Source organism: Methylocystis bryophila (genome assembly GCF_027925445.1).
In the GTDB taxonomy this organism is placed as follows: Bacteria; Pseudomonadota; Alphaproteobacteria; order Rhizobiales; family Beijerinckiaceae; genus Methylocystis; species Methylocystis bryophila.
On the sequence record NZ_AP027149.1, the window covers coordinates 3,796,503 to 3,854,016 of the forward strand.

A 57,514-nucleotide genomic window follows, 5' to 3' on the forward strand; every position below is an offset into this window, starting at 1 on the left:
GATTGGTCCACGAGCTAGACATAGGTTCTTGCCGCTTTGTGACGGCCCGAGGGCCGCTCGAGCCCTGTCTTCTTCTCGCCGGCCGCGCGGGCCGATTCTTCGATCGGCCTCCAGCGACGGGTCCCATCGGCAGGTTGAGGAAATCATTCACGGCCGCGCCTGCCCGCTGCCGTGCACACGATATTTGAAAGACGTCAGCTGCTCGACGCCGACCGGACCGCGCGCGTGCATCTTGCCGGTGGCGATGCCGATCTCGCCGCCGAAGCCGAACTCGCCGCCGTCGGCGAATTGCGTCGAGGCGTTGTGCGTCACGATAGCCGAATCAACTTCCGCCAAGAAGCGTCTGGCGGCGGCTTCGTCCGAGGTGACGATACAGTCGGTGTGATGCGAGGCATGCCTTGCAATATGCGCCATCGCATCGTCGAGCCCATCGACCACGCGCGCCGCGATGATCGCGTCAAGATATTCCGTGTCCCAATCTTCGTCGCTTGCGGGAACAACGCGCGCATCCACTCCTTGCGTCGCCGCATCGCCCCTCACCTCGCATTGTGCGTTGAGCAGCATCGTGATGAGCGGCTGGAGATGCGTCGGCGCGCAGGCCTTGTCGACGAGCAGAGTCTCGGCCGCGCCGCAGACGCCGGTACGGCGCATCTTGGCGTTGAGCACGATGGTCTTGGCCATTTCGAGATCGGCCTTCGCATGAACGAAGACATGCACGATGCCCTCGAGATGCGCGAAGACCGGGACGCGCGCCTCATGCTGCACGCGCGCGACGAGACCTTTGCCCCCGCGCGGCACGATCACGTCGATCGCCCCGTCGAGCCCAGACAGCATGGCTCCCACCGCGGCGCGGTCGCGCGTCGGCACGAGCTGGATCGCTTCCGCCGGAAGGCCCGCGGCGTGAAGCCCGGCAACGAGGCAGCGATGGATGGCGGCCGAAGAGCGCAGCGAATCCGAGCCGCCGCGCAGGATCGTGGCGTTGCCCGCCTTTAGGCACAAGGCGCCAGCGTCCGCGGTCACATTCGGCCGACTCTCGTAGATCACGCCGATCACCCCGAGCGGGGTCGCGACGCGCTCGATCTTCAACCCGTTGGGGCGCTCGAAGGTCGCGAGCACGCGCCCCACCGGATCGGGCAGCTCCGCGATCTCCTCGAGGCCGCACGCCACCGCCTCGAGCCGCGCAGGAGTAAGCGCGAGTCGGTCCAAGGCCGCGGCGGTCGCGCCATCCTCTCGCGCCTCTTCAACGTCGTCGGCGTTGACGGCGATGATCTCCGCGCTTTGCGCGCGAATGGCCGCGGCGGCGGCGCGCAACGCCTCATCCTTCGCGGATGTCGGCGCATGCGCGACGGCGTGCGCCGCATGGCGCGCCGCGCGGCCGATCTTCGCCATCAGCGCGAGGGTTTCGGAATGGGTCGCTTCGAAGGACGCGGACATGGGCTCCATCGCGGTCTCACCACGCTATCCAGATCGCCTAACATGACCGCGCGCGCGACAAAAGCGTCGCGATCCCCTACCGCTCGAACATGAGCTCCCGGTCCGCGGGCCATTTCAGTTGATAGGCAATCCTCAGCTCCTTCGTCTCGCCGGGCTGCAGCGTGAAACTCCAGGCCGCCACCCCGCGCTTGTCGTCGACCTGCTTTTCTGTGGGCGGCGTCGTCTGCGGCAGCGTCTCGACGACAAGCGCCGCATTCTCCGAGAAGGGGACCTGATCGACGATCGTGACCGTCACGGGAAAATCGTGCAGATTCCCGACCGTCGTCTTGAACTCGCGCGTTTCCGTTCGGGTCTGGCCGAACCAGCCCGGCTCGTTCTCCTTGCGCTGAACGGGAACTCGCAGCACCTTGACCTTGTCGTCGACGCCGAAACCGAAATTCTTGGCGTCGCCTGGAGGAATCAACGCCAGAGTTTCCTGGCCGACGAACGCGCCGTCGCGCTCGACGCTGACGCTTCCGGGAAGCAGCGGCGCCTCGTCCGCATTGACGATCCGCGCCTCGAGATAGGCTTGCGGATCGAGCGCAGGAGCCGCGCGGACCGAGAGTCTCGGCTCCAGGCGGCGCGTCGATAAAAGGAACGTCTTGGCAGTCCCGTCTCCCGGCGCGCTCGCGGGCCCGGCGATCTTAAAGGTCGCTGCATAGCCGGAAGCCTCGAGAGCAGCCGATGGCGTTGTCGCGGTCTTCGGCTCCCGCTCGTCCTGCGTCCCCACCTCAGGCCCTCCCACGAGGGGCCTCTCGGGGGCTGCGGCTCCCATCCGCGCCATCGCCCGCGCGGGAGGCGGGGCCGGGATCGGCAACGGCTCGAGGAAGCGCACCCGCTGCGGCGTGACCTCGGGCGGCGCCGCGCCTCCCCTTGCGCGCAAGGTCGCGACGGCGAGCGCCGCATCGCGCCAGTCTTCGCCGGTGCTTTGGGAGACGACCGCGCGGGCCTCGAGCTCGAGGACGGGCTTTCTCGCCTTGTCGCCCGTATCGAGCCGCGCCCTGTAGGCCGGCCGCCAGCCTGCAGCGTCGGTGCGATAGGTCAGGCGGATTTTCGCCTCCCCCGGCGAAGCGGCTTCGACGCCGACCGCAATATCGCGGGCGAGGCCCCCTCGTGGGGCGCCAGGGGCGCCGGCGAGTCCAGCGATCTCGCGATCGAGCTCCGACGCCTTGTGATTCGCCTCCCGCAGCGCCTCCCCGGTCTTGGCGTAGGCGGAGCCGATCATGTCGAAAGCCGCTCCCCATTCGGCCGGCGCGAGCGGCTTCGATTCGGGGCCGAGCTTTTCCGGACTGGCCTTGGCGTAAGTCTTGATCATCTCGAGCTTTGCGCGCAGCGAGTCGATCGTGATCTCCAGCGCGGCGCGCTCGGCGCGCAGCTCCTTCAAACGAGCGACGACCGGCGAGTCCGGCGCCTTGGCGGCGGAGGGCTTGCTTCGCGCTTCGACCGCGCCGATCGAAAGCGCGGCCGTCGCCTCGGCGCTGGCGCGCAGGGAATCGGGAACGAGCGCGCTGGGGACCGAGGAGAAAATCACGGTCGACGCGCCAGACGGCAAGGACACCGTCGCTTCCCGGGTCACCGTGGCGGCGTCGGGATGGACGAGGACCGAGACGACGGTCGATTTCGCGACGATTTCCGTCTCTCCGGCCAAGGCGCTTGACCCCGAGATAACAGAAAGCGCGAGGGCGAACGCCGCCCATCCCGTCCGACGCATCAGAGCCTCCTCGAATTCCCGCATGCGCATGGGGCGCGGCGCTTGCGGCTTTTTCGGGGCGAGGAGTCCGGCCGGGAGCGCGCGAAACCGCCTCAGCGATAGGCGGCCGCGATGGCCAGAAAATCCTTCGCCTTGAGGCTCGCGCCGCCGACCAGGGCGCCGTCGACGTCGCTCACGCGCAAGAGCTCGCGCGCGTTCTCGGGCTTCACCGAGCCGCCGTAAAGAATGCGCGTCGCCGCGCCCTTGCCGGGGCCGAGCGCCTCAATTCTCTGCCGCGCGAAGCCATGCATGCGCGCCACGTCCTGCGGCGTCGGCGTCAACCCCGTGCCGATCGCCCAGACGGGCTCATAGGCGACGACGAGCCGCTCGGGCGGCGCTTCCGGCGGCAGCGAACCCGCAATCTGGGCTGCGACGACGCTCTCGGCCTGTCCTGCATCCCGTTCGCCGCGCGTCTCGCCGATGCAGACGATCGGCATGAGGCCTGCAGAAAGCGCCGCGCGCGCCTTGGCGAGGACGAGCCCATCGCTCTCGCCGTGATCGGCGCGGCGCTCGCTATGACCGACAATGACGAAGCGCGCGCCGGCGTCCGCGAGCATCAGGGCAGAAACGTCTCCCGTATGGGCGCCGCTGACTTGAGCATGGCAGTCCTGCCCCCCGAGCGCGACATCCGTCCCCTCGAGCCGCGCAGCGGCGGCGGCGAGCAGCGTCGCCGGCGGACAGATCAGCAAGTCGATCTTCTCACGTAAGCCGGCGTCGAACCCGGTCGCGATCGCGTCGATTTCCGAGAGCGCCGCATGCAGCCCGTTCATTTTCCAATTACCTGCGACGAGAGGGCGGCGAGCGAAGTTCATAGCGTCTCCAAAGTCGAGAAATGGCGAGGCATGATCCCAGATTTGCAGCCTGCCGCGCAAGCCATGGCCTCGACGCGATCACGCTGCGTTTCAGCGGAATAGCTCAAACGCAGATGACGGGATCGATTCCAAAGTTTTAGAGCCTGATTCGCGCGAAAAACCGGTTCCCACTTTTTCGCATCGCGCTCTAACGCCGAGGCTTCGTCACCCTAAAAGAGATCGCTCTGGCCGCCGTTGCCGCGACGCCGCACAAGCACAGATAGTCTCACTAATAGTCTCCTGGAGGACCAGGATGGAGGCGCAGATGTTACGCAAACTCCTGCTGCCGATCGATCTCGCCGAACCCGAATTCGCGACCCGCGCCATCGAGGCGGCGCAGACCCTTGCAAAACCTTTCGATAGCGAGCTGAGGCTCGTCAATGTGCAGTCGCTCGTCCCGCTGCGTTTCGTCGATTATGTGCCGGAGGATTTCGAGAAGGATATCCGCGACGCGCTGGAAGCCGAGCTGGCGGCGATCGCGGCAAAGATTGATCGTCCCAAGGACCGCGTTTCCAGCGTGGTGCTGTTTGGCCCCATTCACGACAGGATTTTGGAAGAGGCCGAAAGATGGGGCGCCGATCTGATCGTCATCTCGTCGCACCGGCCGGGCATGGAGCGATTCCTCATCGGCTCCAACGCCAGCGCAATCGTCAAGCGAGCCAAGTGCTCCGTGCTCGTGCTGCGCGGTTGAGCGAGCTTGAGCGGGGCTATTTTGGCCGCGCGCTCCAGGTCGGTGCGGTGGGCGAAGAAAAATCGAGTTCCCATTGCATCCGGCTGACGAAGTTGTAACCGAGGATCAGCGGCGTCCCGCGGCCAAGCGCGTTGCGCAGGGTCCCGAAGTCATAGACGAGCGTGTAAACGTCGCGCAGAACGAGGCCGTCGCCGAGATCGATCGCTTTGATCTTGTAAAGATCGGGCGAGAAATTGCCGCCTGAAGAACCGCTCGCTCCCACCTTTCTCCTCACGAGCGTGAAGAGCGGCATGTGCGTCGCGACGAAAGCGCGATCCACGGCGCAAAGCTCCGCGCCCGTGTCGAAGAAGCCGATCACGGCGGCCTTGCCGAGGCGCAAATCGATGCCCACGAGGCTCTGCTCGGGGGTCAGCTTGCGGAAGGGTTTGGGCTTGGCGTTCGCCTGCGCGGGCGGGAAGAAGGTCAGCACGCGCTTCTCGAAATCGAGCGAGAAGCGCGCGCCCTTGAAGAAATTGAGTCCGAGAAGATCGCCTTCACCCGCGGCGCAGCGCGTGACGAGCAGTTTTGCTCGGCCGACGTCCTCGCCCTGCCCCGCCGGCAGCAAGACATTTTGCGCTTCCGCATCATCGCAGGAGATCGCCCGTCCCGAGCTGCCGAGCGAGGCGCTGCGGCCGAGCACAGGCCAATCCTTGTTCCAAGGCGCAAGCATCATGCGCGTTGTGGACGCGCCGGTGTCGAGGCGCATGGGCCCCTGAATATTGCCGAAACGCGCGGTGACGAAAATGCGCCCGCCGCCCCAGTCGCTCTGGGTTAAGGTCAGCGGGATCGTCGAGGTTGTATTCTCCGCACGCGCGGAAGCGAGGGTGGCGATCGACAGAAAGGCGCAGAGCGCGGCGAGGCGAAAGGGCGACATAGCAACGTTGAAGCGCAAGGGCGGCGGTTCTGCAAGGGGGCGGCGCCGCATGTCCGATTCTTTATCGTATCGCGTCAGGGCCGGGCGGCGGCCCTACTGCTTACATCCCTCCAGCCTCGGCTCCGGCTCCTTCCAGTCATTGGCGGGAACGCTCTCATAAGGCGCGGGGAAAGTCTGCTTGAGGATCTTGACCTTGGTCGGCATCGCGCTCTTGGGGTCGGCGTAATCCACGATCCAGAAATAGTCGTAGTTGTCGCCGGACCACGTTTCCGGGATTTTTACGTCCGGATGATGCTTGGCGTATTGATCGAGGTTCAAGAGCCGGCGAAGGGTCACCGGCGGGTCTTGATACTCTGAGTCCAGATCCTTATTCGCGATGTGCTTATGCTCCCAGGTCATCACGACGATCTTGCCGCCGAAGCTCGGATTGGTGAGCACGTCCTTCGCAGCGTCCTCTGTCTCGCGGTTCTCTCCCTCTATTTTATTGGTGAATTTTGACTTGTCGGTTGCGGGTAGCAGGAGCTGCATGCCCCAGCTCTTTGCGGAAGGCTCGATGGTTTCCCGGGTGTGATCGGTGATCGCATAAAACGCCGCCGGACGTTCCGCGCCAAACAGCGATTGCGCAGCGCCTTTGCCGAGATAAACCTCTGCCAGCGCCTTGGCGCGAAGAAAGCCCGTCGGGCAAAGATCCGGTCCGTCCGTCTTCTCTCCATGCCGGAGGATGATAATTTGGCGAGGCTGCGCCGACGCCGCTGCAAGGCCCAGGAACAATCCAACCAATAGGGTCAAAACCGAGATCATACGCATAATGCTCTCCCGCTGAATTAAGCGCGAGGCTAACCTCGTCGAGCGGAACGGGCAAGGCTCGAGCTTCGCCTGGGCGGTGACGCGCCCGCGAATTTTCTTGCGCCTCGCCCCCGTCCCGGTGTAGGAATAATCCAACTTCCATCTCATAGCGGCCATCGCAAAATGGCCGATGTTGAGAGTGGGTCCCCCCGGACCCGCTCTTTTTTGTTTGGGCTGGAGCGCGACGCGAAAAAGCGGGAACCGGCTTATCGCGCAAACCGCGCTCCAAGAATCGATCACGTGAACTGCGTTTGAGCGCACCGCTCAAATCAGCGTGATCCAACAGGTCGACAGGGAATTGGACCAGGAGCGCAAGACCGAAACGGCGTCGCAGGACCTCTTGAACGAACCGCGTCTCGTGGTCGAGACGGGGGTCGCTGCGCGCGTCGCTGCGATCGTGGCGCCGGTCCTGGCGCAACTCGGCTACCGGCTCGTGCGCGCACGGCTCATGAACCAGAACGGGCAAACGCTGCAGATCATGGCGGAGCGACCGGAGGGGACGATGACCGTCGCCGATTGCGAAACGGCGAGCGAAGCGCTTTCTCCGGAACTCGACGTGGCTGACCCGATCGCCGGCGAATATCGGCTGGAAGTCTCTTCGCCCGGCATCGACCGCCCGCTCATGCGCCTGTCGGATTTTTCGCGCGCCGTCGGCCACGAAGCGAAGGTCGAGCTGACGCAGCCTTTAGAGAGCGGACGCAAGCGCTTTCGCGGAATTATCCAGGCCGTCGAGGGCGAAGGACGCGACGCGCGCCTCGTCCTTGATCGCAACGACGCGCAGGCCGACGAGGAGAAGACCGCGCGTCTTCCGCTGCGCGATCTCGACGAGGCTAAGCTGATGCTGACCGAGGCGCTCATCCGCGCTTCGCTGCGCGCCGCCAAGGCCAGCGAGGGCGAAAGCGAGACCGAGGAGGCGACTCCCCAGGACGCGCGTCCGCGCCGTGGGCCGGGGCGTTTCGCTCATCAAGCGAAGCAAAAAGCAAAACCGCTGGTTCCGGCCGGCGTGCAGACCGGATTCAAGAAGGGAAAGGGCGGCGAGCCGCCGCGGGGCTGAACGCCTCGGGCGCAAAACGCCGAACCCCGTTCAAGGAGCGAAAAGCATGGCCGTCAGCGCCAATCGACTGGAGATTCTGCAGATTGCCGATGCGGTGGCGCGCGAGAAGGCGATCGATCGGGGCATTGTGATCGCCTCGATGGAGGACGCGCTGCAAAAGGCGGCGCGCTCGCGCTACGGGCAGGAGACCGAAGTGCGGGCGGAGATCAATCCGCGCACCGGCGAGGTGCGCTTCTCGCGGCTCCTGCTCGTCGTCGACCAGATTGACAACGACGCGACGCAGATTGCGATCGAGGAGGCGAGAAAGCGCAATCCCGCGGCGCAGTCCGGGGACTGGATTTCCGAGACGCTGCCGCCCTTCGACTTCGGGCGTATCGCCGCGCAATCCGCCAAGCAGATCATCGTGCAGAAGGTGCGCGAGGCCGAACGCGACCGCCAATATGAGGAATTCAAGGACCGCATCGGCGACATCGTCAACGGCATCGTCAAGCGGGTCGAATATGGCAATGTGATCGTCGACCTGCAGCGCGGCGAAGGCGTGATCCGGCGCGACGAGATGATCCCACGCGAGATGTTCCGTCCCGGCGACCGCGTGCGCGCCTATGTCTATGACGTGCGGCGCGAGCAGCGCGGGCCTCAGATCTTTCTCTCGCGCACACATCCGCAGTTCATGGCGAAGCTGTTCCGCCAGGAGGTGCCGGAAATCTACGACGGCGTCATCGAGGTCAAGTCGGTGGCGCGCGATCCGGGCTCACGCGCCAAGATCGCCGTCGTGTCGCGAGAATCCTCGATCGATCCGGTCGGCGCCTGCGTCGGCATGCGCGGATCGCGCGTGCAGGCGGTGGTCGGCGAATTGCAAGGCGAGCGCATCGACATCATCCCCTGGTCGGCGGACGCGGCGACCTTTATCGTCAATGCGCTGCAGCCGGCGGAAGTCGTCAAGGTCGTGCTTGACGAGGACTCCAATCGGATCGAGGTGGTGGTGCCCGACGATCAGCTTTCGCTGGCGATCGGCCGCCGCGGACAGAACGTGCGGTTGGCCTCGCAGCTCACCGGCTGGGACATCGATATCATGACGGAAGCCGAGGAATCGGAGCGGCGGCAAAAAGAGTTCGTCGAGCGCACGCGGGTGTTCATGACCGCGATCGACGTCGACGAGGTGGTAGGACGGCTGCTTGCATCGGAAGGTTTTCGCTCCGTCGAGGATCTCGCTTATTGCGACATCACGGAGCTTGCGGGGATCGAAGGCTTCGACGAAGAGACCGCCAACGAGATTCAAATGCGCGCGAAAACCTATCTAGAGCGCATAGAGGCCGAAAATGAGGCTAAACGCAAGGAGCTCGGCGTGTCCGACGAACTGAAGGAAATCGAAGGCGTCACCGCGCAGATATTGGTCGCACTCGGCGAGAACGACGTAAAAACGCTCGAGGATTTTGCGGGCTGCGTGCCGGACGACCTCGTGGGCTGGAGCGAGAAGAAAGACGGCGAGACGATCAAGCACGAGGGTTTTCTGACCGGCTTCGACGTCTCGCGCGAACAGGCCGAGGCGATGATTCTCGCCGCTCGCATCAAGGCCGGGTGGATCGAGGCTCCGGCGGAGCCGGAGGAAGCCGCCGAAGAGACGACGACCGAGACCGAAGGAGAATGAGCGCCCGTGCGGGAGCGTGGAACCAGCGAGCGGAGCTGCATCGTGACCCGGGCCGTGCTGCCGCCCGACGCGATGATCCGCTTCGTGCGCGCTCCGGATGGCGGCGTCGTCCCGGACATCCGGTCCCGGCTGCCGGGCCGAGGCGTTTACGTGACCGCCACCTCCAATCTCGTGGGCGAGGCGGCAAGGCGTCAGCTATTCTCACGCGGCCTGAAGGCTAAGGCCGAGGCTTCGCCGACGCTCGCAGACGAGGTGGACCGGTTGCTCGAGGACGACTGCTTACAGATGCTCGCCATGGCGAACAAAGCCGGCCTCGCGATCGCCGGCTTCTTCAAGGTCGCCGCCGCCCTCGAGGGTGGGGGGGTCAGGGCGCTGATCGAAGCCAGCGACGGCGGCGCCGACGGCCGGCGGAAATTGGAGCAGAGCTCGAAGCGCGGGGCGGGCGGCGGACCGAAGCGCATCGAATTGTTCGCTTCGACTCAATTGGATTTGGCTTTGGGCCGCACAAATGTGATACATGCGGCGCTCGCCGGGGGCGGAACGACGGAAGCCTTCCTGGCGCGTTGCGAGCGGCTCGCCCTTTATCGGGGCGAAACCGCAGCGACTTTCGACGAGGACGAGGCCGAACGACCTCGCGCCAACGCCCAGGGCGTCGGCGGCGAGCTGCAATTTTTGCCAATGGGTCGTGAGGACGACTCGGGATCGGGAACCGAATGAGCGAAATAGAGAACAGCGGCGACAAGACTTTGACCGCCCCGACGTCCAAGACGCTGCATTTGAAGCCGCGGACCGTCGAGCAGGGTCTGGTGCGCCAGAGCTTCTCCCACGGCCGCTCCAAAGTGGTCGTGGTCGAGAAAGTGAAGCGCCGCGCCGGAGGGGGGACGGAAACCAAGGCCCAGCCCTCGCCGACGCCTGCGCCGCAGGCCCCCGCCGCTCCCTCGACCCCGTCGCCTACGGGCAGGTCCGAACGTTCGGCCGCGCCCTCGCGCAACGCCAGTCCGGTCGTGCTACGCGCCCTGACGGAAGAAGAGCTCCAGTCGCGCAGCCGCGCGCTGTCCGACGCGCGGACGCGCGAGGAGGAAGATCGCCGGCGCGCCGAGCAAGAACGCGTCGCCCGCGAGGCCCGTGAAGCGCGCGAGAGAGAAGAACGCGCCCAGGCGGATCTGCGTCAGCGCGAGGAAGCCGAACGGCTCGCGCGGGAGCACGAAGCCAAGCACAAGGCCGAGGAGGAGGCCCGCCGGCGGCTGCCGCCGGGCGAGGCTGCGCCACAGCCGCCGCGTCCCGCTGCCGCAGAGGCCTCGACGACGCCCACGCCGGCTCCAGAGCCGAAGCGCGCCACGCCGGCGGCCCCCGCCGCCGCCCTGCCCCCGCGCCGTATCATCACGCCGCCGGTGCAAGCGCCGCGGCCATCTGCGCCTCGGGGACCCGGCAAGGATCGGGGTCGCTTGACCGTGACGACCGCGACGGCCGCTCCCGACGAAGAGCGCATGCGGTCGCATGCCTCCTATGCGCGGCGCATTCAGCGCCTCAAGGGGCGAGCCGCCGAGCCCAAGGAAAAGATCGCCCGTGAGGTGATCCTGCCCGAGACGATCACCATTCAAGAGCTCGCCAACCGCATGTCGGAGCGCGGGGTCGACGTGATCCGCCTGCTGATGAAGCAGGGCGCGATGCACAAGATCACCGACGTGATCGACGCCGACACCGCGCAGCTCGTCGCCGAGGAGCTCGGCCATGCGGTGAAGCGCGTCGCGGAATCCGACGTCGAGGAGGGTCTCTTCGACACGCCGGACTTGGAGAGCGATCTCGTGTCGCGTCCGCCGGTCGTGACGATCATGGGCCATGTCGACCACGGCAAGACCTCGCTGCTCGACGCGATTCGCCACGCCAACGTCGTTTCTGGCGAGGCGGGCGGCATTACGCAGCACATCGGCGCCTATCAGGTGACCGCGCCCAACGGCTTGCCCGTGACCTTCATCGACACGCCCGGCCACGCCGCCTTCACGGCGATGCGCGCCCGCGGCGCGAAAGTGACCGACATCGTGGTGCTCGTCGTCGCCGCCGACGACGGCGTGATGCCGCAGACGATCGAGGCGATTCACCACGCGCGCGCCGCAAAGGTGCCGCTCATCGTCGCGATCAACAAGATCGACAAGCCCGACGCCAGGCCCGAGCGCGTGCGCACCGAGCTCCTGCAGCATGAGGTGCAGGTCGAGAGCATGGGCGGCGAAACGCTCGAGATCGAAGTCTCCGCCAAGCAGAAGCTCAATCTCGACAAGCTGCTCGACGCCATTTCGCTCCAGGCGGAAGTGCTGGATCTCAAGGCCAACCCCACTCGCTCGGCGGAAGGCACCGTCATCGAGGCCCGGCTCGACAAGGGCCGGGGCCCGGTCGCCACCGTGCTGGTGCAGCGCGGCACGCTCGACGTCGGCGATCTCGTCGTCGCGGGCGCCCAATGGGGCAAGGTGCGCGCGTTGCTCGACGATCAGGGCCAGACGCGCCAGGACGCGGGCCCCTCCTTCCCCGTCGAGGTTCTCGGCTTCTCGGGGACGCCGGAGGCGGGCGATCGCGTCGCGGTGGTCGAGAGCGAGGCGCGCGCGCGGGAGATCACCGAATACCGCGAGCGCCAGAAGCGCGATCAGGCGGCCGCGCGCGGCGGCTCCGGCCGCTCTTCGCTCTCCGACATGATGAGTCAGCTGAAGACCGCTGGCCGCAAGGAGTTTCCGCTCGTCATCAAGGGCGACGTGCAAGGCTCGGTCGAGGCGATCGTCGCGGCCTTGGAGAAGCTCGGCACCGATGAGGTCGGCGCCCGCGTGGTGCATGCCGGCGTCGGCGGCATCACTGAGTCGGACATCACGCTCGCGCTGGCTTCCGGCGCCGCCGTGATCGGCTTCAACGTCCGCGCGCATAAGGAAGCGCGAGAGGAGTCGGAGCGCGTCGGCATTGAAATTCGCTACTACAACATCATCTACAATCTCGTGGACGATGTGAAGGCGGCAATGTCCGGCCTGCTCTCGCCCACGCTGCGCGAGACTATGCTCGGCAACGCGCTCATCCTCGAGGTGTTCGACATCTCGAAGGTCGGCAAAGTCGCCGGCTGTCGGATCACCGACGGCAGGGTCGAGCGGGGCGCCAATGTGCGCCTCATCCGCGACAACGTCGTCGTGCACGAGGGCAAGCTCTCGACGCTCAAGCGCTTCAAGGACGAGGTCAAGGAGGTCGACGCCGGCCAAGAGTGCGGCATGGCCTTCGAGAACTATCAGGACATGCGCCAGGGCGACGTGATCGAATGCTACCGGGTTGAAGAGATTAAGCGGACACTCTAGAGCGCCATGCGAAACCAGAGCGCGATGCGAAAATGCGAGAGCCCGCCTTTCGCAGACAGCGCGCTCTGACTTACTGGAATCGATCACGGTTTCCGCGTTCAGGCGATTCCGCCTGAACGCAGCGTGATCCAGCTGCGGACGCCAGCGGGCGTAATCGAAACCCATGTCCAGAACCCATCACCAGCCCGGCGGCGAGCCGTCGCAGCGCATGCTGCGCGTGGCCGAACTGGTCCGTCACGGGGCGGCCCAGCTGCTTGCGCGAGGCGAGATCAACGATCCGGTGCTCGAAAAGCATGTCGTCACAGTATCCCGCGTCAAGATGAGCCCCGACCTCAAGCTCGCCACGGTCTACGTCATGCCGCTGGGCGGCGCGGACGAGCCGGAGGTGCTGGCGGCGCTCGATCGCCACAGGAAGTTCCTGCGCGGCGAGCTCGCGCATAAGGTCAATCTGAAGTTCGCGCCCGAAGTGCGATTTCGCATCGACGACACTTTCGACAACGCCTCGCGCATCGACGCGCTGCTGAATTCCGAACGCGTGCAACGCGATCTCTCGGCTCGCGCCGAAGACGCGCCGAAGACCGATCTCTGAGCATGAATCAAAAGAAATCCAACCGCGCCGTCGTCGACGGCTGGGTCGTGCTGGACAAGCCTGTCGGGATGACCTCGACGCAGGCGGTCTCACGCCTGAAGAGGGTCTATAACGCGAAGAAGGCCGGACATGCGGGCACGCTCGATCCGCTTGCCTCGGGCATTCTCCCGGTCGCCTTCGGGGAGGCCACGAAGACCGTCCCCTTCGTGCAGGACGGAGAGAAGTCCTATCTTTTCACCGTGCGCTGGGGCGCCGAGACCAACACCGACGATTCCGATGGCGAGATCGTGGAGACCAGCGAGGCGCGTCCCGAGAGACAGGCCATCGAAGCGCTGCTCGGGCAGTTCACCGGGGACATTCAGCAAGTTCCGCCTCAGTTCTCTGCGATCAAGATCGCCGGAGAGCGCGCCTATGATCTCGCCCGTGAGGGAGAGATCGTCGAGCTGCAGCCGCGCCGCGTGACGATACATCGACTCGTGATCATCGAGCATCTCGGGGACGAGACGAAGCTCCAGATGGATTGCGGCAAGGGCGCCTATGTGCGCGCCATCGCCCGCGATCTGGGGCGGTTGCTCGGCTGCTTCGGTCATGTCACCGAATTGAGACGGACGCGCGTCGGTCCTTTCGTCGAGGATGACGCATTCGGTTTCGAAGAGATCGAGGCGGAGGACGGCGCCGGCGAGGCCATGCTGTCCGTCGAGGCGGGATTGGCGGAGCTTCCTTGCGTCGTCGTCGATCGCGACGCGGCCGCCCGGTTGAGACGCGGCGGATCCCTCATCCTGCGCGGCCGCGATGCGCCGATCGGCGGCGTCGTCTACGCCGCCTGCGCTGGCACGCCGATCGCTTTTGGCGAGGTCGTCGAAGGCGCGCTCGAACCTTCGCGCGTCTTCAATTTACCGTTCTAGAGCGGATCCCGTTTCGATCCAACGTCGCGCACAGGACAAAAAGCGGGCTGACTTCGAGACCACAAGGCGCGCGGTGGACAGCCTGCCGGGCAAATCGTATATATACTGATCCCCTGCCTCACATCAGCGGTCGTCATGCTTCGTTTCCTCGTGCGCGCAATCGGCCTTCTCTTGCTGGCCGGAGGATTCATCGCCCTCATCGTCGACGGCACGCGGTCGCTCGCCGGCGGCAGCTTGCATGTCGCCTCGATCGACGCGTCGCTACAAACCATGGGGGCCCAGGCCTACCCGTCGTTGGAGAAGTGGGTGCTCGCGCATCTCCCGGCTTTCGTTTGGGATCCGCTGGTCGTGCATCTGCTGCGCGTTCCGCTCAGCGGCGCGCTGCTTCTTCTCGGCGGCCTCTGCGTGATCCTGGCCCACAAGGCTCCGCAGGAATTTGGTTACCCGGCGGAGTGACGCCTCCCCTTCCCTCTCCGCGCCCTTCGACTAGATTGCGTGTCTCAGGAGAGGATCGCGCCGATGCTGAACAGATTGTTTTCTCCGCCGCCGGACCGGCCGACGCCCGTGGAGCATGGTCTCCTCCACTTTGTCCTCCGTCGCCCGCTCGATCCGCCCTTTCCCGAGAACTCGGCGCGCGTGCTGTTTGGGATGGGCTGCTTCTGGGGCGCCGAGCGCAAATTCTGGCAGGCGGGAGAGGGCGTCCAGGTCACCGCGGCGGGCTATGCCGGCGGCGCGACGCGCAATCCGACCTATCATGACGTCTGCACCGGCCGCACGGGTCATGCCGAGGCCGTGATGGTCGTTTTCGATCCGAAGATCCTTCCCTTCGCCAGACTTCTTCAGATTTTTTGGGAGTCGCACGATCCCACCCAAGGCATGCGCCAGGGCAATGACGTCGGCACGCAATATCGCTCGGCGATCTTCGCCGCCACACCGGCGGATCTCGAGGAAGCGCAGGCCTCCCGAGAGGCCTATCAGCGGGCGCTGAGCCAGCGCGGCTTCAGCGCGATCACGACGGAAATCGGGCCCATGCCGCCCTTCTATTACGCCGAAGAATACCACCAGCAATATCTCGCCAAGAACCCGGAAGGATATTGCGGGCTGGGCGGCACCGGCGTCGCCTGTCCGGCGGGACTCGCGACGTCGTAAAAAACCGCTTCTGGCTATTCCAGAGGCTCCACGGCGGCGATCTCTATGCCAAAGCCCGAAAGGCCGACATAGGCGCGCGGCTTCGGCGTCGCCGTGCGCAAACGAATCGAGGTGACGCCGAGATCTCGCAAGATTTGCGCGCCGAGACCCACGTCGAGCCACTGCCGGCGTCGGTCGGCTTCGGCGCCTTCCTGATCGTGGCCGACGACATTGGCCGGAACGCCAGCGGCTCCGTCGCGCAAGTAGACCAAGACGCCACGCCCCTCGCGATGAAAGCGCTCCAGCGTCCTATTGATCGTCTCGGCGCCGCCGAACACATCGGCGAGAATGTCCGCCCGGTGCAGCCTCGCCGGCACGTCGCGTCCGTCGCCGATCGAGCCCACGACGAAGGCGAAGTGTTGGACGCTGTCGAAAGGCGTCACATAGGCGTGACCGATCATTGGCCCCGCTGCGCCTTTGACCGGAAAGGTCGCAACGCGCTCGACGAGGTTCTCGCGGGCCTGCCGGTATGCGATCAGATCCGCGACGGAAACGATGGTCAGTCCGTGCCGCGCGGCGAATTCGCTAATTTGCGCGCCCGCCATCACCGTGCCGTCGTCATTGGCGAGCTCGCAAATCACGCCGACTGTGGGCAGGCCGGCGAGGCGGCAAAGGTCGACCGCGGCTTCCGTATGGCCGGAGCGCATCAGCACCCCGCCTTCCTTTGCAATGAGCGGAAACACATGTCCGGGCCGCACGAAGTCGGCGGCGCCCATGTTCGGGTTGGCGAGCGCGCGCACCGTATTGCTGCGCTGCTCGGCCGAGATGCCGGTCGTCAGCCCGTGCCTTACATCCACCGAGACGGTGAAGGCCGTGCCGAGCGGCGCGTCGTTTTGCGCGACCATCGGCGTAAGATGAAGCCGCCGCGCGTCCTCGACCATCAGGGGCGCGCAGACGATGCCGCAGCAGTGGCGGATGATGAAGGCCATCTTCTCGGGCGTGCACAGAGAAGCGGCGACGACGAGATCGCCCTCGTTCTCGCGGTCGTCGTCGTCGCTGACGACGACAATTTCGCCTTTGGCGAAGGCCTCCAGGGCTCTGGCGATGGGTTGAGGCAAGATGCGCTTCCTAGATCACGCTGCGTTCAGGCCGAATTGCCGGAACGCAGAAAAGGTGATCGATTCTAAAGAGTGAGCGGGCTTCAACACGCTCTATGCCCGGCGCGCCGACGGCGGATGACGAGAGGGTCAGGATCTTCTGCGACTGCGCCGTTCGGCAAGATAAGCGACGGCGAAGGCGACGAGAAAGCCCAAAAAACCGGCTCCGATCTCGGGCGCCGGCGCAGCGACCGCGGCTTGAGCGTCGGCGGGCAGCGCCAGCAGCCAAACAAAGCCTCCAAGGACCGGTCTCGACATGCGCTTCGTTCCTCCGGCGCGGCTTCACGTCTCGCGGCCGTTTGCGATGCGCAGCGGACTGTCGGCGAACGCCTCCGCAGTCCGGCAAGAAGCGGCGTCGAGCGCGCGCGTCACCGCCGCCAATTTCTCGTCGCATATGCCACAGGAGAGCAAATGTTCATAGGTGTTGCGGACATAGTCGGGATTGTCGCCCGAGGCGCCGCGGGCGGAAGCGATGAGTCGGGCCATTTCCTCGGCGTCCAGCCGGCCTGCATATTGAGGGTGGGCGCGGTCCACGACATAGGCCAGCGCCTCCACGCTCGAACCCTCGGCAAATCGGGCGGTGATCGTTTTCTCCATATAGACCGAGGTCACGAGCTCTCGCTCGCGCAGATAGGCGAGCGTCGCGGCGCGACGCGCCGCGGCCACCCGGAAGACCACGCCCTGGCAAGAGCCGCCACGATCCAGGCCGAGCACGAGCCCGGGCCGCTCCGGCGTGCCGCGATGCACATGCGAGAAGATGCAGAGCGCGCGATGGTAGCCTTGCACGAAGGCGAGCGCGCTCTCCTCGTAATCGAACCCAGGCCGCCACATCAACGACCCGTATCCGAAGACCCAGAGGTCATTCATGCCTTCTGACGCGTTTTCGGCGCTGCGTCCCATCGATCAATCGCCCTCAAGCTTCAAAAGGAATCCCGAGTTCCGAGAGAATAATCTCGAAAGCTTCCGCGAACAAACCGTTATGGTCAAATCCGGGCTCGGGATCAGTAGCAGCGGATGTGAATAACGCTCGGGTTGTCGGTGTTGATCACCGCCAGCCGTCCCCAATCGGTCAGCGCCTGCACGCGCGGCGATTTTTGGGGTGAGCCGCCGATGAGGTAGCGCCCGCCGCAGAGCGCCTGGGCGCGCTGCAGGCAGGTCGCCGTCTTGCGCGGACACTCGATCCGGAAGGCGGCCCCGCCGCCGGCGGCCTGCTCCGGCCAGGCGGTCGCGTCCGTCCCTGAGTCGTAGGCGAGCCCCTGGGCGAGGCCATCGGAGGCGAAAAGGGCCGCTGCAAATCCGATCGTCGCGCCTAGTTTCATGAGCTCGCCGCCCCGCCCGCCTCAGGTGTTGAAACGGAAATGCAGGACGTCACCGTCGGCGACGAGATACTCCTTGCCTTCGAGCCGCAGCCGGCCCCCCTCGCGCGCGCCGGCCTCGCCGTTGAGCGCGGCGTAGTCGGCGAAAGCGATGGTTTCGGCGCGAATGAAGCCCTTCTCGAAATCCGTATGGATCACGGCTGCGGCCTGCGGAGCCTTCGTGCCGTTCTCGATCGTCCAGGCGCGCGCCTCCTTGGGGCCGACCGTGAAATAAGTGATGAGATGCAGGAGCTCATAGCCCGCGCGGATGACTCGGTTGAGGCCGGGCTCGGCGAGGCCGACGGCCTCGAGATAGTCCTTCTGCTCAGCGGCCGGCAGAACGGCGATCTCGCTCTCGATCTTGGCTGAGACGACGACGCAGGCCGCATCCTCTTCCTTCGCGCGCGCAAAAACCTTTTGCGACTGGCTGTTCCCGCCCGACGCCGACGCCTCTTCCACGTTGCAGACATAGAGGACCGGCTTCGAGGAAAGGAGGCCGAGCCCTTGGAGCGCGGTCCGTTCCTCGGGCTTGATCTCGACGAGCCGAGCCGGCTTGCCCTCGCGCAGCAGCACGAGGCAGCGGCGCATCAGATCATGCAGCTCCTTCGCCTCCTTGTCCCCGCCTTTGGCCTTCTTCTCGAGCGCCGTGACGCGCTTCTCGAGGCTTTCGAGATCGGCCAGCATCAGCTCGGTCTCGATCGTCTCAATGTCGCGCAAGGGATCGACGCCGCCTTCGACATGCGTCACGTCACCGTCCTCGAAACAGCGCACGACATGGGCGATCGCGTCGCATTCTCTGATATTGGCGAGGAACTGATTGCCGAGCCCTTCGCCTTTGGAGGCGCCGCGCACGAGGCCGGCGATGTCGACGAAGGTCAGGCGCGTCGGGATGATTTGCTTCGACCCTGCGATGCTCGCGAGCACCTCGAGACGCGGATCCGGCACCGCGACCTCGCCGACATTGGGCTCGATGGTGCAGAAGGGATAGTTCGCCGCCTGCGCCGCCGCCGTCTGTGTCAGCGCATTGAACAGCGTCGATTTGCCAACGTTCGGCAAGCCGACGATCCCGCATTTGAAGCCCATGTCGATTCCTAAAAGCGTGGGGGGAAGCCGGAGGCGATATGCGGGGCGGGAGCGGAAAAGGCAAGGGGCGGAACGGCGGGTAGTGGGCCAGTTTCATTGTGGCGACGGGAGCTGAACTATAAGCTTGCCCGCAGCACCGTTCCTGGTATGTTCGATATTTGGAAACGTTTTGGGTATGGGTGCGTTAAAGGACTGATGATAACCATTAGGAAAAATCGAGAAGCTCGATTCGATCGGGTCTAGGAGGCAGCTATGATGAAGTTAAAGGTAAGAGAGGTTGGGGAAGGTCTACATCATAGCGAGGTTGTCGTTAGCGTCCATACAAATGGCGGCGATGAAGGGCTTGTGCTTGATAAGCGTTCCTTGCGCGGAGGCTATATTAGCGTGGGATATCCGATTCGTAGTGATGGAGATGCCTACCTGGTGGAACTTCCCAGAGAGACATCCTCGGGGAACTGGCGAGTTTGGGTCGATAAGACCCAATTAACAAATGTTAAGGAAAAGGGGGCTGCGTGATTCTCACGGATAGAGAAATACGCACCGCCATCAAGAGGGGAGTAATCGTTATTGATCCTCCCCCTTCTGAGAATGCATACAGCTCTACAAGCGTGGACCTGACGCTTGATCATGAATTGACTCTATTCAAGGATGATATCGATGGCACAGGAATTGAGATGATATTGGACCCGTCCAATCGTAGGGTAGACACAGAGAAGGCTCTCGAATCTATAACCAGTAAAGCGACCATTCACGACGACGGCTATGTGTTGAAAAGCAATAAGTTAGTTCTTGCATACACCAAAGAATATGTAGATTTAAGAATCGATACAAAATACGCGGCGCGCGTTGAGGGAAAAAGCTCACTCGCGAGATACGGGCTCTCAATACATATCACAGCCCCAACTATCCACGCAGGATTTGATGGTCGCATCCGCCTTGAAATGCTTAACCACGGCCCGCTTCCGATAAGGCTTAGGAAGGGCATGCCGATTTGCCAACTTATTTTTGAGCAGACTCTCGGAACTCCAGACAAAGGTTATAGCGGTCAATTTGCGGGGCAGGGAGGTAGCTAGTTATTGTTGTCCAGATTCCGCTGATATTATTTCCCAAGTTTCTAACATACCCTGTATTCCGCCAGGCTGTAGCGCCCCTTGGCGCTCTCTGGAGAGGAGCCAAAGAGCAGAGCGGGTCTCCTCTTTTGAAGCGCTCCCTGTTCTTCTCCGTAGGGGCGTCGAGCATGCACTTTGCCCATTGGTTTAAATCGCTGGGGCGTTGGGGGGGCTTTTAGCCAAGCTTGCATTATGAGCGCGAGCCTCACGGAATTCCGAGACTAGTCACGCATACCACGAACAAACTGGCCCACTGCCGATCGACGCTTCCGATTTCGTCGGAGCCAATCGGACTCCCGCGCTCTGTGAACAATGCGAAAATGACGCGCGCCTCCGCAGCGGCTTTTCAAGCTGCGACAGAAAATGCAGAATTGGCTCGTCCAATGAAACGCCTCGCCCCCCTGCCCGCTCGCCTTCCCGCCCTGGCCGCGCGCGGGCTGATTCTCGTCTATCGCCTCACCTTCTCCGCCTTCGCGGGCCGCTGGTGCCGGCACGCGCCGAGCTGTTCCGCTTACGCAGACGAGGCGATCGCGCGGCATGGGCTCTGGGCCGGCGGCTGGATGAGCCTTGGGCGCATCTGTCGTTGCCGGCCGGGCGGCACGAGCGGCTTCGACCCCCCGCCGGAACAGACGCCCAAAGGCGCCGACGCGCTGCATCCCTGGCGCTACGGCCAATGGCGCGGGCCGCTGCGCTGCGAGGCTGTCCAGGATTAGGATCGGGCCATCTGCTCGAGCAGCAGGCTGTAAATCTTCGTGCGCGAGGCTTCGGGCAGGGCGCGCAACGCTTCGAGATAGGCGACGCCGATCGAGCACATGCGGGCGTCATCGAGCGGGGGGTCCAGCGTCCGGCCGCCGATCAGCACGTCGACCTCGGTCTCGCTGAGCCCCCGTTCGGCCAGCGCCTTCTCCAGCGCCTTCACATCCGCCGGCGAGGGCGCGCCGCGGTCGATTCGCTTCGCCTGTCCGTTGGCGGTGGCCTCGAGACGCGCGAGCGCCATCTCGGCGACGAGCGGGCGTTTCGCCGCCGCCGCGCGCTCGAAATCTTGCGCCGTGGCGCCATAAAGAAAGCCGACGCACATGCGCGGATTCTCCTCCGCCATGGCCCGCATCACGGCGAGCTGCGCGTCGAAGACGCGCATGAGCGGTTCGGGCTCGGCCTTTGCGACGAGCGCGCCCTGCGACTTGCGGAGCAGCCGGATCGCCTCGGAGACGTAATAATCGGCGCTGTCCGCGTGTCCGAGCGCCTTCAGGCGCGCCTTGAACGCCCCCGTCGCAGCGGCGTAGTCGACGGGAAAAGCCTGGGCGAAACGGCCGAAAAAACCCACATATTCAGGCGCGGAGCCAAGCGCCTCGTCGAGCGCCTGCGATAGCTGGGCTTCGGACATCGGCTGCCGCCGCGCCTCTTTGACGATGGCGGGAGGCGCGACGCCGCCCGCGCCCCGTTTCGGCGGAGTCGCTGCGAGGATGAGCATCGCGACGCCGACGCACAGAAAGACGACGGCGCTGGTGCCCAGGATAAGGAGGCGTTCCATGACCAACCCAAACGTCCGCGCGCCACTGAAGCGTCGAACTCTATGCAATTCGCCTAAAAAGGCAAAGATTTCGTTGAAAAGGCGGAAGCTCGAGCGCCCGAGAGGCGACGCCGGCGACGGAAGCCGCCATCGTCAGCCTTCTTCCCCCGCCAGCAGTTTCTGCTGATGGTCGCGCAGGAGCGCGTCGATGATTTCGTCGAGCGCTTCGCCCTCCATGACCTTGTCGAGCTTGTAGAGCGTCAGATTGACTCGATGGTCGGTGACGCGGCCTTGCGGAAAGTTGTAGGTGCGGATGCGCTCGGAGCGATCGCCGGAGCCGACCTGCTGGCGTCGGTCCTCGGAGCGGACGTTGTCCAGCCGCTGGCGCTCGGCGTCATACAGGCGGGAGCGCAGGACAGACATGGCTTTCGCCCGATTGCGGTGCTGAGAGCGCTCCTCTTGCATCATCACGACGATCCCGGAAGGCACATGCGTGAGTCGGATCGCCGACTCGGTCTTGTTGACGTGCTGGCCGCCGGCGCCGCCTGAGCGCATCGTCTCGATGACGAGGTCCTTGTCGTCGATCGTGACGTCCACCTCTTCGGCTTGCGGCAGAACGGCGACGGTCGCCGCGGAGGTGTGGATGCGCCCCTGAGTTTCCGTGGCGGGCACGCGTTGCACGCGATGCACGCCAGACTCGAATTTGAGTCGCCCATAGACGCCGCGCCCAAAAATCTCGGCGACGATCTCCTTGTAGCCGCCGAGCGCGCCTTCGCTCGCGGAGAGGATCTCGACGCTCCAGCCCTTGAGCGCCGCATAGCGCTGATAGGCGCGGAAAAGATCGCCGGCAAAAAGCGCCGCCTCATCGCCGCCGGTCCCGGCCCTCACTTCGAGGATGATCCCCCGCTCATCGGCGGCGTCCTTAGGGAGCAAGGCGATCTTCAGCGTCTCGCTCGCGGCCTCGAGTCTTTGCAGAGCGGAGGCGCGCTCTTCCTGCGCGAGCGCCCGCATCTCCTCGTCGGTGGAAGGATCGCCGAGGAGGCTGTCGAGCCCCGCGACTTCATTTTGAGCCGAACGGAAGCCTTCGATCGCGCCCGCGACCTCCTCAAGCGCCGAGAGCTCGCGCGAAAGCTGGACGAAACTTTGCGAATCGGGGCCGCTCGACAGCTTCTCCTCGATCTCCCGCCGGCGGCGCAAGATGAGATCCAGCTTGGCTTCTGCAAACATGAGGCTGATTTTTCGCTTTCAAGGGATGGGCGCGCGGTCGACGAAAGAGCGCGCGCTGCTAGATCACGCTGCGCTCAGGCGAAATCTCCTGAACGCAGCGTGATCGATTCTAAAAGTTTAGAGCGGGACGTCCATATCGAGCGCGAAACGCCGTAATTCCTCGCGCAGCGAAGCGGCGCCCTCGTGGTCCTTCAAGAGCTCATCGAGCTTCTGCTTCGCGGCGCCGAGATTGAGGGCCAGAACCATCGCCTTGACTGGACCGATCGAGGACGGCGACATCGACAAAGAGCGATAGCCGAGGGCGAGCAACGCGAGCGCCTCGAGCGGGCGGCCGCCCATCTCGCCGCACAAGGTGACGGGCGTGCCGGCGCGCTCCCCGGCGTCGAGGATGAATTTCAAAGCGCGCAGCACGGGCTCCGAGAGATTGTCGTAACGCTTGGAGACGCGCGTATTGTCGCGGTCTGCGGCGTAGAGATATTGCACGAGATCGTTGGAGCCGACCGAGAGAAAATCGGCCCGCCTCGCGATCAGATCGAGCTGCCACAAGAGAGCGGGCACCTCGACCATCGCGCCGAACTCGATTTTCGACGGCGGCTCGTAATTGTATTTCCTGATCAGGTCGAGCTCGCGCAGCGCCATCGTTTTCGCCTTGTCGAATTCGGCGACATTGGCGATCATTGGGAACATGACGCGTAGCTCGCGCCCGGGCGCAGCCTTCAACATCGCGCGCAATTGCATGCGCAGCAGCGCCGGACGATCGAGGCCGATCCGAATGGCGCGCCAGCCGAGCGCGGGATTCTCCTCTTCGATCTTCGCCATGTAGGGCAGGATCTTGTCGGAGCCGATGTCCAGCGTGCGGAATGTGACCGATCGATCGGGAAGCGCGTCGAGCACCGATCGGTAGAATAGTCGCTGCTCCTCCATGCGCGGGAAACGTGGCGCCAGCATGAACTGAAGCTCGGTGCGGAACAATCCGATGGCCCCGGCGCCGGTCTCGTGGACATAAGGCATGTCCAGGGCCAGACCGGCGTTCATGTGGAGCGCGATCGCAACGCCGTCCTTCGTGATGGGGGGAATGTCGCGCAGCCGCGCATATTGTTCCTGCCGCTTGGCGCGCAGCCGCGCCTTGTCGGCATAGGCGGTGCGCACGTCCGCCTGCGGGCGCAAGTGCACGTCGCCCGTCGATCCATCGACAATGATCGCATCGCCCGGCTCGGCAAGGATCGCGATGTTGGGCACGAGGCCGACCGTCGGCACGCCCAGCGCGCGGGCGACGATCGCCACATGGCTCGCCGGGCTGCCTTCCTCGAGAATCAGCCCTCGCAATCTGGCGCGGTCATAATCGAGCAGCGCCGCCGGCCCCATGGTGCGCGCCACGACAATCGCGTTCTCAGGCATGCTGAGGCGATCCGTGGCGTAGCTCTGCCCGGTCAGCTGGTGCAGGAGCCTGTTGGCGAGATCGTCGAGATCGTGGAGCCGCTCGCGCAGATAGGGGTCCGTCTGCCGCTGGATCCGCGCGCGCGCGTCGTTCTGCACGCGCTCCACCGCGGCCTCGGCGGTGAGTCCGGTCATCACCGCCTCGCGCAGCCGGCGCAGCCAACCGCGGTCATTGGCGACCATGCGAATGGCCTGGAGAACGTCGTGATGCTCGCCCGCGCCCATCCGATCGCCATGCGCGACGAGCTCATCGATCGAATGACGCATCGCTTCGATCGCGCCGTCGAGACGGCGCAACTCCCCCGCCACGTCCTCCGCCAGCAGGTTCTTCACCACGACGCGCGACTCATGCAGCACGACATAGCCTAGCCCCACGCCGTCGCAGATCGGCGCCCCCCGCATCGAGCGGGCGCTGTTGAGGGCGAGGAGCTCGGCGGATTTTGCGAGCGACTGCAGCTCGCCCGAGGCGATCATCTCCGCGAGCAGCATCGCGGTCGTCTGCAGCGCTTCGACCTCCTCCTCGGAGTAACTGCGTCGCACTTTGTTCTGCACGACGAGCACGCCGACGGTCGCGCCGCCGCGCAGGATCGGCACGCCAAGGAAGGAGTGGTAGATCTCTTCACCCGTCTCGGGATGGTAGGAGTAAGACGGATGCTCCCGCGCCTCGGAGAGCGCCAGGGGTTCGGCAGTCTTGGCGATGAGGCCCACGAGCCCTTCGCCCGCCTGCATCGTCGTCAGATGGACCGCCTCATGCTTCAGGCCTTCGGTCGCATAGAGCTCAAGCCTCTGATCGGCGCGCAGAACATAGACAGAACAAACCTCAGCCACCATATTGACGGCGATTTGGACGACGATTTTGTCGAGCCTAGCCTGCGCATTGATCGGCTCAGCGCTGATCTCGCGCAGCCGGCGCAGCAACAGACGCGGTCCGCCATGGGCGCTGCGCATCTAAAATCGGCTCCTCACTTGCTATGGCAGGGGCGCCCGCCTGGCGCCACAAAGTCGGCTATCATGGACTCATCGAAATCCAGGCGATAGCCCGCGCCAGCCTATATTGTCGCGACGCGATGCATGCAAGATTTCGCCCAAGGGGCGCTCTCGCGCGCCTTCGCCGGCCGGCGGGTTGCGGGAAGGCGCTGGAGCCACTACCAATCCGTCGGCGACGGCGGATCGCAACATTTGGCGGACGCCAAGCGGCGGCCCAGAACGCTCAAGAAGTGAATTCGTGCGGTTCCCACAATATCTGCTCGCCCTCATCCTTACAACGATCTTCGCCTCCGCGGCGGGCGCCGTGGAGAGCGTCCGTGTGCCGCCGGACGCGCCGGCCATCGATCTGACCACCGCGGTGGAGACACATGCCGCGCAGGGCGACCGCTTGCAAGTGTCGACGGCGCCGGGGTCGGACGGCATAACCCGTCGAATCGAGGTCGAGGCGAAGGAGCCAGGCTCGACGCCGAGCTGGATCGTCTTCGCGTTGACGAACGACACGGACGAGCAGATCGAGCGCTTGATCGTCGCGCCGCACTTCCGCCTGCAAGGATCCGGGTTGATTTGGCCGGACCTCGGGGCCAAGCGCTTGTCGACGATCACCGCAAGCCAGGGCTTCCCCCCTGAGCGGGAGGATAGCGCGGACGCGGACGTGTTCCGCCTGACGCTCGATCCGGGCGCGACGGTCACCTATGTGGCCGAGCTGAAGACTCCAAATCTGCCGCAGCTCTACCTTTGGGAGCCGGACGCCTACAAGGACAAGATCACGAGCCTCACGCTCTACAAGGGCATCGTGATCGGCATCGCCGGCCTGCTCGCGCTGTTCTTGACCATCGTCTTCGTCGTCAAAGGAGCCGTTATATTTCCGGCCGCGGCGGCGCTCGCCTGGGCGGTCCTCGCCTATGTCTGCATCGATTTTGGCTTTTGGAACAAGATCTTCGGATCAGATCCGGCAACCGACGGGATCTGGCGCGCAGGCTCGGAAACCGTGCTCTCGGCCACGCTGGTCGTCTTTCTCTTCGCCTATCTCAATCTCAATCGCTGGCACGTCAGGGCTTGGCATGTCGCCGCGCTTTGGCTGGCGATGCTCGTGGGCCTTGTGGCGCTCGCGGCGCTCGAAGCCCCCATCGCCGCCGGCGTCGCGCGGATTTCTCTCGGCACGGTCGCCGTCGTCGGCTTCGTCCTCATCCTCTACCTCGCCTCGCACGGCTACGACCGCGCGATCATGCTCATACCGACCTGGTTTCTCTTGTTGCTCTGGGTCATCGCCGGCGGCTTCACCGTGGTCGGCTGGCTCACGAACGATCTCGTTTCGCCGGCGCTCATCGGCGGCCTCGTGCTCATTGTCATGCTCATCGGCTTCACGGTGATGCAGAACGCCTTCGCCGGCGGCAGCCTCGCGCAGGGCATGATCTCCGACGTCGAGCGCAAGGCGCTGGCGCTCACGGGCGCCAATGAGATCGTGTTCGACTGGGACGTGCCTTCCGATCACATCTTCGTCAGCCCCGAGGTCGAGGCGCAGCTCGGCCTCGATCGCGGCGGCCTCGAGGGCGCCGCGGCCTCTTGGCTCAATCTGCTGCACCCGTTCGAGCAGGATCGCTACCGCGCCTGCCTCGACGCGATATTGGAGCAGAGGCGCGGCCGCATCGACGAGGAGTTTCGTCTTCGCGCCGCGGACGGTCATTATCTCTGCTTCCGTCTCCGAGCCCGCCCGGTGGTGGGTCCCGACGGCGAGGTGATCCGGGTCGTCGGCACGCTGGTCGACGTGACGGAAGAGCGCAGCGCGCAAGAGCGGCTCCTGCACGACGCGGTGCACGACAATCTGACCGGCCTGCCCAACCGAGAGCTCTTCTCTGACCGGCTGGAGGCCGCGTTGAGCTTCGCCCGCGCTCAGAAAGACGTTCGCCCGACCGTGCTGATGATCGACCTCGATCGCTTCAAGCAGGTCAATGAGCAGGTCGGCGTCGCCGTCGGCGACAGCGTGCTGCTCACCATCGCCCATCGCATCAGCCGCCTGCTGCAGCCGCGCGACACGCTGGCGCGCATGGCCGGCGACAGCTTCGCGATCCTTCTGCTTTCCCAAACCAATCCCGAGACCATCATGGCGACGGCCGAGGCCGTGCGCCGCGCGCTGGCGACGCCCGTCCGCTTCACCGACCATGAGGTCAGCCTCTTCGCCTCGATCGGGATCGTCTTCTACGATGCGTCTCTGCACGGCTCCGCCGCCGATATGCAGGATGACGCGGAGATCGCCATGCGCAAGGCCAAGCGCGCCGGCGGCAATTGCGTCGAGGCCTTTCGTCAGGCGCTCCGCGGCCAAAAGTCCGATCGCCTGTCGCTCGAGACGGACATGCGCCGCGCCCTGGAGCGCGCCGAGATCAAAGTGTTCTTCCAGCCGATCGTGCGCCTCGAGGACCACACCATCGCCGGCTTCGAGGCGCTGCTGCGCTGGGACCATCCGAGACTGGGCCGCCTCGACGCGGAAGAATTCTTCTCCGTCGCGGAGGAGAGCGGGCTCATTCTCAACTGCGCCATGCTGGCGCTCGACCGCACGGCGCGCGAGCTCGCCGCCTGGCAGCGCGCCCTGACGGTCGATCCGCCCATTTTCGCCTCGGTCAATATCCCCTCGGGCCAGCTATTGTCGCAGGATCTCCTCAAGAACGTGAAGAGCGTGCTGATGCGCAACGAGATCGCACGCGGCAGCCTGAAGCTCGAGCTCAGCGAAGCGGCCGTGATGGAGAACCCCGAATATTCCGCGCAGATGCTGGCGCGCCTCAAGGAGCTCGGCGCAGGGCTCGTGCTCGACGATTTCGGCTGCGGCTATTCCTCGCTCGCCTATCTGCAGCGGTTCCCCTTCGACACGGTCAAGATCGACCGCTCCTTCGTCAAGCAGACGGCCGGGAACGCCGGGGCCGCGGTGCTGCGCTCCATCATCCAGCTCGCGCGGGAGCTCGGCATGGACGTCGTCGCAGAAGGCGCCGAAAGCGAGGTCGACGCGGCCGAGCTTCACAGGCTCGGCTGCGCCTACGCGCAAGGCCACGCCTTCGGGCGCGCAATCAGCTTGCAGGAGGCGCGCCGCCTGATTGGCGCAGCGCCGGAGGCGGCTTAGGGCGAGGGCTTCCAGCTGTGACGAGCCATCGGCCGATTTCCGAGTTGTCGCACAGCGACGCCGCCATCGAGCATGCGCGTCTCGGAGAGGAGATCGCCGAGCACGATCGCCGCTACTATCAGGAAGACGCTCCCGTCGTTTCCGACGCGGACTATGACGCGCTGCGTCGGCGTTATGAGGCGCTGGAGCAGCGATTTCCCGAGCTTGCGACGCCCGAGTCCCTGACGAGAAAGGTCGGCGCGGCGCCGGCCGAGAAATTCGCGAAGATCCGTCACGCCATCCCGATGCTCTCGCTTGGAAACGTGTTTTCCGACGAAGAGGTCGTCGATTTCGTCGCCAGGGTTCGCCGCTTTCTGCGACTTGCCGACGACGCGACGCTCATTTTCACGGCGGAGCCAAAGATCGACGGTCTCTCCTGCTCGCTGCGCTATGAACGCGGCCGCCTCGTCTCGGCCGCGACGCGCGGCGACGGCTTCGAGGGCGAGGACGTCACCGCTAATGTCCGCACGCTAGAAGAGATCCCGGAGCGGCTCGCCGACAAGCCGCCCGCCGTGCTGGAGGTGCGCGGCGAAGTCTATATGTCGCACAAGGATTTTGCGGCGCTCAACGCGCGCCAGGCCGCCGCAGAAGAGCGGCTCTTCGCCAATCCGCGCAATGCCGCGGCGGGCTCGCTGCGTCAGCTCGACCCGGCGATCACCGCGAGCCGCCCCTTGCGCTTCTTCGCCTATGCGCTCGGCGAGGTCAGCGAAACGCCGGGAAAGACACAGTTCGACGTGGTGGAAGCCTTCAGGCGCTTTGGCCTGCCCGTGAATCCCTTGATGACGCGCTGCGACAGCGTCGAGGCGATGCTCGCGCGCTACCGCGAGATCGAGACGCGACGCGCGACCCTCGGCTATGACATCGACGGCGTCGTCTACAAGGTCGATGACCTCGCGCTGCAGGAGCGCTTGGGCTTCGTCTCGCGCGCGCCGCGCTGGGCGACGGCGCATAAATTTCCTGCCGAACGCGCAACGACGATTCTGCGCGACATCGAGATCAATGTCGGACGCACGGGCGTGCTCACCCCAATCGCCCGTCTCGAGCCGGTCACCGTCGGCGGCGTCGTCGTCTCAAATGCGACGCTTCATAACGAGGACGAGATCGCGCGCAAGGACGTGCGCATCGGCGACACGGTCGTCGTGCAGCGCGCCGGCGACGTGATCCCCCAAATCGTTGCGGTCGTGGCCGAGAAGCGACCGGCGAGCGCGAAGCCCTATCATTTTCCTCATGTCTGCCCGCGTTGCGGCTCGGCGGCGTTGCGCGAGATCGACGAAAAGACCGGCGAGGCCGAGGTCGCCCGGCGCTGCACCGGCTCGCTCGTCTGTCCGGCGCAGGCGGTGGAGCGCCTGAAGCATTTTTGCTCGCGCAATGCGATGGACATTGAGGGGCTTGGCGATAAGCAGATCGAATATTTTTACGAAGAGGGGCTGATCAAGACGCCCTCCGACATCTTCACGCTTGCCCAACGCGACGCCACAAGCCTCACCAAGCTCAAGAACCGCGAAGGCTTCGGCGAAACCTCGGTGCGCAATCTCTTCGCGGCGATCGAGGCGCGGCGAAACGTGCCGATCAATCGCTTCATCCATGCGCTCGGCATACGTCACGTCGGGGAGACGAACGCGCGCCGGCTCGCGCGTCACTTCGCCGCCTTCGAGGATTTCCGCAACGCCGCGCAAAAGCTCGAGCCCGGCGGCGAAGGCGAGGCGGCGTTCGAAGGCATCGACGGGATCGGCCCCGTCGTCATCGAGGCGCTGCGCGACTTCTTCGCCGAGCCGCACAATGAGAAAGAGCTCGATCGCCTGCTCGAGCAAGTCACGCCGACGCCGATGGAGGCGGTCGAATCCTCCTCGCCCGTCTCCGGCAAGACGGTCGTCTTCACCGGAAGCCTCGAGTCCTTCACGCGCGACGAAGCCAAGGCGCAGGCGGAGCGGCTGGGCGCTAAGGTCTCCGGCTCCATTTCCAAGAAGACCGATATCGTCGTCGCGGGGCCGGGCGCCGGCTCGAAGCTCACCAAGGCGCGGGAGCTCGGCGTCGAGGTGCTCACGGAAGAGGAATGGCTCGCGCTGATCGGGCGCGGCTAACCCGTTCCGACGACGACGCGAGGGGAGGTCGAAGATGACTCACATCGCCTTCATCGGTCTCGGCCGCATGGGCGGCCCCATGGCCGCGAATCTCGCCAAGGCGGGACGCGAGGTGCGCGGTTTCGATCTCGACCCCCGGCTTCGAGGCGAAGCCGAGCCGCTTGGCGTCCAGGCCATGGGCTCGGCTCTGGCGGCGGCGCAGGGCGCGGCGGCGATCGTCACGATGTTGCCGGCGGGCGAGGCCGTCCTCGGCGTTTGGAGGGAAGTTTTGGCTTGTGTCGATCGCCCGACGCTGTTCATCGACTGCTCCACGATCGACATCGCGAGCGCGCGATTGGCGCACAGGCTCGCGCAGGACGCGGGTCACCCTTCCGTCGATGCGCCGGTCTCGGGGGGCGTCGCTGGCGCGACGGCGGGGACGCTCACCTTCATGTGCGGCGGAGAGGACTCCGCCTTCGAAAAGGCGCGCGGCTTGCTCGCCGACATGGGTCAAAGAGTCATTCATTGCGGAGAGGGCGGCCTCGGACAGGCGGCCAAAATTTGCAACAACATGATGCTTGGCGCGACGATGATCGCAACCTGCGAGGCCTTCGCTCTTGCTGAGCGGCTCGGACTTTCCGACAGGACCCTGTTCGACGTCGCATCGGTGTCTTCGGGCCAGTCCTGGTCGCTCACGCATTATTGTCCCGCGCCCGGAATATTGCCGACATCGCCGGCGAACGCCGACTATCGGCCAGGCTTCATGGCGGCGCTGATGCTCAAGGATCTGGGGCTCGCCCAGGCGGCCGCAGAGTCGGTGGGCTTGGAGACGCCGCTCGCCGCGCTTGCCGCGCGCATCTACGCGCTCTACGTCGAGCGGGGCGAGGGAGAGAGCGACTTCTCCGGCGTCATCCGCATGATCCGCGAAGGGTTGCCGGAAGCCTAGCCTGAGCCGCGCTCAGGAATCGCGTGAGCGCGCTGTCGCGCCGGCCGCCGCTTGTGGCAAAAGCCAATTTTTGCGCAGACATGGAACTCCTTTCAAATTTATGAATTTACCTTTTGCTGGGAAGCTCAGCCTCGGCTAGAAGGACGGGGTGGAGGTCCAGCGGCGGGCGCCGACACGAATTTGGCGCCCTTCGGGGGAGAAAATGAAAAGCTACTGGCTCATCGTCGCCGCGATCGGCTTCGCGCTGATCATCGGAGCGCTGACCCCTCTGCCACGCGAGCGTGCGGCCCAGACCGCCGCCACGGCGGGTTCCCATGTGGTGCATCTCGACCCGGGCGCCGGCTATGATTGGCGTGCGCCGCCAAACGGAACCGATAGGAAGTTCTGAGCCTCTCGAGGCGAGGAAAGCTCCTGTCTCCGGGACATGCTCTGAGTTTTTGATGTGCAGCTTAGTCATTTTCGATCGCGTGACTCCGCGCGATCGGGAGGCGCTATGGAATCGCGCCATCGAAAAGGTGGAGACCGGTTTTTTCGCACAAATGGCGCTCTAAGTTTTTTAGCGTCGATCACGTTTTCTGCGTTCAGGCGGCTCCACTTTAAGGAAGCGTGATCCAGAGCCGCAAAAGCAGACGGCCCTCCGCAATCGGGATCTGCTTTTCCTGATTGCCCTCACAATCTTGTGGCTCCAGCAGTAAGTAAGCGCTAAACATAGAAGAAGCACGGACCAGCCCCAAGGCGCATGCGCAGCTTGACGGAGGGGGACTGCGTTCCTAGGTTCCCTGCGTCCTGGGGACGTTCCGGGACAAGAAGGATTTGGAGAGCCATGGCCAGCAATAACGTTACCGACGCGAGCTTCAACGAGGACGTCCTGAAGTCCGAAACGCCGGTCCTCGTCGATTTTTGGGCGGAATGGTGCGGCCCCTGCCGTGTCGTCGCGCCATTGCTCGATGAGATCGGCGCCGAGCTCGGCTCGAAGATCAAGATTGTCAAGCTCAACGTCGACGAGAATCCGAATGTCGCCGGAAAGCTGGGGATTCGCTCGATCCCGACAATGATCCTGTTCAAGAACGGTCAGGCCGCCGCGCAGCGGGTCGGCGCCGCGCCCAAGGGCGAGCTTCTGCGTTGGATCTCGGGCGCGCTCTGAAGCGTTCGACTTTCCAACCGGTCATCGCGCGGTGAGAAGCGGCGAAGAATACTCGCCGCCGTCTCGCTATTCTTCGCCCCACGGTTGAAATCCGCGCGCGCCTCGCGATCTGGTCGCCATTTCATCCTTGCCTTTCCGTCGCATTGGCGCCAAAAAGCTGGTCACGCCGGCCGGCAAAGCCGTCGGCAGACAGTCTGTTGGGGCGCAGGGACCTGATCCCGACCTTCTGTAAGGGCGCATCTCGGTTCCGCGGCAAAGCCCCCGGGAGCGGTCGAACCTTGCGAATCGTCAACCGCGCGGGAACCCGCTTTCGTGAAGAAGACGCCGGACCTTATCGACCGCCACGTGGGAAATCGCGTGCGCATGCGGCGAATGCTCATGAAGATGAGCCAGGAGAAGCTCGGAGAAGCGCTCGGCCTCACCTTTCAGCAAATTCAGAAATACGAGAAAGGCCTCAACCGCATCGGCGCGAGCCGGCTTCAGCAGATCTCCAAGACGCTCAATGTGTCGCCGTCATTCTTTTTCGAGGGCGCGCCGACGATTGTGGGAGCCGCCACGCCGGCGGATGCTCCCGCGGGCTTCGAAGAGGAAGCGCAGTCTCAATATGTCGTGGACTTTATGTCGACGGCAGAAGGAGTTCATCTCAATCGTTCCTTCGCGCGGATCAAGAATCCCAAGGTTCGCCGTCGACTCGTGGAGCTGATCGCCGCTCTGGCGGACGCGGAGGATGGAGGCGACGAGACGCCCGGACCGCAAGAGTGAGGCTCGGAGCATGTCACGGAGAAGTGCGAAGCGGTTTTCCGGTCATGATATCCTTCAACTTTTTGACTTGGCGCGATTCCTTTTCGCTCGAACGATTCCGTTCGAGCGGGAAACGCGCTAGAGCGCATCCCGATCGCATGGAATCGCGCTGGAAAACCGCTTCGCGCTTCTCCGGGACAGGCTCTAGAGGCGATTGCCGCCTGGGGTCGCCGTGACGAATTCGCCGCCGGCCGAACGAGAGGCGGAGCTCGCCCGGAACTATGCCGCCTGCGAAGCCCTGCTGCGCGAGAAGGACCGCGACGGATGGCTCGCCACGCTCTTCGCTCCGACGGCGCGGCGCAAGCATCTTCACGCCCTTCACGCTTTCCTGCTGGAGGTCATGGAAATCCCCGGCAAGGTCACGCAGCCGCTACTCGGCGAGATGCGGCTACGCTGGTGGGAGGACGCGCTCGCGGCGAGGGAGGAAGGCTCGCAGCAGGCCCATCCTGTCGCCGATGCGCTCATCGACACGCTCGACCATTGCTCGTTATCACAAGAGGAGGTCACGGCCTTCCTCGACGCGCATGTCGCGGACCTCTACGACGATCCGATGCCGACCATGGCGGCGCTGCTCGGCTATTGCGACCGCACCGCTGCGGCGCCGCTGCGCTGGAGCGCGCAGGCGCTCGGCGCCCCCGGCGATGGGCGGGCCTTGACCGAGGCCGGAACGGCGCTCGGCCTGCTGCGCGTTCTTCGTCGCCTGCCGAAGGGCGGCGCGCAATTTCTACCCGAGGATCTTCTGGAGGCGCACGGCGCGCGCCGCGAGGACGCCGCCGCCGGCGCCGAGACGGCGCAACTGCGGGCGGCGATCGCCGTCTTGATCGAGCGCGCGTCCGAACACTTCGACCTGTCGAGAAACGCCGCACGCGAAGCCGACGAGGCGACGCGCGTCGCGCTTCTTCCCGTGGCGACCGTTCCGCTGTATTTGCGGGCGATGCAGGCGCGGGATTTCCATCCCTTCGGCGCGCTGCGCGATCCTTCGCCCTTGCGCCGTCAATGGCGTCTGTGGCGGGCGGCGCGCGCCGGGCTCTAGAGCCTGTCCCGGAAAAGTACGAAGCGGTTTTCCGGTCAAGACATGCTCTAACGTTTCGAGTTGGAGCGCGGTGCGAAAAAGTGGAAACCGGATTTCGCACCCATCGCGCGCTAGAGCGCGATGTGTAAAAGTGGGAATCGGTTTTTCGCGCCAATCGCGCCCTAAGACTTTGGAATCGATCACGTTATCTGCGTTTGAACGATTCCGCTCAAACGCATCGTGATCTAAGCTTTTAGAAAACGACCGCGCATGCGGAGCGAGGCCATGGACCGTAGAGTCGAAGACCAGCAACTGACGCCGGCGCGGCATTTGCGCGCCGAAACCCTGGTGTTGCTGCGGTGGGTCGCGATCGCCGGCCAGACCCTCGCGATGCTCTATGTCTATTTCTATCTCAAGTTTCCGTTTCCCATCGGGCTCTGTTTCGTCGCGATCGCCACCTCGAGCGCGCTCAACATCGCGCTGCGCGCGGGCAGCCGGAGCAGTCTGCGCCTGGACGACACCGAGGCGGCGGTGCTCCTTGCCTATGACGTGATCCAGCTTGCCGCCCTCCTCTATCTCACCGGCGGCGTCACCAACGCCTTCGCCATGTTTCTCCTGGCGCCGGTGATGATCTCCGCCGTTTCGCTGCCGCGTCCCTTCACCTTTCTTCTCGGGATATTGATGGTGGCCGCCGCGACCTTGCTCACCGTCGAATTCGAGCCGCTCCCCTGGCGGGAAGGCGACATCCTCTACTTCCCATTGCTTTATCGGCTGGGCGTCTGGGCGGCGCTGGTGCTCAGCGCAGGCTTCATCGGACTTTATGCGGGACGCGTCTCCGACGAGGCGCGCAAGCTCGCCAATGCGCTGTCCGCCACCGAGCTCGTGCTCGAACGCGCGCAGCATCTCACGCAGCTCGACGGCCTCGCCGCCGCGGCCGCGCATGAGCTGGGAACTCCGCTGGCGACGATCACGCTGATCGCTTCCGAATTGCAAAAGCTCACGCCATCGATCGCGCCGCAGATGAGCGAGGATCTCAAGCTGCTTGCGCAGGAGGCCCGCCGCTGTCGAGAAATTCTGCGCAAGCTCCAGTCCCTGAACACCGACGAGGCCCATGTGCTGAACAAGCTGCGGCTCGGCACATTGATCGAGGAAGCGGTCGAGCCGTTGCGCGATCCCGAGGTCGCGATCATCGTCGACAAGGCGGGAGAAACCTCCGAGCCGTTTTGTCTCCGCAACCCCGGGATGTTGTACGGCCTCGGCAATCTCGTGGAGAACGCCGTGGATTTCGCGCGCTCGACCGTGCGGATCGAAGCCCGCTGGACCGATCGCCTCGTCAGCGTCGTCATAGAGGACGACGGCCCCGGCTTCGCCCCGAAGATTCTCGATCGCGTGGGCGATCCCTATGTGAGCGGCAGTGAGGCGGACCGGCGCGTGAAGAGCGCGCCCGAGTCCGGACTAGGCCTCGGCCTCTTCATCGCGACGACCTTGCTCGAGCGCTCCGGCGCGCTCATCGAGGCGATCAACATCGCCCCGCCCCACACAGGCGCGCGCATCACGATCAGCTGGCAGCGCGAGGATTTCGAGCGTGGCGTCGAGAGGGCCGCGGCGGCATGAGGCTGGTCGAGCTTTTTCGCGCCAAGTCGATCGAATCGCTGCAGGCCGAGGCGCTCGAAAGAGGCGCGTTGCGGCGTGCGCTGGGCCTCTGGCAGCTCGTCGGCATCGGCCTCGGCGGCCTCATCGGCGTCGGCATCTTCGTGCTCACGGGCGTCGTCGCCGCCACCCAGGCAGGGCCCGGCGTCGCCCTCTCCTTTCTGATCGCGGGCGTCGCAAGCGGCGCGGCGGCGCTCTGCTACGCCGAATTCGCCTCCATGCTCCCGGTCGCCGGCAGCGCTTACACTTACGCTTATGCGGTGCTCGGCGAGCTTCCGGCCTGGATCATCGGCTGGGACCTGCTGCTCGAATATGCGCTCGTTGTCGCGGTGGTCTCCATCGGCTGGTCGGGATATCTGCGCGCGCTGCTCGCGCTGTTCGGCGTCGCGCCGCCGGAATGGGCCGCCGGCGCGCCGGGGACCGGTGATGGCCACATCCTCGACCTCTTCGCGATGCTCGGCGCGTTCGGCGTCGCACTGCTGCTGACGCTGCGCGTCGAATGGGGCGCGCGCTTCAACACCGCGATGGTGCTGCTGAAAATCGCGGCCGTCATCGTCGTCATCCTCGCGGCGGCGCCGCATATCAATCCGGCGAACTGGCGCCCCTTCATGCCCTTCGGCTTCGGCGGCGTCGTCGAGGGCGCAGCGGTCGTGTTCTTCGCCGTCTTCGGCTATGACACGTTGACGACCGCAGGCGAGGAAGCGCTCGAGCCGCAGCGCGACCTTCCGCGCGCGGTGCTGCTCTCGCTCGTCGTCTCACTGACGCTCTATATCCTCATGTCGCTCGCGCTGACGGGCATCGCGCGTTACGACACGCTCGACAACGCCGCGCCGGTCGCCTCCGCCTTCGCAGCGCTCGGCATGGGCTGGGCGACGCTTGTCGTCTCGGCGGCGGCGGTGGTCGGCATTTTGAGCGTCATGCTCGCCTTTCTGCTCGGCTGCGCGCGCATTTGGTTCGCGATGAGCCGAGACGGCCTGCTTCCCGCTTGGTTCGCCAGACCGCATCCGCAGTTTGCGACGCCCTATCGGCCGACGCTCATCGCGGGCGGCCTCTGCGCGCTCGTCTCCGCCTTCTTTCCGATTCGCGAGGTCGCCGAGCTCGTCAATATCGGCACGCTTTCCGCCTTCGTCGTGATCTGCCTCGCCGTGATCGCGCTGCGCCACACGCGGCCCGACGTTCCAAGAGGCTTTCGCGCGCCGCTCTCCCCCTATCTGCCACTCATCGGCGTGGGCTTCTCCCTGTGGCTCCTCTCGAAGCTGCCAGCCATCGCATGGGAAAGATTTGTCGTCTGGCTCATCATCGGGCTCGCGGTCTATTTCTTATACGGACGCCGGCACAGCCGGCTCGCGAAGGGCCGTGACGAAGCCGCCCGCCCCGGGAGCCGCCGAGGGCTCGAGCCAGTCTCCGACGGAGACGGCCGGGCTTGAGCGGCGACGAGCCGATTCGACAACGCGCCCGCTCGCATGACAAAGACTCCCAACGAATCTCTAGATCAGGACCCATGGCCCCTCCCCCTCTTCTCGCGCTGACCGGCGTCATGCTGACGCTCGGCGGTCAGCCCTTGCTCGACGGGGCCGATCTGTCGGTTCTGCCCGGCGCGCGGCTTTGCCTCGTCGGGCGCAACGGGTCGGGAAAATCGACGCTGCTTCGCATCGCCGCGGGCGAGCTCGAATTCGATCGGGGCGAGCGCTTTCTGCAGCCCGGCGCATCGCTGCGCTATCTCGCGCAGGAGCCGGACTTCTCGGGCTTCGCGACGACCGCCGACTTTGTCGAGGCCGGCCTCGGGCCGCTCGACGACCCGCATGCGGCGCGCTTGCTGCTCAACGATCTCGGCCTGACAGGCGAGGAAGATCCCACGCGGCTTTCGGGCGGAGAGTCGCGCCGGGTTGCGCTCACGCGAGCCCTTGCCTCGCGCCCCGACATCCTCCTGCTCGACGAGCCGACGAACCATCTCGACCTGCCGACGATCCTCTGGCTCGAGGAAAAGCTCGCGGGGCTGCGTTCGGCGCTGGTGCTGATCAGCCATGATCGCCGCTTCCTGCAGAATCTCACGCGCGAGACCGTTTGGCTCGACCGCGGCCGCACCCGCGATCTCAACGCCGGCTTCAAGGAGTTCGAAGCCTGGCGCGACCGCGAGCTTGAGGAGGAGGAGCGCCTGCGCCACAAGGCCGACCGCCGCATTGTCGCCGAGGAGCATTGGCTGCGGCATGGCGTCTCGGGCCGGCGCAAGCGCAACATGAAGCGGCTCGCGCGTCTTCACGAGATGCGCGCCGAGCGGCGCCAGCGCATCGGGCCCGAGGGTCAGGTCAAGCTGGAGGCGAGCGAGGCGCAATCTTCGGGTTCGCTCGTGATCGAGGCGGTCAAGCTCCACAAATCTTACGGCGAGCGCGTCATCGTCCAGGATTTCTCGACACGCATCATGCGCGGTGACCGGATCGGGATCGTCGGAGCCAATGGCGCCGGCAAGACGACGCTCGTCGGCCTCCTGACCGGAGCGCTCGCTCCTGACGCCGGAAAGATCCGGCAAGGCGCCGGGCTGGCGATGGCGACGCTAGAGCAGAGCCGCGCGAGCCTCGATCCCGAACGCAGCCTGCAGGACGCGCTCACGGGCGGCGGCTCGGATTTTATCGAGATCAACGGCGAACGACGTCACATCACCGGCTATCTGAGGGACTTTCTCTTCAAGCCGGAACAGGCGCGGACGCCCGTCGCCAAGCTCTCGGGCGGCGAGCGCGGGCGGCTGATGCTAGCGCGCGCCCTGGCGAAACCTTCCAATCTTCTCGTTCTCGACGAGCCCACGAACGACCTCGATCTGGAAACGCTCGATCTGCTCGAGGAGATGCTCGCCGACTATCCCGGCACGCTGATCGTCGTCTCGCATGACCGCGATTTTCTCGATCGCGTCGCGACCTCGGTCGTGATCAGCGAAGGCGAAGGAGTCTGGCGCGAATATGCGGGCGGCTACGCCGACATGGTCGCGCAGCGCGGCTTCGGCGTCGAGGCGCTGAAGTCCGAGCCGCAACGCGCCGAGACGAAGCCCAAGCCGGTGGCCCGCGAGAAGCCGGCGGGACGGCCGAAACTTTCCTTCAACGAGCGTCACGCGCTCGCGACGCTGCCACAGAAAATGGAGGCGCTGCGGGAAGAGCGGGCGACGCTTGAGAGATTGCTCGCGGATCCGGCGCTTTATGCAAGCGATCCCAAAAAATTTGCGGCGGCGGGCGCCCGGCTGGAAGCTGCGCAGACCGAGTTGGCTGAGGCCGAGGAGAGATGGCTCGAGCTCGAGATCCGGCGCGAGGAAATCGAGGGCTGAGCGCCGCCGAGCGCGTTTCCCGCTCGAACGGAATCGTTCGAGCGACAAGGAATCGCGCCAAGTCAAAAAGTTGGAGCATGTCCTGACCGGAAAACCGCTTCGCACTTTTCCGGGACATGCTCTTGCTACTCGCGCGAGGCGCTTGCGGCGTCGATGAAGGCTGCAACGCGCGGGTAGACCTGCGGCGCATTCAAGACGAGGTGGTCAGCGCCCGCGACAGCAATGAATTCCTTGGGCTCATTGGCCAATGCGAAGAGCGCGCGCGCCGACGAGAGGGGAATAATTTGATCCGCTTCTCCGTGCAGCATCATGACGGGAATATGCACTTGACCGATGGCAAGGTCGGTTCGCATGGGATCGAACATCAACAGCCCGACGGGGAAGATCGGATAGCGCGCGGCGGCGATCGACACGGCAGAGAGATAAGGCGAGTCGAGCACCAGGGCCGCCGCCTGGCGACGCGAGGCGAGCATCGTCGCGACGCTCGTGCCGAGCGACTCGCCAAAGATCACGAGACGTCGACCCGAGTAGCCGCGTCGCGACGCTTCGGCATAGGCAGCCTCGGCGTCGAGCAACAGGCCCGCTTGCGTCGGCTCGCCCGACGAACCTCCGTACCCGCGGTAGGCGATGGCGAGAAAGCCGAAACCGCTCTCGCGAAAATGCTGGAACCGCTCCCGCCGATCCGCCAGCACCCCGCTATTTCCGTGAAAATAAAGAATGAGCGGCCGGCCCTTCGCCGGCGCTGAGAACCAGGCGCTGAGCCTTTTCCCGTCGTCGGTCGTCAGCTGCAACGTCTCGATTTGCGCCAATCCGGCTTCCGCGGGCGACACAATGCGCGGATCCGGGAAATACTGGAGGTCGCGCTGAAAGATGGTCAGGCCGGCGAGCCCCAGGAGATAAAGAGAGAACACCGCCGCGGCGATGCGGGGCAGCAAGATCATACGCTTCTCCTCGCCTAGCGCGTTTCCCGCTCGCCTCAATAGTCCACCGCGATCAGATACAGGCCCTGCGCTGGCGCGACCAGTCCGCAGCGCGCGCGACTGCGGGCCTCGAGCGCGCGGCGCGGCTCCTCCACCGGCCATTTGCCGCTGCCCACATGCTCGAGCGAGCCCACGAGCGAACGCACCTGATGGTGCAGGAAAGACGGGGCGCTCGCAAGAATCTCGATCTCATCGCCCCTGCGAGTCACATCGAGCCGCTCGAGCGTCCGGATCGGCGAGCGCGCCTGACATTCGCTCGCACGATAGGTCGAGAAGTCGAATTTTCCGATGAGCGTCTGCGCCGCCGCATGCATGGCCTCGGCGTCGAGCGGCCGCTTGACGTGCCAGACACGCCCGCGCGCCAGCGCCGGCGGCGCACGCCGGTTGAAGATCAGATAGCGGTAATGGCGCATTTTCGCGGAGAAGCGCGCCTCGAAATCCTCCGCGACGGCGCGGGCGGTCAGCACGGCGATCGGATCCGGCCGAAGATGCGCATTGAGCGCGTCGCGCAAGCGATCGACCCGCCAGTCCCGCGTCAGATCGACATGCGCGACCTGCCCGAGCGCATGGACGCCGGCGTCCGTGCGGCCGGCGCCATGCACGACGCGCTGGACGCCGTCGATAGCCAAGACCGCTTCCTCGAGACGCTGCTGAATGGAGATCCCGTTCGCCTGCCGCTGCCAGCCGACAAAGGGACCGCCGTCATATTCGATCGTGAGCGCGAAGCGCGGCATCGTGGTTCGGAGTTTAACCGCCGACGATCAGCACATGCACGGTCGGCTTCTTACCCCAAACGGAGAATACGGCGCCGCGCACAGAACGCTCAATCGCGGTCGCGAGCGAGTCGAAATCCCGCCGGCGCGGACGCGGCAAAGCTTCGAAACAGTCGAAGACGGCGTCGTCGATGACACCGCCCATCTCGGCGCCGCTGCGGCCTCGCTTCGGCAGTCCGGAAGCGACGACATCCGGATCGCCGATCATCTCCCCCTGTCGCGACACGCAGAGCGCGATCGAGATCACGCCAGCGAAGGCGAGCTTCGCGCGCTCGCGCACGGCCCCGTCGCTCTCGCCAATGAGCACCTCGCCATCCTTGTAAAGGCGGCCGGCCGCCATCTTGCCGATGATTGCCGAAACGCCAGGCGCGAGCCGCACAACGTCGCCGTCGCGTGGGGACACGACCTGATCGACCCCATGCTCCCGCGCGAAAGCGGCGTGCCGCGCAAGATGATGCGACTCGCCATGCGCCGGCGCCGCCACCTTGGGCCGGAGCCAGTCATAGAGCCTGGCGACTTCGCCGCGCCTCGGATGGCCCGAGCAGTGCACGTGGCGATCGTGGTCGGTCACGATCTCCGCTCCGAGATCGCAAAGCTTGTTGATGAGGCGCTGAACGTCGCGCTGATTGCCGGGAATGGCCCGCGAGGAAAAGACGACGCGATCACCCGCGACGATCTTGATCGCCGGATGCTCGCCCGCGGCTGCGCGCGCCATTGCTGCGCGCGGCTCTCCCTGGCTCCCTGTGGCGAGGATGACGGTGCGATCGCGTGGCAGCGCCGCGAGATGCTCAAGCGAATAGAAAGGAGCGATCCCGTCCAAAAAGCCGAGCTCGCGGGAAACCTCGATCGTGCGGTCGAGCGCGCGCCCAGCGACGACCACGCTCCGCTTGCAGCTCGCCGCCGCTTCCGCAATTGCGCGCACCCGCTGGACATTCGAAGCGAAGGTCGTGACGATCACGCGCCCCCGCGCTTCGGCGATGACGTCCTGCAAGGCGATCGCCACCTCGCTTTCCGAGAAGCTGTGCCCCTCCCGCAAGATGTTCGTCGAGTCGCAGATGAGCGCCGTGACGCCCTCGTCGCCCAAGGCGCGCAACCGAGCTTCGTCAGTGCGATGGCCGACGCCAGGCGTCTCGTCTATTTTCCAGTCGCCCGTATGCAGCGCGAGGCCGGCCGGCGTGCGGATCGCCAGCGCGCAAGCTTCCGGAATCGAATGCGCCATCGCGATATATTCCACCTGAAAAGGCGAAAGATCTACCCTCGCGCCGGGCTTGACGAGAGTGATGTCAATATCGGGCGCGCCAGGTTCGGAAAGGCGTCTTGCTTGGATCAAGCCTGCGGCGAATGGCGTCGCAAACACTTTGCACTTGAGCTTCGGCCAAAGGGCCGCGAGCGCCCCGATGTGATCCTCATGCGCATGGGTGATGCAAATGGCGAGGAGATCGCGCCCAAGCTGCTCGACCGCCGAAAGATCGGGCAGCACAATATCGATGCCGGGGAGATCGGGTCCCGGAAAGCCCAGGCCGCAATCGACGAGAATCCACTTGCGCGCCCGCGGCGGCCCATAGCCGTAAAGCGCGGCGTTCATCCCAATCTCGCCCAGGCCCCCGAGCGGCGCGAATACGAAATCGGCGTCTTGCTGGCTCATAAACGAGAATCCTGGCCTGTGGGCGCGAAGGCGGCGCGATGCGCCAAGGCGACGTCGCCCGCGTCAATCGCGCGCCGGGCGGCGCCGACTGCGATAACGAGCCGCCCGGAGGCGTCGATCGTCTCGAAGCGCCCCTCGATTTCCTCGCCCTGAGCAAGGAGAACGTGAACGGTTTCCCCCAAGCCGGCCGCCGCTTCAAGCCAGCGTCGCCTGATTTCGGCGAAGCCCGACCCTGCGGCCCAAAGCTTCAGCGCCTCGCAAAAGCGATCGGATAGCGTCCTGAAGAGCGTCTGCGCTGAAGGCGCCCGCGCGCCAAGCGTTGTAAGAGCTGCAGCGGGATAAGCCAAGCCCTCGGGCGCCGCGCTACAATTCACGCCGATCCCGACGACGACAACGCCTGAGGCTGGCTGGCGCTCATCACCCGCCGAAAGCGCGAGACCCTCAAGAAGAACGCCGCCAAGCTTAGCGCGATCAAGCAAAATGTCATTTGGCCATTTGAGCGCGAAACCCGTCTCGCCCGGGCAGAGGGCGCGCAACGCCTCGACGATGGCGACGCCCGCGACGAAGCCGAGCTGCGGCGCCCGTTCCGGCGCGACGCCGTCGCTCAAAATAAGGCTCGCGTGAAGATTGCCTGGAACAGACAGCCATTCTCTGCCAAGGCGCCCCCGTCCCCGGCTCTGCCGACCGGCGACGATCCAAAGGGGGCCATGCTCCCCCTCTTCGAGGACGCGCCGGCGCGCCTCCTCATTCGTCGAGTCCAATTCGTCGAAGCTAAGGAGGCGGACGCCGTCGGCGTGCGCCTTGTCTCCAAGCGCGAATCTCTGCTCCGCGATCAAAAGAGCGATTTCGCTGCGGCGCTCGCCGCGGTCATCAGCGGTGCGGGATAGATCCAGAAGACCAGGAGGAAAATCGCCGTGATCGCCAGGATCGCGCGCGGCGCGAGCGGCGCGGGATCGAAGGCCGGCGCCGGCTCGTCGAAATACATCGTCTTGATGATGCTCAGATAGTAATAGGCCGCGACGGCGCTCGCGAGAACGCCGATAACGGCGAGCGGGTAAAGACCCGCTTCGACCGCCGGTAGGAAGACGTAATATTTGGCCCAGAACCCGCCAAGCGGCGGAATGCCGGCGAGCGAGAACATCAGCATCGACAGGAAGAAAGCCTGCCAGCTGTTCGTGCGAGACAACCCGGCGAGATCGCTGATCTTCTCGACCGGCTTGCCGCCGACGCGCATCATCAGAATCGCGGCGAAAGCGCCGAGCGTCATCGCCGCATACATCGCAAGATAGATCGCGACGCCACGAACGGCGGCTTCAGTCCCGGCGGCAAGACCAATCAGGAGGAAGCCCATGTGGCCGATCGAGGAGTAGGCCATCAAACGCTTGATGTTTTTCTGGCCGATTGCGGCGAAGGAGCCGAGCAGCGTCGAAGCGACGGCGAGGAACATCAGGATTTGCCGCCATTCCGGCACGATATGGGGAAAGGCGGTGAGGAGAATGCGCGCGAGGATCGCCACGGCTGCGAGTTTCGCCGATGACGCGAAGAAGGCCGTCACGGGCGTCGGCGCGCCTTCATAGACGTCGGGCGTCCACATGTGGAACGGCACGGCCGAAATTTTGAAGGCCAGACCCGCAAGCACGAACACGAGGCCGAAGTCGACGCCAAGCGACGGATGTCCAGTCACGACGCTCGCGATCCCCGTGAAGGAGATCGTGCCGGCGAAGCCGTAAAGCAGCGACGATCCATAAAGCATCATGCCCGAGGAGAGCGCGCCAAGCGTGAAATATTTGAGGCCGGCCTCGGAAGCGCGCGCGTCGTCACGCGCAAAGGCGGCGACGACATAGAGGGCGAGCGACATGAGCTCGAGCCCAAGATAGAGCGCGATGAGATTGTCCGCCGAGATCAGCAGCATCATCCCGAGCGTCGCGATCAGAATCAGGATCGGATATTCGAACTTGTCGAGCGCGGCGCGGCGCAAGAAGTCCGTGGCCAGCAGCACTGTCGTCATCGAGGCGAGGAGCGTCACCGCCTTCACGAAGCGCGAGAAGGCGTCGTCTATGAAGGCGCCGTCGAAGATGCTCTGCTCGGAACGAGTCGACAGAACAATGGCGAGCAGCGCGAGCCCCAGCACGCCGATGGAGAGTTCGCAGACCAGAGCATAGGCTTTCTCGCCGCGCCAGGCGCCGATCAGCAACAAGACGATAAGGCCGGTAGCCAGGATCGTCTCCGGCAGGAAGTGATGAGCGAGCGTCTGATAGAAGGACATGCCGGTCGAATCCGTCATTGGCCGGAGGCGGCGAGCGTCACCGCGCCGAGTAGCGCCGAATGGCTGGTCAGGAGGTTGGTCGTCGAGGCCGCGAAAGCGTCGAGCACCGGATTGGGCCGGACGCCATAGTAGATGGTCAGCAGGACGAGCGGCGCGAAGATCGCGATTTCCCGAGGCGAGAGATCGGTGATCGAGGCGAGGCTCGCCTTCTCCAGCGCGCCGAAGACCACGCGCCGGTAAAGGTAAAGCGCGTAGGCGGCGGACAGAATGACGCCCGTCGTCGCGAAGAGGGCGACGAAGCTATTGGCCTTGAAGGCGCCGACGAGCGTCAGGAACTCGCCGATGAATCCCGACGTTCCCGGCAAGCCGACATTGGCCATGGTGAAAATCATGAACACCACGGCGTAGAGAGGCATGCGGTTCACAAGCCCGCCATAGGCCGAGATCTCGCGCGTATGCATGCGGTCGTAGATCACGCCGACGCAAAGGAAGAGCGCGCCGGAGACGAGACCATGCGAGATCATCAGGAACAGCGCGCCTTGTATGCCCTGCTGCGTCAGTGTGAAGAGGCCCATCGTCACGAAACCCATATGCGCGATGGAGGAATAGGCGATGAGCTTCTTGATGTCCTCCTGCACCAGCGCGACGAGCGAGGTGTAGACGATCGCCACGATCGACAGCGCATAGATGAGCGGCGCGAAATAGGCCGAGGCGTCGGGAAACATCGGCAGTGAGAAGCGAATGAATCCATAACCGCCCATCTTGAGGAGGATGGCGGCGAGGATCACGGAGCCGGCCGTCGGCGCCTCGACATGCGCATCCGGCAGCCAAGTATGCACCGGCCACATCGGCATCTTCACCGCGAAGGAGGCGAAGAAGGCGAGCCACAGCCAGGTTTGCATATGCGCGGGGAATTGGGTCTTGAGCAGCGTCTCGATGTCGGTCGTGCCGGCAGTCCGGTACATCGCGAGAATCGCGATCAGCATCAAGAGCGAGCCCGCGAGCGTGTAGAGAAAGAACTTGAAGCTCGCGTAGACGCGTCTCTTGCCGCCCCAGATGCCGATGATCAGGAACATCGGAATGAGACCGCCTTCGAAGAAAAGATAGAAGAGCACGAGATCAAGCGCGCAGAACACGCCGATCATCAGCGTCTCGAGCACGAGGAAGGCAATCATATATTCGGCGACGCGCTTCTCGACCGATTGGAAGGAAGCGAGGATCGCGAAAGGCATCAGGAATGTGGTCAGCAGCACGAAAGGCAGCGAGAAGCCGTCGACGCCCATCTTGTAAACAATGCCGGCGCCGAACCAGGGTCTCTCCTCAATAAGCTGGAAGGCGGCGCTCGAAGCGTCGAACCGCTGCCAAACGACGAGCGACAGCGCGAAGACCGCGATTGTTGTGAAAAGCGCGGCCCAGCGAACATTGCGCACGGTCGCCGGGTCATCGCCGCGCTGCGTGAGGATGAAGGCCGCGCCGACGAGCGGGAGGAAGGTTAATCCGGAAAGTATGCCGAAACCGAACATTAGCGAATGCTCCAGGCGCCGAGCCAGCTGACGACCGCCGCGACGCCAATGAGCATCGCGAAGGCGTAATGATAGAGATATCCGGTTTGCGCACGCACCGCGAGGCGCGCGCCGTCGACCACGCGCGCGGCCACGCCGTCCGGGCCGATCCCGTCGATGATACGGCCGTCGCCGCCCTTCCAGAATAGGCGCCCAATGGCGAAGGCAGGCTTCACGAAGATCCGGTCGTAGAGCTCGTCGAAATACCACTTGTTCAGCAGGAACTGGTAGAGCCCGGGGAAGGCCGCGGCGAGCTTCGGCGCGGTGCCGGGTCGCAGCACGTAGACGTAAAGCGAGACGAGGAAGCCCCCGATCATCATGATCGTGGGCGAAAGGGACGCCCAGGCCGGGATGTCGTGCATCTCGTGGAGGAGATGATTCTCCTCGCCAACGAAGAGCGAGCCCTTCCAGAATTCGTCGAACGCATGTCCGGCAAACTCGGGCTCGAAGACGAAGCCGGCCACGACCGCGCCCACCGCCAGCACAGCGAGCGGGACAAGCATCACGAGCGGCGACTCATGCGGCTTGTGATCGTGCCCATGGCCGTGATCGTCATGGCCGTGATCGTCATGGCCATGCGCGTGAGAGTGGTCATGATGCTCTTTCGCAGCAGGCGAGCCAAAGAAGGTCATGAACACGAGACGCCAGGAATAGAAGGAGGTCAATCCCGCAGCGACCACGGTGCTGATGAAGCCGTAGAGCGCAGCCGGATGATGGCGGCTCGCGGCGAAAGCCGCCTCGATGATCGCGTCTTTCGAGAAGTAGCCCGCAAAGCCGAAGGGCGTATAGGGCACGCCCACGCCGGTGAGCGCCAGCGTGCCGATCATCATCATCGCGAAGGTGAAGGGAATGTCCTTTCGCAACCCGCCCATGCGGCGCATGTCCTGCTCGTGATGCATCGCATGGATGACCGAGCCCGCGCCGAGGAAGAGCAGCGCCTTGAAGAAGGCGTGGGTGAAAAGGTGGAACATGCCCAACGAATAGCCGCCGACCCCTTCAGCCACGAACATGTAGCCGAGTTGCGAGCAGGTCGAATAGGCGATCACGCGCTTGATGTCGTTCTGCACGAGTCCGATCGTCGCGGCGAAGAAGGCCGTCGTCGCGCCGATGATCGTCACGAAGGCCAAGGCGTCCGGCGCAGCCTCGAAGATCGGCGAGAGGCGCGCGACCATGAAGACGCCGGCCGTCACCATCGTCGCGGCGTGGATCAGGGCGGAGACGGGAGTCGGGCCCTCCATCGCGTCAGGCAGCCAGGTGTGCAGCAGGAACTGCGCGGATTTGCCCATCGCGCCCATAAAGAGAAGCAGCGCCGCGAGCGTGAGGGCGTCGACGTTGAGGCCGAAGATATGCGCAATCTTGCCGTGAAGACCGGGAATCGCCGCGAAGACCGCGTCGAAGGCGACCGAATTGGTCAGCTGATAGACGAGAAAGATTCCGAGCGCGAAACCGAAATCGCCCACGCGGTTGACGACGAAGGCCTTGATCGCCGCGGCGTTGGCGGAGGGTTTCTGATACCAGAAACCGATTAGCAGATAGGAGGCGAGGCCTACGCCCTCCCAGCCGAAGAACATCTGCACGAGATTGTCGGCCGTCACCAGCATCAGCATCGCGAAGGTGAAGAGCGACAGATAGGCGAAGAAACGCGGGCGGTCCGGATCCTCGTGCATGTAGCCGATGGAGTAGAGATGCACCAGACTCGAGACCGTGTTCACGACGACGAGCATCACCGCGGTCAATGTGTCGACGCGCAGCGTCCAATCGACCTTGAGCGTGCCCGAGGTGAACCAATTGGCGAGCAGCGAGGCGTGCGCTTCCTCGTGGCCAAAGCCCACGTCGAGGAAGATCTTCCAGGACAGCGCCGCGGCGACGAACAGCAGCCCCGTGGTGATGAGCTCCGACAGGCGAGCGCCGATCGCCCGGCCCAGGAGGCCGGCGATCATGAAACCGAGGAGCGGTAGGAAAACGACTGCTGCGATCATCGCGCGCTCAACCTTTGAGGTTGTTGATGTCTTCCACCGCGATCGTGCCGCGGTTGCGGAAGTAGGTGACCAGAATGGCGAGCCCGATCGCCGCTTCCGCCGCGGCGACGGTCAACACGAACAGGGCGAAGACCTGTCCGGTGAGATCGCCCAGCGCCGTCGAGAAGGCTACGAAGTTCAGATTGACGGAAAGGAGAATGAGCTCCACCGACATCAAGATGACGATGATGTTCTTGCGGTTGAGCACGATTCCCGCGACGCCGAGCGTGAAGATGATCGCCGAGACGACGAGATAATGAGAAAGACCGATGTTCGTCATGGCGTTCATCCCTCCACACCGACCCGCGAGCGCACCTTCTTGAGCTCGACGACGCTCTTGGCCGTTCGGGCGTTCTGTTCCGAGATGTTCTGGCGCTTCACATTCGGACGGTGATGCAGCGTCAGCGAGATCGCCCCGATCATCGCGGTGAGCAGCACCAATCCCGCCGTCTGAAAGAAGATCACATATTTCGTGTAGAGCACGCGACCGAGAGCCGCCGTGTTGGTGACTTCGGCCACGATGGGCGTAGCCGCCGCCTCCCGCGCTCCAGGCGCCGAGTGCCAATTCAGCGCGACGAAGCCGAGCTCGAGAAGCACGACGACGCCGACCGCGGCGCCCGCCGGCAAATATTTCTGGAAACCCTGCCGCAGCTCGGCGAAGTCGACGTCAAGCATCATGACGACGAAGAGGAACAGCACCGCGACTGCGCCGACATAGACCACGACGAGCATCATGGCCAGAAACTCGGCGCCTTGCAGCAGGAAGAGGCCCGCGCCGTTACAGAAGGCGAGAATCAGCCAAAGCACCGAATTGACGGGATTGCGCGCGGCGATGACCCCGAAAGCGGAGGCGATCAGCACGGCGGAGAACATGTAGAAGAATAAGGCGTCCACGGTCTCGTCCTTCGTTCTTCAGCGGTAGGGCGCGTCGAGCGCGATGTTGCGGGCGATCTCGCGCTCCCAGCGCGCGCCGTTCTCGAGCAGGCGCTCCTTGTTGTAATAGAGCTCCTCGCGCGTCTCGGTGGCGAATTCGGCGTTCGGCCCTTCGACGATCGCGTCTACCGGGCAGGCCTCCTGGCAGAAGCCGCAATAGATGCATTTGACCATGTCGATGTCGTAACGCGTCGTGCGACGTGTTCCGTCATTGCGGCGGGGCCCCGCTTCGATCGTGATCGCCTGGGCCGGGCAGATCGCCTCGCAGAGCTTGCAGGCGATGCAGCGTTCTTCCCCGTTGGGATAGCGACGCAGCGCATGCTCGCCCCGATAGCGCGGCGACTGCGGGTTCTTCTCATGCGGATAGTTGATCGTCGCCTTCGGCTTGAAGATGTAGCGTATGCCGAGAAAGAACGCGGCTACGAACTCCAGAAGGAACAGCGATTTCGCTTCCTGATCCAGTCTCATGACATAAACCTCAACCAGCAGCCAGCGCGGGCCCGAACTGCACCGCCGCTGCGACCAGGATGACCATGACGAGCGAGATCGGCAGGAACACCTTCCAGCCGAGCCGCATCAGCTGGTCGTAACGATAGCGAGGCACGATCGCCTTGGTCATCGCGAACATGAAGACGACGCTCCACAGCTTGAGCAGGAACCAGAAGACGCTGGAGCCGCCGATGAGCGGCGCGCCGGGAAAGGGCGAAAGCCAGCCGCCGAGGAAAAGGATGGTCGTCAGCGCCGACATGCCGAGAATGGCGACGAGCTCGGTGAGGAACTGCAGCAGGAAGAGCGAGGCCGAATATTCGATCATGAAGCCTGCGACGAGCTCCGATTCGGCTTCGGCGAGATCGAAGGGCGGACGGTTGGTTTCCGCCAGGATCGAGACGAAGAAGATCACGTACATCGGCAGGAGGCGGAGCCAGTACCAGCCGAGCACGCCATATTTCGTGTCCTGCGCGTGGACGATGTCGGTGAGGTTGAGCGAGCCCGCGCAAAGCAGCACAGTCACGATCACGAAGCCGATCGACACTTCGTAGGAGACCATCTGCGCGGCCGAGCGCAACGCCGAGAGAAAGGGATATTTGGAGTTGGAGGCCCAGCCGGCCATGATCACGCTGTAGACGCCGAGCGAAGACACCGCGAAGAGGTAAAGCACGCCGACATTGATATCGGCGACGACCCATCCCTCGTTGACGGGGATCACCGCCCAGGCGGCCATGGCGAGCACGACGCCGACGACCGGGGCGAGCACGAAGATGAACTTGTTCGTCGTGTCCGGGATCACCGGCTCCTTGAGCAGGAACTTGAAGAAGTCCGCAAAGGGCTGCAGCACGCCCCAGGGGCCAACGACGTTCGGCCCGCGACGCAGCTGCACCGCCGCCCAGATCTTGCGCTCGGCATAGATCAGCACGGCCGTCGACAGCAGCACGCAGACAAGCAAGACGAGACTCTTAATCGCCGCAATCAGCAGCGGATGCTCGACGAGAAAGGAGACGACGGCCGAAATCAGGTCCTGCATTTCGATCTGGCTCCTATTCCGCCGCCTGCTGCAGCCGGCCCTTGGCCAGCGCCGAGCATTCCGCCATCACCGCTGAGGCTCTGGCGATAGGATTGGTGAGGTAAAAATCGGAGATCGTGGAGACGAACGGATGCGCCATCGCGATGGCGCCGCGCTGCGCGATCGCGCCGATCGTCGCAGGATCGCCCTTCTCGATGGTGTCCCCGCGCTGCAGATGCGGGTAGCGCTGAAACAGCGCCTTCCGCAATTGCGCAAGCGTGTCGAAGGGAAGCGGATCGCCGAGAGCTCCGGAGAGCGCGCGCAGGATCGCCCAGTCCTCGCGGGCGTCGCCGGGCGGAAAAGCCGCGCGCGACGCGAATTGCGCCCTTCCCTCGGTGTTCACGAAGAGGCCGGACTTCTCGGTATAGGCCGCGCCCGGCAGCACCACGTCAGCCCGATGCGCGCCGCGATCCCCGTGCGAACCGATGTAGACAACGAAAGCGCCGGCCGCGACGTCGATCTCGTCGGCGCCGAGGTTGAAGATGAGGTCGAGGGCCCCGGGCGCGGCCATCTCCCACGCGGTCTTGCCGCCGGGACCGGGCGTGAATCCCACGTCCAGGCCGCCGACCCGCGCCGCCGCCGTATGCAGCACGCCGAAGCCGTTCCAGCCGTCGCCGACGCCGCCCTGCTTCAGGGCCGCCTGTGCGGCGAGAGCCAGCATCGCTTCGCCGTCCGGGCGCGCGAGCGCCCCCTGCCCGACCAGCACGATGCGCTTCCTCACGTTCGAGGACGGGCTCTGCGCAAAGCGCAATAGAGAGTCGGCCCCCGCGCCGAGATAGTCATAGTCGTAGGTCAGATCGGCCTTCTCGCCGACGAGCGAGATCTTGAAACCGCCTTTCAGCCAACGCTTGCGGATGCGCGCGTTCAGGACCGGCGCTTCCTTGCGGGGATTGGAGCCCACGATGAGCAGCGCGTCGGCTTCGTCAACGCCGGCGATCGTCGGGTTGAAGAGGTAGGAGGCGCGACCGAGCGAAGGATCGAGCCGCGCGCCGTCCTGCCGGCAGTCGAGGTTCGGCGTTCCGAGCTTCTCGGCCAGAAGCTTCAGCGCGAATATCTCTTCGACGGCGGCGAGATCGCCGACGAGCGCGCCAATGCGCGCAGCCGGCGTCTCCTTCGTCTTGGCGGCGACGCGAGACAGCGCCTCCTGCCAGGACGCGGGGCGCAGACGGCCGTTCTCGCGCACATAGGGGCGATCGAGCCGCTGACGCGCGAGGCCGTCCACCGCTTGGCGCGTCTTGTCGGAGATCCACTCCTCGTTCACCGCGTCGTTCACGAGCGGCAGGATGCGCACGACCTCGCGACCGCGCGTGTCGATGCGAATCGCCGAGCCCAGCGCGTCATGCGCGTCGATGCTCTCGGTCTTCTGATATTCCCAGGGACGGGCGCGGAAATTCTGCGGCTTGGGCAGCAGCGCGCCGACGGGGCAGAGATCCGCGACATTGCCCTGCAGCTCGGAGGTCATTGCAGTCTGGAGATAGGTGGTGATCTCCATGTCCTCGCCACGGCCGATCGCGCCCATATCGGCGGTGCCAGCGACTTCCGCCGTGAAGCGGACGCAACGCGTGCAATGAATGCAGCGGTTCATCTCGGTCTTGACGAGCGGCCCGATATACTTGTCCTCGACCGCGCGCTTGTTCTCGGCGAAGCGCGAGGAGTCGCCGCCGAAGGCGAGCGCCTGATCCTGCAGATCGCATTCGCCGCCCTGATCGCAGATCGGGCAATCGAGCGGATGGTTGACGAGCAGGAACTCCATGACGCCTTCGCGCGCCTTCCTCACCATCGGAGATTTGGTGAAGACTTCCGGCGGCGCGCCGTTCGGGCCGGGTCGCAAATCCTTGACCGCCATCGCGCAGGAGGCCTGCGGCTTGGGCGGGCCACCTTTCACCTCGACGAGGCACATGCGGCAATTGCCCGCCACGGAGAGGCGCTCGTGATAGCAAAAGCGCGGCACCTCGGCGCCGGCGGACTCGCAAGCCTGCAGCAGCGTATATTCAGGCGGGACGTCCACCTCGACGCCGTCGACGAGAATCTTGGTCACTTTACGATCTCCAGCCGCGGGCCTTGATTTCCGTTCGACATCGTCGTCACTCCGCCGCCACAGGGATCGGCTCGGCGTGCGGATTGGCGGTGTATTGGTCGATGCGCGCCTCGATCACGTCACGATAATGCGTGATCAGTCCCTGCACCGGCCAGGCCGCCGCGTCGCCGAGCGCGCAGATCGTGTGGCCCTCGATCTTCTTCGACACGTCGAAGAGCATGTCGATTTCTTTCTTATTGGCGCGGCCTTCGACCATGCGCTGCATGACGCGCCACATCCAGCCCGTGCCCTCGCGGCAGGGCGTGCACTGGCCGCAGCTCTCGTGCTTGTAGAAATAGGACAGCCGCGCGATGGCCCGAATAATGTCGGTGGACTTGTCCATCACGATCACCGCCGCCGTTCCCAGACCGGAGCCGAGCTTGGCGAGGCTGTCGAAATCCATCGGACAATCGATGATCTGATGCGCCGGAACGCAGCGCACGGAGGAGCCGCCGGGGATCACGGCGAGCAGATTGTCCCAGCCGCCGCGAATGCCGCCGCAATGCGTGTCGATCAATTCGCGGAAGGAGATCGACATCGCCTCCTCGACATTGCACGGCCGGTTCACATGGCCCGAGATGCTGAAAAGCTTCGTGCCGGCATTGTTCGGCCTGCCGATCCCCGCGAACCAAGCGGGGCCTCGACGCAGAATCGTGGGCGCGACCGCGATCGACTCGACGTTGTTCACCGTCGTCGGGCAGCCATAGAGCCCGACATTCGCCGGAAAGGGCGGTTTCAAGCGCGGCATGCCCTTCTTGCCTTCGAGGCTCTCGAGCAGCGCCGTCTCCTCGCCGCAGATATAGGCGCCGGCGCCGTGATGCACGTAGAGATCGAAGGGATAGCCGTGGATATTGTCCTTGCCGATGAGCTTCGCCTCATAGGCCTCGTCCACGGCGCGCTGCAGCGCCTCGCGCTCGGCGATGAACTCTCCGCGAACATAGATGTAGCAGGCATGGGCGCCCATCGCGAAAGATGCGATCATGGCGCCCTCGACCAGCGTATGCGGGTCGTTGCGCATGATCTCGCGATCCTTGCACGTGCCGGGCTCCGACTCGTCCGCGTTGATGACGAGATAATGCGGCCGTTGCGGATCGACCTCCTTGGGCATGAAGGACCATTTCATCCCGGTGGAGAAGCCCGCGCCGCCGCGTCCGCGCAGCCCCGAGTCCTTGACCTCGGCGATGATCTTGTCGCGTCCTCTGGCGAGCAGGGCCTTGGTGTTGTCCCATTGCCCACGCTTTCTCGCGCCCGCCAGCGAACGATCGCCGAGCCCATAAAGATTGGTGAAGATGCGGTCTGCGTCGGAGAGCATATGTCTTCTCAGTCCGTTTCGCTTCGATCAGCCTATTTCGCGCTTTCGCCGTAGAGCGAGGTGAGGCTCGTGAGCTTGCCCAGCGGTTCGGAGCTGACGCGTCCCGTCTGCGAGCCGGTCTTGACCGGCCGGCCGGCGGCGAGATTGTCGAGCAGCTTCTCGAAGCTCTCGGCCGTCAGATCCTCGTAGTAGTCGTCGTTGATCTGCACCATCGGCGCGTTGCAGCAGGCGCCGAGGCACTCGACCTCGAGCCAGGAAAAGAGCCCGTCCGCTGTCACTTTGCGCTGCGGGCCGACCCGGCGCTCGAGCACCTTGATCAGATCGTCGGAGCCCGCGAGCATGCAGGGCGTCGTCCCGCAGAGCTGGATATAGAATTTGCCGACGGGCTCGAGGTTGAACATCGTATAGAAGGTCGCGACCTCGAGCACGCGGATATACGGCAGACCGAGCTTATCGGCGACCGCCTCGATCGCCTTCTGCGGCAACCAATAGTCGTTCTGCTTCTGCGCCTGCCACAGCGCCGGCACAACCACCGAGGCCTGGCGTCCGTCGGGGTATTTCTCGATTTGCTTCGCGAGCCACGCCTCGTTTTGCGGCGTGAAGGCGAAGCTCTCAGGCTGGTTTTCGGCAAGGCGACGGTTGGACATATTATCTGATTTCCCAGCAGACTGAACCGAGGGTTGGCGTCGGCGGCGCGGCGAAGACGGTGGCGCACCGGCTTCCTATATCATCGATCCACTTCTCCAAAGACGATGTCGATCGATCCGAGAATCGCCGAGACGTCGGCAAGCAGGTGATGACGGCAGAGAAAATCCATGCCCTGAAGATGCGCGAAGCCCGGCGCTCTGATCTTGCAGCGATAAGGCCGGTCGCCGCCGTCGGAGACGAGATAGACCCCGAACTCGCCCTTGGGCGCCTCGACCGCGGCATAGACTTCGCCGGCGGGAACCTTGAAGCCCTCGGTGAAGAGCTTGAAGTGATGGATGAGAGCCTCCATCGAGCGCTTCATCTCAGGCCTTGAGGGCGGCGCGATCTTATTGTTCGTCACCTGCACCGGACCGCGGTTCTTGGCCTCGAGCAGCTTGTTCACGCATTGACGCATGATCTCGGTCGACTGCCGCATCTCCTCCATACGGATCACGGCGCGGTCATAGCAGTCGCCGTTTTTGCCGACCGGAATGAGGAACTCCATGTCCTCATAGCAGTCGTAAGGTTGCGCCTTGCGAAGGTCCCAGGCGGCGCCCGAGCCGCGCAGCATCACGCCCGAGAAACCGAACTTATAGGCGTCCTCGAGCGAGATCACGCCGATGTCGGCGTTGCGCTGCTTGAAGATGCGGTTCTCGATGAACAGCGCTTCGAGATCGTCGCAAAGCTTGAGGAAGGGATCGCAGAAAGCGCCGATGTCCTCGACGAGCGCGTCGGGCAGATCACGCGCGACGCCGCCCGGCCGGAAGTAATTGGCGTGCATGCGCGCGCCGCAGGCGCGCTCGTAGAACACCATCAGCTTTTCGCGCTCTTCATAACCCCAGAGCGGCGGCGTCAACGCCCCGACGTCCATCGCCTGCGCGGTGACGTTGAGGAGATGAGAGAGCAGACGGCCGATCTCGGCGTAAAGCACGCGGATGAGCTGGCCGCGATAGGGAACCTCGACGCCGAGCAGCCGCTCGATCGCGAGGCAGAAGGCGTGCTCCTGGTTCATCGGTGCGCAATAGTCGAGCCGATCGAAATAAGGCACGTTCTGCAGATAGGTGCGCGACTCCATCAGCTTCTCGGTGCCGCGATGCAGAAAGCCGACATGCGGATCGACGCGCTCGACGACCTCGCCATCGAGCTCGAGAATGAGGCGCAGCACGCCGTGCGCCGCAGGATGCTGCGGCCCGAAGTTGATGTTGAAATTGCGCAGCGGTTGCTGGTCAGTCATTTTTCGAGTCCACGGGCAGTCGGCAGTCGGCAGTCGGCTTTACAGTTTTCTGGATAGACCGGATCAAGGCCCGAAGCATTTTTCCGATCGCCTCAGACTTGGCGGTGAACAGCTCGCTATCGCCTTCGCGCATCAACCCGACACGGATGGACAGAACCATGTGAGTCTCCAGTTCCTTAAGCGAGCCCTGAGCGTTGCGAAGGAAATTGACATAATGCCCCGGGCTTTCGCGTCCGTATCCTTCCGCGATGTTCGCCGGAACCGAGCAAGCTGCTCTGCGAATCTGCGAAGTCAGCCCGAAGGTCTCCTCCTTCGGAAAGCTCTTCGTCAGTCGATAGCATTCCACCGCGAGGTCCATAGCTTCCTTCCACACCCGCAAATCACGGTAAGAACGCACAATCTCACGATCTTCCCGCCCGGCCATCCCGCTTGCCTACTGCCGCCTGCCTACTGCCCTCTTGCCTTCTCATCGCCCGGCAGCTCATAGGCTGTTCCCTCCCAGGGGGAGGCGAAGTCGAACTGGCGATATTCCTGCGTCAGCCGCACCGGGTCGTAGACCACGCGCTTTTGCTCTTCGTCGTAGCGAACCTCGACGAAGCCTGTCATCGGGAAGTCCTTGCGCAGCGGATGCCCGTCGAAGCCATAGTCGGTCATGATGCGGCGCAGATCCGGATGCCCCGAGAACAGCACGCCGAAGAGATCGTAAGTCTCCCGCTCGTACCAATCGGCGCCGGGATAGAGCGCCGTCAGCGAAGCGACGGGGTTGACCTCGTCGGTGCGCGTCTTGAGCCGGATGCGGCGATTGTGCTTCGGGCTCTGCAGATGCGCGACCACCTCGAAGCGCTCTTCGCGTTCCGGATAGTCCACCGCAGTCACGTCAATGATGTTGACGAACAAATATTCGGCGTCGTCGCGCAGCGTCTTCGCCACGTCGAGCCATTTGTCGCGCGCGACCGTCAGCGTGAGCTCGCCAAAGGCGACCTTCACCTCCGTGACCGCGCCGCCGGTTGCGCCGGCGATTTTGGCGCCGAGGGACTCGAGTTCCGAACTCATTCGCGTCCTTGCTGATTGGAGCGGATGGCGAATGGCGAGTAGCGAATAGATATCGAGCCTGATCTATTCGCTACTCGCCACCCCCTACCCACCTCACCGTTCGATCGTTCCGGTGCGGCGAATTTTCTTTTGCAGCAGCAACATGCCGTACATCAGCGCTTCCGCCGAAGGGGGGCAGCCCGGCACATAGACGTCGACCGGGATGATTCGGTCGCAGCCGCGCACCACTGAATAAGAATAGTGGTAGTAGCCGCCGCCATTGGCGCAGGAGCCCATCGAGATGACGTAACGCGGCTCCGGCATCTG

General features: G+C 64.6%; 52 protein-coding genes (1 of these 52 running past the window's edge). 21 read left to right on the top strand and 31 right to left on the bottom strand.

Annotation, left to right across the window (positions count from 1 at the left end; genetic code table 11):
- Positions 1–147: 147 nt before the first annotated feature.
- The 3 genes from QMG80_RS17550 to tpiA all read right to left on the bottom strand — a co-directional run bounded on the left by QMG80_RS17550 (position 148) and on the right by tpiA (position 4,035).
- The gene (locus tag QMG80_RS17550) at positions 148–1,434 is read right to left on the bottom strand and encodes a glutamate-5-semialdehyde dehydrogenase (RefSeq protein ID WP_245300041.1); all 1,287 of its coding nucleotides are present in this window, start codon (positions 1,432–1,434) and stop codon (positions 148–150) included.
- A 76-nt stretch (positions 1,435–1,510) separates the two neighbouring features.
- On the bottom strand, positions 1,511–3,184 hold the full coding sequence (locus QMG80_RS17555; RefSeq protein WP_158658577.1) for a mucoidy inhibitor MuiA family protein: 1,674 nt from the start codon (positions 3,182–3,184) through the stop codon (positions 1,511–1,513).
- 92 nt (positions 3,185–3,276) lie between these two features.
- Entirely contained in the window at positions 3,277–4,035 is a 759-nt protein-coding gene (tpiA, locus tag QMG80_RS17560; RefSeq protein WP_085770362.1) for a triose-phosphate isomerase, read from the bottom strand.
- A gap of 304 nt (positions 4,036–4,339) precedes the next feature.
- Between tpiA and QMG80_RS17565 the strand changes: the two genes are divergently transcribed.
- Complete coding sequence (locus QMG80_RS17565; RefSeq protein WP_085773470.1) at positions 4,340–4,765, top strand: universal stress protein; 426 nt, start codon at positions 4,340–4,342, stop codon at positions 4,763–4,765.
- Between the two features lie 16 nt (positions 4,766–4,781).
- On the opposite strand, the gene QMG80_RS17570 is transcribed toward QMG80_RS17565, so the two are convergent.
- Positions 4,782–5,729 (bottom strand): pepsin/retropepsin-like aspartic protease family protein, encoded by a 948-nt coding sequence (locus QMG80_RS17570; RefSeq protein ID WP_245300042.1) that lies wholly within the window; start codon positions 5,727–5,729, stop codon positions 4,782–4,784.
- Between the two features lie 42 nt (positions 5,730–5,771).
- Positions 5,772–6,485 (bottom strand): histidine phosphatase family protein, encoded by a 714-nt coding sequence (locus QMG80_RS17575; RefSeq protein ID WP_158658578.1) that lies wholly within the window; start codon positions 6,483–6,485, stop codon positions 5,772–5,774.
- A 337-nt stretch (positions 6,486–6,822) separates the two neighbouring features.
- Here QMG80_RS17575 and rimP point away from each other — a divergent pair, with 337 nt between their 5' ends.
- From rimP to msrA, 8 genes are all read left to right on the top strand, one after another.
- A complete protein-coding gene (rimP, locus tag QMG80_RS17580) occupies positions 6,823–7,578 on the top strand; it encodes a ribosome maturation factor RimP (protein WP_085773471.1) in 756 nt (251 codons plus the stop codon).
- Positions 7,579–7,624: 46 nt separating this feature from the next.
- Complete coding sequence (gene nusA / locus QMG80_RS17585) at positions 7,625–9,226, top strand: transcription termination factor NusA (protein ID WP_085770365.1); 1,602 nt, start codon at positions 7,625–7,627, stop codon at positions 9,224–9,226.
- Between the two features lie 6 nt (positions 9,227–9,232).
- On the top strand, positions 9,233–9,943 hold the full coding sequence (locus QMG80_RS17590; protein ID WP_085770366.1) for an RNA-binding protein: 711 nt from the start codon (positions 9,233–9,235) through the stop codon (positions 9,941–9,943).
- Entirely contained in the window at positions 9,940–12,549 is a 2,610-nt protein-coding gene (infB, locus tag QMG80_RS17595) for a translation initiation factor IF-2 (protein ID WP_085770367.1), read from the top strand. Before QMG80_RS17590 ends, infB begins: the two co-directional genes overlap by 4 nt.
- Positions 12,550–12,712: 163 nt before the next feature.
- The gene (rbfA, locus tag QMG80_RS17600) at positions 12,713–13,138 is read left to right on the top strand and encodes a 30S ribosome-binding factor RbfA (RefSeq protein ID WP_085770368.1); all 426 of its coding nucleotides are present in this window, start codon (positions 12,713–12,715) and stop codon (positions 13,136–13,138) included.
- Between the two features lie 2 nt (positions 13,139–13,140).
- A complete protein-coding gene (truB, locus tag QMG80_RS17605; RefSeq protein ID WP_085770369.1) occupies positions 13,141–14,043 on the top strand; it encodes a tRNA pseudouridine(55) synthase TruB in 903 nt (300 codons plus the stop codon).
- 135 nt (positions 14,044–14,178) lie between these two features.
- On the top strand, positions 14,179–14,499 hold the full coding sequence (locus QMG80_RS17610; protein WP_085770370.1) for a hypothetical protein: 321 nt from the start codon (positions 14,179–14,181) through the stop codon (positions 14,497–14,499).
- A gap of 63 nt (positions 14,500–14,562) precedes the next feature.
- Positions 14,563–15,192 carry a peptide-methionine (S)-S-oxide reductase MsrA gene (msrA, locus tag QMG80_RS17615; RefSeq protein ID WP_085770371.1) on the top strand — a complete coding sequence of 210 codons (630 nt, stop codon included), beginning with the start codon at positions 14,563–14,565 and terminating at the stop codon, positions 15,190–15,192.
- Positions 15,193–15,206: 14 nt separating this feature from the next.
- Here msrA and ribB read toward each other — a convergent pair whose 3' ends face one another.
- The 5 genes from ribB to ychF form a co-directional block, all read right to left on the bottom strand.
- Positions 15,207–16,289: a 3,4-dihydroxy-2-butanone-4-phosphate synthase gene (gene ribB, locus QMG80_RS17620; protein ID WP_085770372.1), complete on the bottom strand. Its 1,083-nt coding sequence runs from the start codon at positions 16,287–16,289 to the stop codon at positions 15,207–15,209.
- Positions 16,290–16,418: 129 nt separating this feature from the next.
- Positions 16,419–16,586, bottom strand: coding sequence for a hypothetical protein (locus QMG80_RS17625; RefSeq protein WP_158658579.1), 168 nt, complete (start codon positions 16,584–16,586; stop codon positions 16,419–16,421).
- A 24-nt stretch (positions 16,587–16,610) separates the two neighbouring features.
- Positions 16,611–17,195 (bottom strand): gamma-glutamylcyclotransferase, encoded by a 585-nt coding sequence (locus QMG80_RS17630; RefSeq protein ID WP_085773472.1) that lies wholly within the window; start codon positions 17,193–17,195, stop codon positions 16,611–16,613.
- Positions 17,196–17,329: 134 nt separating this feature from the next.
- Positions 17,330–17,647 (bottom strand): hypothetical protein, encoded by a 318-nt coding sequence (locus QMG80_RS17635; RefSeq protein ID WP_085770373.1) that lies wholly within the window; start codon positions 17,645–17,647, stop codon positions 17,330–17,332.
- Between the two features lie 21 nt (positions 17,648–17,668).
- Positions 17,669–18,766, bottom strand: coding sequence for a redox-regulated ATPase YchF (ychF, locus tag QMG80_RS17640; protein ID WP_085770374.1), 1,098 nt, complete (start codon positions 18,764–18,766; stop codon positions 17,669–17,671).
- A gap of 512 nt (positions 18,767–19,278) precedes the next feature.
- On the opposite strand from ychF, the gene dcd reads away from it, so the two are divergent.
- Both dcd and yidD read left to right on the top strand, forming a co-directional pair.
- Positions 19,279–19,839, top strand: a complete 561-nt coding sequence (gene dcd / locus QMG80_RS17645; protein ID WP_085770375.1) for a dCTP deaminase — start codon at positions 19,279–19,281, stop codon at positions 19,837–19,839.
- Positions 19,840–20,258: 419 nt separating this feature from the next.
- Positions 20,259–20,588 (top strand): membrane protein insertion efficiency factor YidD, encoded by a 330-nt coding sequence (yidD, locus tag QMG80_RS17650; protein ID WP_085773473.1) that lies wholly within the window; start codon positions 20,259–20,261, stop codon positions 20,586–20,588.
- Here the strand turns inward: yidD and QMG80_RS17655 are convergent.
- The 3 genes from QMG80_RS17655 to ptsP form a co-directional block, all read right to left on the bottom strand.
- Entirely contained in the window at positions 20,585–21,406 is an 822-nt protein-coding gene (locus QMG80_RS17655) for a hypothetical protein (RefSeq protein ID WP_245300043.1), read from the bottom strand. The two genes, yidD and QMG80_RS17655, sit on opposite strands and share 4 nt — an antisense overlap.
- Before the next feature lie 132 nt (positions 21,407–21,538).
- On the bottom strand, positions 21,539–22,612 hold the full coding sequence (gene prfA, locus QMG80_RS17660; protein ID WP_085770377.1) for a peptide chain release factor 1: 1,074 nt from the start codon (positions 22,610–22,612) through the stop codon (positions 21,539–21,541).
- 117 nt (positions 22,613–22,729) lie between these two features.
- On the bottom strand, positions 22,730–24,997 hold the full coding sequence (ptsP, locus tag QMG80_RS17665) for a phosphoenolpyruvate--protein phosphotransferase (protein WP_085770378.1): 2,268 nt from the start codon (positions 24,995–24,997) through the stop codon (positions 22,730–22,732).
- A 277-nt stretch (positions 24,998–25,274) separates the two neighbouring features.
- Between ptsP and QMG80_RS17670 the strand changes: the two genes are divergently transcribed.
- From QMG80_RS17670 to QMG80_RS17715, 10 genes are all read left to right on the top strand, one after another.
- Complete coding sequence (locus QMG80_RS17670) at positions 25,275–28,145, top strand: EAL domain-containing protein (RefSeq protein ID WP_085770379.1); 2,871 nt, start codon at positions 25,275–25,277, stop codon at positions 28,143–28,145.
- 17 nt (positions 28,146–28,162) lie between these two features.
- A complete protein-coding gene (gene ligA, locus QMG80_RS17675) occupies positions 28,163–30,265 on the top strand; it encodes an NAD-dependent DNA ligase LigA (RefSeq protein WP_085770380.1) in 2,103 nt (700 codons plus the stop codon).
- A gap of 34 nt (positions 30,266–30,299) precedes the next feature.
- The gene (mmsB, locus tag QMG80_RS17680) at positions 30,300–31,190 is read left to right on the top strand and encodes a 3-hydroxyisobutyrate dehydrogenase (protein ID WP_085770381.1); all 891 of its coding nucleotides are present in this window, start codon (positions 30,300–30,302) and stop codon (positions 31,188–31,190) included.
- Positions 31,191–31,392: 202 nt separating this feature from the next.
- Positions 31,393–31,578, top strand: a complete 186-nt coding sequence (locus QMG80_RS17685) for a hypothetical protein (RefSeq protein WP_085770382.1) — start codon at positions 31,393–31,395, stop codon at positions 31,576–31,578.
- A gap of 435 nt (positions 31,579–32,013) precedes the next feature.
- Positions 32,014–32,334, top strand: coding sequence for a thioredoxin (gene trxA / locus QMG80_RS17690; protein WP_085770383.1), 321 nt, complete (start codon positions 32,014–32,016; stop codon positions 32,332–32,334).
- A gap of 312 nt (positions 32,335–32,646) precedes the next feature.
- On the top strand, positions 32,647–33,096 hold the full coding sequence (locus QMG80_RS17695; RefSeq protein WP_085770384.1) for a helix-turn-helix domain-containing protein: 450 nt from the start codon (positions 32,647–32,649) through the stop codon (positions 33,094–33,096).
- A gap of 211 nt (positions 33,097–33,307) precedes the next feature.
- Positions 33,308–34,168 carry a phytoene/squalene synthase family protein gene (locus QMG80_RS17700; RefSeq protein WP_085770385.1) on the top strand — a complete coding sequence of 287 codons (861 nt, stop codon included), beginning with the start codon at positions 33,308–33,310 and terminating at the stop codon, positions 34,166–34,168.
- Positions 34,169–34,432: 264 nt separating this feature from the next.
- Positions 34,433–35,761 (top strand): ActS/PrrB/RegB family redox-sensitive histidine kinase, encoded by a 1,329-nt coding sequence (locus QMG80_RS17705; protein WP_085773474.1) that lies wholly within the window; start codon positions 34,433–34,435, stop codon positions 35,759–35,761.
- The gene (locus QMG80_RS17710) at positions 35,758–37,224 is read left to right on the top strand and encodes an amino acid permease (RefSeq protein WP_085770386.1); all 1,467 of its coding nucleotides are present in this window, start codon (positions 35,758–35,760) and stop codon (positions 37,222–37,224) included. The genes QMG80_RS17705 and QMG80_RS17710 overlap by 4 nt, the downstream gene beginning before the upstream one ends.
- Before the next feature lie 74 nt (positions 37,225–37,298).
- Positions 37,299–39,107: an ABC-F family ATP-binding cassette domain-containing protein gene (locus tag QMG80_RS17715; protein ID WP_085770387.1), complete on the top strand. Its 1,809-nt coding sequence runs from the start codon at positions 37,299–37,301 to the stop codon at positions 39,105–39,107.
- Between the two features lie 125 nt (positions 39,108–39,232).
- On the opposite strand, the gene QMG80_RS17720 is transcribed toward QMG80_RS17715, so the two are convergent.
- The 18 genes from QMG80_RS17720 to QMG80_RS17805 form a co-directional block, all read right to left on the bottom strand.
- Entirely contained in the window at positions 39,233–40,048 is an 816-nt protein-coding gene (locus QMG80_RS17720; protein ID WP_085770388.1) for an alpha/beta hydrolase, read from the bottom strand.
- 35 nt (positions 40,049–40,083) lie between these two features.
- Positions 40,084–40,821 (bottom strand): tRNA pseudouridine(38-40) synthase TruA, encoded by a 738-nt coding sequence (gene truA / locus QMG80_RS17725; RefSeq protein ID WP_085770389.1) that lies wholly within the window; start codon positions 40,819–40,821, stop codon positions 40,084–40,086.
- A gap of 13 nt (positions 40,822–40,834) precedes the next feature.
- On the bottom strand, positions 40,835–42,505 hold the full coding sequence (locus QMG80_RS17730) for a ribonuclease J (protein WP_085770390.1): 1,671 nt from the start codon (positions 42,503–42,505) through the stop codon (positions 40,835–40,837).
- Positions 42,502–43,341 carry a biotin--[acetyl-CoA-carboxylase] ligase gene (locus QMG80_RS17735; protein WP_245300044.1) on the bottom strand — a complete coding sequence of 280 codons (840 nt, stop codon included), beginning with the start codon at positions 43,339–43,341 and terminating at the stop codon, positions 42,502–42,504. Before QMG80_RS17735 ends, QMG80_RS17730 begins: the two co-directional genes overlap by 4 nt.
- Positions 43,338–44,771 (bottom strand): NADH-quinone oxidoreductase subunit NuoN, encoded by a 1,434-nt coding sequence (nuoN, locus tag QMG80_RS17740; RefSeq protein ID WP_085773476.1) that lies wholly within the window; start codon positions 44,769–44,771, stop codon positions 43,338–43,340. Before nuoN ends, QMG80_RS17735 begins: the two co-directional genes overlap by 4 nt.
- Before the next feature lie 14 nt (positions 44,772–44,785).
- A complete protein-coding gene (locus QMG80_RS17745; RefSeq protein WP_085770391.1) occupies positions 44,786–46,294 on the bottom strand; it encodes an NADH-quinone oxidoreductase subunit M in 1,509 nt (502 codons plus the stop codon).
- Complete coding sequence (gene nuoL / locus QMG80_RS17750) at positions 46,294–48,312, bottom strand: NADH-quinone oxidoreductase subunit L (protein WP_085770392.1); 2,019 nt, start codon at positions 48,310–48,312, stop codon at positions 46,294–46,296. Before nuoL ends, QMG80_RS17745 begins: the two co-directional genes overlap by 1 nt.
- Before the next feature lie 7 nt (positions 48,313–48,319).
- Entirely contained in the window at positions 48,320–48,631 is a 312-nt protein-coding gene (nuoK, locus tag QMG80_RS17755) for an NADH-quinone oxidoreductase subunit NuoK (RefSeq protein ID WP_085773477.1), read from the bottom strand.
- 5 nt (positions 48,632–48,636) lie between these two features.
- Entirely contained in the window at positions 48,637–49,224 is a 588-nt protein-coding gene (locus QMG80_RS17760) for an NADH-quinone oxidoreductase subunit J (protein ID WP_245300214.1), read from the bottom strand.
- Positions 49,225–49,263: 39 nt separating this feature from the next.
- On the bottom strand, positions 49,264–49,752 hold the full coding sequence (gene nuoI / locus QMG80_RS17765) for an NADH-quinone oxidoreductase subunit NuoI (RefSeq protein ID WP_085770394.1): 489 nt from the start codon (positions 49,750–49,752) through the stop codon (positions 49,264–49,266).
- Between the two features lie 10 nt (positions 49,753–49,762).
- Positions 49,763–50,806 (bottom strand): NADH-quinone oxidoreductase subunit NuoH, encoded by a 1,044-nt coding sequence (nuoH, locus tag QMG80_RS17770; protein ID WP_085770395.1) that lies wholly within the window; start codon positions 50,804–50,806, stop codon positions 49,763–49,765.
- 13 nt (positions 50,807–50,819) lie between these two features.
- Positions 50,820–52,883, bottom strand: a complete 2,064-nt coding sequence (nuoG, locus tag QMG80_RS17775) for an NADH-quinone oxidoreductase subunit NuoG (RefSeq protein ID WP_085770396.1) — start codon at positions 52,881–52,883, stop codon at positions 50,820–50,822.
- A gap of 46 nt (positions 52,884–52,929) precedes the next feature.
- Positions 52,930–54,234: an NADH-quinone oxidoreductase subunit NuoF gene (gene nuoF, locus QMG80_RS17780; RefSeq protein WP_085770397.1), complete on the bottom strand. Its 1,305-nt coding sequence runs from the start codon at positions 54,232–54,234 to the stop codon at positions 52,930–52,932.
- A gap of 32 nt (positions 54,235–54,266) precedes the next feature.
- Positions 54,267–54,881, bottom strand: coding sequence for an NADH-quinone oxidoreductase subunit NuoE (nuoE, locus tag QMG80_RS17785; protein WP_085770398.1), 615 nt, complete (start codon positions 54,879–54,881; stop codon positions 54,267–54,269).
- An 80-nt stretch (positions 54,882–54,961) separates the two neighbouring features.
- Positions 54,962–56,155, bottom strand: a complete 1,194-nt coding sequence (locus tag QMG80_RS17790; protein ID WP_085770399.1) for an NADH-quinone oxidoreductase subunit D — start codon at positions 56,153–56,155, stop codon at positions 54,962–54,964.
- Entirely contained in the window at positions 56,148–56,579 is a 432-nt protein-coding gene (locus QMG80_RS17795; protein ID WP_085770400.1) for a four helix bundle protein, read from the bottom strand. Before QMG80_RS17795 ends, QMG80_RS17790 begins: the two co-directional genes overlap by 8 nt.
- A 23-nt stretch (positions 56,580–56,602) precedes the next feature.
- Entirely contained in the window at positions 56,603–57,208 is a 606-nt protein-coding gene (locus QMG80_RS17800) for an NADH-quinone oxidoreductase subunit C (protein ID WP_085770401.1), read from the bottom strand.
- 93 nt (positions 57,209–57,301) lie between these two features.
- A protein-coding gene (locus QMG80_RS17805; protein ID WP_085770402.1) for a NuoB/complex I 20 kDa subunit family protein crosses the window boundary here: on the bottom strand, positions 57,302–57,514 show its 3' portion. 372 nt of this gene lie beyond the right edge of the window; 213 of the gene's 585 nt are visible here — the last part of the coding sequence; its start codon lies off the right edge, out of view — the gene reads right to left on this strand; it ends in the stop codon at positions 57,302–57,304.

Coding starts and splice junctions, on each gene's coding strand:
- QMG80_RS17550 (WP_245300041.1), bottom strand. CDS start 1,434: ATGTCCGCGTCCTTCGAAGCGACCCATTCCGAAACCCTCGCGCTGATG.
- QMG80_RS17555 (WP_158658577.1), bottom strand. CDS start 3,184: ATGCGTCGGACGGGATGGGCGGCGTTCGCCCTCGCGCTTTCTGTTATC.
- tpiA (WP_085770362.1), bottom strand. CDS start 4,035: ATGAACTTCGCTCGCCGCCCTCTCGTCGCAGGTAATTGGAAAATGAAC.
- QMG80_RS17565 (WP_085773470.1), top strand. CDS start 4,340: ATGTTACGCAAACTCCTGCTGCCGATCGATCTCGCCGAACCCGAATTC.
- QMG80_RS17570 (WP_245300042.1), bottom strand. CDS start 5,729: ATGCGGCGCCGCCCCCTTGCAGAACCGCCGCCCTTGCGCTTCAACGTT.
- QMG80_RS17575 (WP_158658578.1), bottom strand. CDS start 6,485: ATGCGTATGATCTCGGTTTTGACCCTATTGGTTGGATTGTTCCTGGGC.
- nusA (WP_085770365.1), top strand. CDS start 7,625: ATGGCCGTCAGCGCCAATCGACTGGAGATTCTGCAGATTGCCGATGCG.
- infB (WP_085770367.1), top strand. CDS start 9,940: ATGAGCGAAATAGAGAACAGCGGCGACAAGACTTTGACCGCCCCGACG.
- rbfA (WP_085770368.1), top strand. CDS start 12,713: ATGTCCAGAACCCATCACCAGCCCGGCGGCGAGCCGTCGCAGCGCATG.
- truB (WP_085770369.1), top strand. CDS start 13,141: ATGAATCAAAAGAAATCCAACCGCGCCGTCGTCGACGGCTGGGTCGTG.
- QMG80_RS17610 (WP_085770370.1), top strand. CDS start 14,179: ATGCTTCGTTTCCTCGTGCGCGCAATCGGCCTTCTCTTGCTGGCCGGA.
- msrA (WP_085770371.1), top strand. CDS start 14,563: ATGCTGAACAGATTGTTTTCTCCGCCGCCGGACCGGCCGACGCCCGTG.
- QMG80_RS17625 (WP_158658579.1), bottom strand. CDS start 16,586: ATGTCGAGACCGGTCCTTGGAGGCTTTGTTTGGCTGCTGGCGCTGCCC.
- QMG80_RS17630 (WP_085773472.1), bottom strand. CDS start 17,195: ATGAATGACCTCTGGGTCTTCGGATACGGGTCGTTGATGTGGCGGCCT.
- QMG80_RS17635 (WP_085770373.1), bottom strand. CDS start 17,647: ATGAAACTAGGCGCGACGATCGGATTTGCAGCGGCCCTTTTCGCCTCC.
- ychF (WP_085770374.1), bottom strand. CDS start 18,766: ATGGGCTTCAAATGCGGGATCGTCGGCTTGCCGAACGTTGGCAAATCG.
- yidD (WP_085773473.1), top strand. CDS start 20,259: ATGAAACGCCTCGCCCCCCTGCCCGCTCGCCTTCCCGCCCTGGCCGCG.
- QMG80_RS17655 (WP_245300043.1), bottom strand. CDS start 21,406: ATGGAACGCCTCCTTATCCTGGGCACCAGCGCCGTCGTCTTTCTGTGC.
- prfA (WP_085770377.1), bottom strand. CDS start 22,612: ATGTTTGCAGAAGCCAAGCTGGATCTCATCTTGCGCCGCCGGCGGGAG.
- ptsP (WP_085770378.1), bottom strand. CDS start 24,997: ATGCGCAGCGCCCATGGCGGACCGCGTCTGTTGCTGCGCCGGCTGCGC.
- mmsB (WP_085770381.1), top strand. CDS start 30,300: ATGACTCACATCGCCTTCATCGGTCTCGGCCGCATGGGCGGCCCCATG.
- QMG80_RS17685 (WP_085770382.1), top strand. CDS start 31,393: ATGAAAAGCTACTGGCTCATCGTCGCCGCGATCGGCTTCGCGCTGATC.
- trxA (WP_085770383.1), top strand. CDS start 32,014: ATGGCCAGCAATAACGTTACCGACGCGAGCTTCAACGAGGACGTCCTG.
- QMG80_RS17705 (WP_085773474.1), top strand. CDS start 34,433: ATGGACCGTAGAGTCGAAGACCAGCAACTGACGCCGGCGCGGCATTTG.
- QMG80_RS17710 (WP_085770386.1), top strand. CDS start 35,758: ATGAGGCTGGTCGAGCTTTTTCGCGCCAAGTCGATCGAATCGCTGCAG.
- QMG80_RS17715 (WP_085770387.1), top strand. CDS start 37,299: ATGGCCCCTCCCCCTCTTCTCGCGCTGACCGGCGTCATGCTGACGCTC.
- QMG80_RS17720 (WP_085770388.1), bottom strand. CDS start 40,048: ATGATCTTGCTGCCCCGCATCGCCGCGGCGGTGTTCTCTCTTTATCTC.
- truA (WP_085770389.1), bottom strand. CDS start 40,821: ATGCCGCGCTTCGCGCTCACGATCGAATATGACGGCGGTCCCTTTGTC.
- QMG80_RS17730 (WP_085770390.1), bottom strand. CDS start 42,505: ATGAGCCAGCAAGACGCCGATTTCGTATTCGCGCCGCTCGGGGGCCTG.
- nuoN (WP_085773476.1), bottom strand. CDS start 44,771: ATGTCCTTCTATCAGACGCTCGCTCATCACTTCCTGCCGGAGACGATC.
- QMG80_RS17745 (WP_085770391.1), bottom strand. CDS start 46,294: ATGTTCGGTTTCGGCATACTTTCCGGATTAACCTTCCTCCCGCTCGTC.
- nuoL (WP_085770392.1), bottom strand. CDS start 48,312: ATGATCGCAGCAGTCGTTTTCCTACCGCTCCTCGGTTTCATGATCGCC.
- nuoK (WP_085773477.1), bottom strand. CDS start 48,631: ATGACGAACATCGGTCTTTCTCATTATCTCGTCGTCTCGGCGATCATC.
- QMG80_RS17760 (WP_245300214.1), bottom strand. CDS start 49,224: ATGTTCTCCGCCGTGCTGATCGCCTCCGCTTTCGGGGTCATCGCCGCG.
- nuoI (WP_085770394.1), bottom strand. CDS start 49,752: ATGAGACTGGATCAGGAAGCGAAATCGCTGTTCCTTCTGGAGTTCGTA.
- nuoH (WP_085770395.1), bottom strand. CDS start 50,806: ATGCAGGACCTGATTTCGGCCGTCGTCTCCTTTCTCGTCGAGCATCCG.
- nuoF (WP_085770397.1), bottom strand. CDS start 54,234: ATGCTCTCCGACGCAGACCGCATCTTCACCAATCTTTATGGGCTCGGC.
- nuoE (WP_085770398.1), bottom strand. CDS start 54,881: ATGTCCAACCGTCGCCTTGCCGAAAACCAGCCTGAGAGCTTCGCCTTC.
- QMG80_RS17790 (WP_085770399.1), bottom strand. CDS start 56,155: ATGACTGACCAGCAACCGCTGCGCAATTTCAACATCAACTTCGGGCCG.
- QMG80_RS17795 (WP_085770400.1), bottom strand. CDS start 56,579: ATGGCCGGGCGGGAAGATCGTGAGATTGTGCGTTCTTACCGTGATTTG.
- QMG80_RS17800 (WP_085770401.1), bottom strand. CDS start 57,208: ATGAGTTCGGAACTCGAGTCCCTCGGCGCCAAAATCGCCGGCGCAACC.